Raw genomic sequence first — 43511 nt, 5'->3', positions numbered from 1 at the left:
CTATCTGTCGTGGGCGCAGGAAATTTGAGAGGAGCTGTCCTTAGTACGAGAGGACCGGGATGGACGTACCGCTGGTGCATCAGTTGTTCCGCCAGGAGCATGGCTGAGTAGCTACGTACGGACGGGATAAGCGCTGAAAGCATCTAAGCGTGAAGCCCCCCTCAAGATGAGATTTCCCAGTATGTAAGACCCCTTGAAGACGACGAGGTAGATAGGTTGGAGGTGGAAGTGCAGCAATGCATGGAGCTGACCAATACTAATCGGTCGAGGGCTTATCCAAATCATATAACGCAGATTCGTTTCGGATTCAGTTTTCAGGAATCAAGTTCTGATTCATGAGGCCCAAGAGGCTAAGTGAAAAAGATTTGTTTTCAGCATTTGGCGATGCTGAGACCTGAATGATGCATTTGCACCGCAAATGCCCGTTTGGTGGCGATAGCGGAGGGGTTCCACGCGTACCCATCCCGAACACGACCGTTAAGCCCTCCAGCGCCGATGGTACTTGGACCGAAGGGTCCTGGGAGAGTAGGACGCCGCCAAGCGGATATTCCCTGATAGCTCAGTTGGTAGAGCACTCGACTGTTAATCGAGTTGTCACAGGTTCGAGTCCTGTTCGGGGAGCCATGCTCTCATAGCTCAGTAGGTAGAGTGCTTCCATGGTAAGGAAGAGGTCACCGGTTCGAATCCGGTTGAGAGCTCCACAAGTTTTTTAGGCCCGTTGGTCAAGGGGTTAAGACACCTCCCTTTCACGGAGGTAACATGGGTTCGAATCCCATACGGGTCACCAAATTTCATTTTCCCTTGAGGACAACCATACATATGGAGGCTTAGCTCAGCTGGGAGAGCATCTGCCTTACAAGCAGAGGGTCGGGGGTTCGAACCCCTCAGCCTCCACCATAATCGTTCTCATATTGAAAGAGATTGTGGGCACACTATAGGTATCCATCATAGGGGATTAGCCAAGCGGTAAGGCAACGGACTCTGACTCCGTCATCATAGGTTCGAATCCTATATCCCCTGCCAAATGGGAGCCATTAGCTCAGTTGGTAGAGCACCTGACTTTTAATCAGGGTGTCGAAGGTTCGAGTCCTTCATGGCTCACTTTTATTTGTATCATGCGCGTGTGGCGGAATGGCAGACGCACCAGACTTAGGATCTGGCGTCTTACGACGTGGGGGTTCAAGTCCCTTCACGCGCACCACTTAGTTGCGGACGTGGCTCAGCGGTAGAGCATCGCCTTGCCAAGGCGAGGGTCGCGGGTTCGATTCCCGTCGTCCGCTCCATAATTTTGCGCCCTTAGCTCAGCTGGATAGAGCGTTTGACTACGAATCAAAAGGCCGGGAGTTCGAATCTCTCAGGGCGCGCCATTTTTTATTTAAAGAGAATATATTAACGGGATGTAGCTCAGCTTGGTAGAGCACCTGGTTTGGGACCAGGGGGTCGCATGTTCAAATCGTGTCATCCCGATTTTACACCTATGCGGGTGTAGTTCAATGGTAGAACTTCAGCCTTCCAAGCTGATAGCGTGGGTTCGATTCCCATCACCCGCTCCATAATTTTATACGTTTCGGGATGTAGCTCAGCTTGGTAGAGCACCTGGTTTGGGACCAGGGGGTCGCATGTTCAAATCGTGTCATCCCGATAACACAGCTCTTAAGCTGACAATCAACTCTTACTTTTAGTAGGAGTTTTTTTGTTAATCCAAAGCATTACATCACGAGAATTATAAAGAAGTGTTAATATAATTCTGCTCCATGCGAATAGTCCAAGAGCAAGAATGAACTATTTTGAATATTTCAGAACTGACCACAAATTTACCAGCACGAAATATCTAAGCTTGGATTTCAAATTGAATAAACTTACGATAGGTACAAAAAATGCTTTAAGAAAGTGGAATTTCGTTTAGGCCGTTTTAAGAAAATTCACAATTAGAATACAAGTAAAAAACCATAGTTTGAAATAAAAAGCTTGAAATCTCTCAATAGAAGCTAACTTCTATGTAAATAAAGTTCACGTAAGCAATGATTAAAAGGACTTCGTATTCAAATTTCTGTGATTAATCATTACATGACTGTTACATAAACCCGATGCGGATCAGACAATATAAATAGGAAGATATACACATTATTTTTATGACTGTATAAATAATTAGATTGGTGTATAATCTTAATTGCTGTATCGCTTTACAGCGCAATAAAGTTGGAGATTTCCGGGCAGTTTTATTGTATGATATGAGGAAAGCTTCAAATAGACAATGTTAAAAGCATTGATCCGGAAGAGGATGGGGGGAGCAGCATGACCGAACTTACGACTGCCGTCAGCAAAAGCAATTCAAATAATCTGCTGCGGCGAGACGTACGGTTCCTGGGGAATATTTTGGGTGAAGTCTTGGTTCACCAAGGCGGCAACGAACTGTTGGATATCGTGGAGAAGATCCGTGAAACCAGCAAATCGCTGCGCTCATTGTTTTTGCCTGAACTGCACAATGAATTCAAGGAGCTAATTAATTCACTGGATCCGGAGAATCGCCACCAGGTGATACGGGCGTTTGCCATTTATTTTCAATTGGTGAACATCGCGGAGCAGAACCACCGGATTCGCCGTAAACGCGACTACGAACGTTCAGCCGGGGAGACCGTACAGCCTGGTTCTATCGAAAGCGCGATTCAAGAGCTCCGCGAGCGTGACTTCTCGCACGAGGATGTTCATGAAATCATGAATGGTCTGTCTCTGGAGCTGGTCATGACCGCTCACCCTACTGAAGCGATGCGGCGGGCGATTCTTGATATTCATAAACGTATCTCCGATGACGTCATGGGTCTGGATAACCCTACCCTAACGTTCCGTGAACGTGAACAACTGCGGGAGAAACTGCTTAATGAGGTCATTACCTTGTGGCAGACGGATGAGCTGCGCGACCGCAAGCCAACGGTGCTGGATGAAGTCCGCAATGGGATGTATTATTTCCATGAGACGATTTTCCAAGTGTTGCCGGATGTGTATCAAGAACTTGAACGATGTCTAAGCAAATACTATCCGGGCCAGAATTGGCACGTACCGACGTATCTGCGTTTTGGTTCGTGGATCGGCGGCGACCGGGATGGCAATCCTTCGGTGACGGCAGCTGTGACTCTGCAGACACTGAGACTTCAGCGTAAACTGGCGATTCGGGAATACCAACGCATTATGCGTGAGCTGATGCAGTATCTGAGCTTTAGCACCAGTATCGTTAATGTAACGCCGGAGTTGCTGGAATCCATTGAATTGAACCGGAGCCTTATTAATCTGGATAAGTCAAAATCCTGGCATAATGATAATGAGCCCTACCGGATTAAGCTTACCTATATGATCGCCAAGACGCAGAACGTTATGGATGATGAGAAGAAAGGCTCACTGGAGCGCTACTCTTCACCGGAAGAATTTATAGATGATTTGAACGTGATCGACCGCAGTCTGCGACATCACTATGCAGATTATGTAGCGGATACCTATATCAAGAAGCTGATTCGCCAGGTGGAGTTGTTTGGGTTCCATACTGCGACGCTTGATGTCCGTCAGCATAGTCAGGAGCATGAAAATGCGATGACTGAGATTCTGGCCAAAATGAACGTTACACAGGATTATGCAAAGCTGCAGGAGAATGAGAAGATCGATCTTCTAGAAAAGCTGCTTAATGATCCGCGTCCGCTGACTTCGCCTTATCAGTCCTACAGTGAGAGCACTGAGGAATGTCTTGCAGTATACCGTGCCATTTATACGGCGCAAGAGGAGTACGGCAAACAGTGTATTACCAGTTATCTAATCAGCATGGCTGAAGCCGCAAGTGACATTCTGGAGGTCATGGTATTCGCCAAAGAAGTTGGTCTGTTCCGAAAAGACAATGATGGTACTGTAGTTTGTACACTACAGGCTGTTCCGCTGTTCGAGACCATTGACGACCTTCATGATGCTCCACAAATTATGCGTACGCTGCTTAACTTACCGATCTACCGGGATGCGGTGAGAGCCATGAACGATTTGCAGGAAATTATGCTCGGTTACTCAGACAGTAACAAGGATGGCGGTGTGGTAACCGCCAATTACGAGCTGCGGGTTGCCCTCAAGGAGATTACGGCTACGGCGGATGATTTCGGTATTAAGCTGAAATTTTTCCATGGCCGCGGTGGAGCACTTGGACGTGGCGGCATGCCGCTGAACCGCAGTATTCTGGCGCAACCGGCTTCTACGATTGGAGGCGGCATTAAGATTACGGAACAGGGCGAAGTTATCTCCTCACGTTATTCGATGCAGGGGATTGCCTACCGCAGTCTGGAGCAGGCAACATCCGCACTGGTTACAGCTGCAATTAATGCCAGATCACCTCATACAGATCTATATGAGCCGGAATGGGAAAAAATTGTTGCCCGTATTTCTGAGGTTTCATTGAACAAATATCAGGACCTAATCTTCCGTGACCCGGACTTCCTGACCTACTTCAAGGAGTCAACACCGCTTCCTGAGGTCGGGGAGCTTAACATTGGTTCCCGTCCTTCCAAACGGAAGAATAGTGACCGGTTCGAGGACCTGCGTGCGATTCCTTGGGTGTTTGCCTGGACACAGAGCCGTTATCTGCTTCCTGCCTGGTACGCTGCCGGAACGGGCCTGCAGAGCTTCTATGACAATAAGGAAGAGAACCTAAAGGTCATGCAGCATATGTATGCAAACTTCTCGTTCTTTACTACATTAATTGACACACTGCAGATGGCTATTGCCAAGGCTGACCTGATTATAGCCAAGGAATATGCCAGCATGGGCAAAAATGAAGAGGCGCGTCAGCGTATCTTCGGACAGATAGAAACGGAATTCAAGTTGACTTCCGAGCTGATTCTCAAAATCACCGGACAGCAGGACATCTTGGATAATGTGCCTGTTATTCAGGAATCTATTCGTCTGCGTAATCCATACGTTGACCCGCTGAGCTATTTGCAGGTGCAGCTATTGTCCGAGCTAAGAGCCTTGCGCGAAGTGGACGGTGATGACGCGGAGTTGCTCCGCGAAGTGCTGCTCACTATCAACGGTATTGCCGCCGGATTACGGAATACCGGCTGATATTCTGATCTAGGTTGGTTGTTGATTTGTTCTTTATATTATTCACAATCCCCGTTCGCCTCTGTATGGAGGCTGGACGGGGATTTTTAGTTCTGGATTAGTAACCTGGATGGCTGAAGCCGCCGAGAGAACTGAGAGGATAACGAAGCTGGTAAGAGACAAAACCGCTTCCCGCCCTTTGCCTTACCTCATTGTTACTGATATGAATTTTGGGCAGAGTAACAGGGATTTTAAATTCTGATGATGGAGCGACAAAGTGGGGATTTGGAATTGGAGGAGAACAGCGTGCGCCTTTATTCTGGGATTTCGACCGTGAGTAGCGGTTTCGATCAGGAAATCCGCCAATAACAGCGACCGTAAATCCAAATGTTCTCAAAGTCGCGATGAATCATCGTTTTTTATCCCTCGTGCTGTGCCCATTCTAGATAGAAAGTAACAATACTATCCTTGATTTTTGACGAAACATGAATTACCATTTAAGAGCTTGTACCGTGGACATTCATGAGATGAAAGACCAAGGGCGGCAAGTCTGGGGGAGTTAACAGGTGGAGAATTTGGAAGGCAGATTGACAAAGCTCGCCTTAAAGGGCGACCAAAGGGCATTTGCCGAGCTTGTGGAACTATATAAAGACAAAATATATCATTTGGCTTATCGGATGCTGAACAACCGCCATGAAGCGGAAGATATTGTTCAGGAAACATTTTTGCGTGTGTATCGCAATTTGGACCGCTATGATGACAAACAAAAGTTTTCAACATGGATTTACCGCATTGGCACGAACCTTTGCATTGACAGGTTGCGTAAGCGGCGGCCCACATATTCGCTGGATGCAGAAATGAACGACCAGGAAGGCATTGACGGCTATTCCATGATTCCCAGTGATAATGTGACTCCGGAAACAGAACTGCTGCTCTCAGAGACACAGAGATTGATCTATGAGGCCATCGACAGTTTGCCTGTGAAATACAGATCAGTGATGATTTTACGCTATCTGCAGGACTTGTCGCTTCAGGAAATTAGTGATGTCTTGGATATGCCTGTAACAACGATTAAGACCCGAGTACACCGGGGACGTGAATTTTTACGTAAAAAATTAGAGCCTAAAATGTAAAATAGATTTTTTTTTATGAAACGTATGATTGGCAGCGCCGTATGTAAGTTAAGCAAGTCTTATGCGCCCTGCCCCTTTGTCTTGTTATAATTAAATAGCACTCATGAAAGGATTGGCTCCTATGGAATGCAAACTGGCCGTCTCTATGATGCACGACTACCTGGATGACGACTTGCCCGAACTGCAACAGAGGGAATTGAAGGAGCATCTTCTATCCTGTACAGATTGCCGTGCAAAGTTCAAAGAATTGGAACAGACCGATATGCTGATGTTTTCCCTGATGCACCAGAGTCCTGTGGCTTCGGAGGATCTTGTAAGCCGGATTATGAATTCATTGCCCCAGGTCAAGAAGGAACGCGCATTTGTGACCTGGATCAAGCGGCACCCCGCTCTTTCAGCGGCGTCCGTGTTCATTCTGGTGATGCTGATGAGCTCCGTTACCTTTTGGAATCAGGATCGGCAGCTTGTGGTCAGGGGAACAGACCTGGAACAGGTTGTCATTCAAGGGAATACGGTCATCGTACCCTCTGGTAAAACGATATCTGGCGATCTAACGGTGGAGAACGGTAAAACTCAGGTATATGGGGAAGTGGACGGTAATGTGACTGTGATTGACGGCTCCCTGTACCAGGCTTCAACAGCTCATATCTCCGGGCAAGTCAAAAGCATAGACCAAGCGGTAAGTTGGCTCTGGTATAAAGTGACGAACATGTTCTCTGAAGTTGCCTACCGTTAAATAACACTTGGTTGCTTTTAGCAGGAATATTATTTGCGCCTCTTTTTCCGGAAAGATGGCGCTTTTTTGTTGCGAAGGTATAGGGGAATAGGTTTCCCCGGCGACTGAAACTTGCAACCTGGGCTGGAACGTTATAACCTAGGTATGATACAGAACTTACAGACAGTTTACATAAACCCAGCTAATATGAAATGACGGGGGTTTTGGCATGAGTTATTTTACAGATCTAACATGGAAAGAGTCCATTAAAGATATAATCGATATTCTGATTGTCAGCTATATCATCTACAAAGTGCTAAATATGGTGCGCGGGACCCGGGCGATACAGCTGCTAAAAGGGATTCTGGTATTGGTTGTAATCTGGGCACTTAGTACCCTTCTTGATTTATATACGCTGAAGTGGCTGATGAACCAGATATTTACGTTCGGGATATTTGCGATATTTATCATCTTTCAGCCGGAATTGCGAAGGGGGCTGGAGCAGCTTGGACGGGGCAAGTTTTTTGGACGGGCTGCTGAGAATGATGAGGAAGTCAGCAAATTGATTGGTGAAGTTATTAAAGCACTGAATTATTTGGCGCAACGAAAGATTGGGGCATTAATTGTTTTTGAAAGGGCAACGGGGCTGAATGAATATACGGAGTCTGGGATTCCTATGCGGTCTGTAGTCAGCTCCGAACTGTTAATCAATATCTTTATTCCCAATACTCCGCTGCATGACGGTGCGCTCATTATGCAAGATGGGCAGATTGCCGCCGCTGCATGTTATTTGCCTCTCTCCGAGAATCCGTTCATCAGCAAAGAGCTCGGTACCCGTCACCGGGCAGCAATTGGGATTAGTGAGGTTGCGGATTCCGTCTCTGTCGTGGTCTCAGAAGAGACCGGACAGATATCTTTGGCAATTAACGGTCAGATCGTGCGTGATATTAAGGAAGAATCTCTGATTTCCAAGCTTTATGAGGAACTTCGGGCCACTTCACCGCTGAAGGAGAAGAGCTCCGCCTTTTGGAAACGGAGGGAGGATAAACGCAATGGATAAGTGGATGAAGAATAACAATTTCAACAAAATTCTCGCGCTTGCCTTCGCTATTATCCTTTGGATCATTGTCCATGTGGATACTGCACCTGCGAACCAGACAACGGTAAACATGGAGTCTAAAACCATTGAAAATGTGAAGATTGAGGATACCGGCTTCAATGAGGATAAATATGTAATCACTTCAAGGGATGCCGAAAGTGTCAGACTGGAAGTCATGGGCAAAAAATCGGATCTCACCTACAAGTTTTCAGATGCCTATAAAGTGTGGATTGATCTGAGCAATGTTCAGCCAGGAGACACTACGCTCCCCCTGCATTATTCACTTCCGAGCGGCGTGATGCTTGATGATATAATCCCCAATGAAGTGAATGTGCATGTGGAACTCCGCAACACCAAGTCCTTTCCAATATCGATTATCACCAAGGGTGAGCCTGCGGCGGGTTATCAGGTAGGTACACCGGTCATAGAACCAGCCGTTGAGGCGAAGGTTACGCTGGGTGCTAGTGAGCTTAGAAAGGTAGCCAAAGTGCAGGGAACCATTGAACTTAACGGTGACAGTGAAACGATAAAAGAAAAGAAGCTGAAGCTGTATGCGTATGACAGCGGCGGTAACGAGATTAAGGATGCAGTTATCGAGCCGTCCTTCGTAACTGTGGAGTTGCCGATTACTCTTCCGTTTAAAAGCCTGCCGCTGGATGTGAGTTTTAGCGGTCAGCTGCCAGGGGGTGTGGCCTTGTCCAAGGTGACGCCGGAACAGGATACGGTAACAGTGTATGGAACTGAAGAATCCTTAGCTTCTTTATCATCCTATGAAGCGACATTGAACTTAGGTTCAATTGATTCTGCAGGTACTAAGGAGCTGAAGCTGGAATTGACAGTTCCGGAGGGCGCTGCCAAGATTGAGCCTGCGGTCTTAAATGTTTCTGTTGTGACCTCGAACATTGCTGAGAAGACCATTGATAATATTCCCGTCAAGCTGGAGGGGGTAGATACAGGACTTACCGCTCTGATCAAAGATCCTGCCAGTAAAACCGTTTCGCTGACTGTATCAGGAGCCCCAAATCTGCTGGAACAGATAGATAAGAACAATATCAGCGTGGTAGCGGACGTCGTTGGCCTCACAGCCGGATCTCATGAGGTAACGTTACATGTTTCTCTACCCAGGTTCATTGCCCTAGGGAATGCTTCACAACGTCTCAGGGCAACTGTGGAGCTAAACGCTCCCGCAACGCCGGCGGCCGCGGAAACTCCGGATAACAGCAGCACCGGCACGGTAACCTCAGAGCCTAGTGCTGAGCCTGTCTCTGGTGAGGAGAGCCCGACTGAGCCTGTTCAGAGTGGGGATAATGCTCTTCCTACAGCTACGCCATCTCCATCCGAAGGCGCGGTTGAGAACAGTGGTACTGCAAGTGCGAACGGCGCGACGAACAATGGTAGTTCTGGCGGAACGTAACTTTTACGGTTAGCAAACGTCTATAATAGGTGACATTGGTACCCGAAATAAGAGTTCATTCATACAATAATTCATTAAGCTAATGCAGCGTATTCAAAAGGAGAAAAAAGATGGGTAAGTATTTTGGAACAGATGGTGTACGCGGAGTTGCAAACCGTGAATTAACAGCAGAGATGGCCTACAGTATTGGCCGCTGCGGTGGGTATGTATTGGCTGGTAATGTAGAGAAGCCTAAGGTGGTCATAGGCATGGACACGCGTATTTCAGGTCCTCTTCTGGAATCGGCGCTTGTAGCGGGCATGTTGTCCATTGGTGCTCAGGTAATCCGGTTAGGTGTTGTAAGTACGCCTGCTGTGGCTTATATTACAAGATTGCTTAAGGCGGATGCAGGAGTAATGATATCTGCTTCGCATAATCCAGTTGAAGATAATGGCATTAAGTTCTTTGGCGGAGACGGTTTTAAGCTGACAGATGAAACCGAGTTGCGGATTGAAGAACTGATGGATGCGGAGATCGATGAATTGCCACGCCCAGTAGGTGCAGGCCTGGGAACTGTTAATGTAGATAATGATGCGAAATATTTATATTTGAACTATCTCAAAACCACGATTTCTCAAAGCTTCGCAGGACTTAAGGTAGTGCTTGACTGCGCTCATGGCGCAGCCTATGAATTGGCCCCGCGCTTGTTCAGAGAGCTTGGTGCAGAAGTAATCGCCATCGGTTCAGAACCTGATGGGCTGAACATTAATGACGGCTTTGGCTCCACGCATCCGGAAACTCTGCGCGAGGAGGTGCTGCGCCAGGGTGCGGATCTGGGGCTTGCTTTTGACGGAGACGCTGACCGGTTGATTGCTATTGATGAGAATGGCGATGAGGTTGACGGTGACTTTATCCTTTGCATCTGCGGAGATGCGATGAACCGTGCTGGTAAGCTTAAGGATGGCACTATTGTATCCACAGTAATGAGTAATATTGGTTTCTATAAAGCAACAGAACAACTGGGTCTAAATACAGCCAAAACCGCGGTCGGTGACCGTTATGTGATGGAAGAAATGCGCCGGGGCGGATACAATTTGGGCGGAGAACAGTCCGGTCATGTTATTTTCCTGGATTACAATACAACAGGTGATGGTATTCTGACGGCAATCCAATTGGTGGATACCATGAAGTCATCCGGCAAGAAACTCAGTACACTGAAATCAATGATGACCCAATACCCTCAGGTGCTTGTGAATGTTCGTGTTCAGGATAAGACTAATTATCCTAACAATCCGGCCATTGAAGCGGCTATTCAAGAGGTTGAAGGCAAGCTTGGTGATAACGGCCGAGTGCTGGTGCGTCCTTCGGGAACTGAACCGTTGATTCGGGTTATGGCAGAAGGCCCGGATAAGGCGGAGCTGGATCTCTATGTAGGCCAAATCGTTGATGTCGTTCAGCGTGAATTGGTGTAATTAATGATATAATGTTATGACGTTCAGCCGGTGAGGAGAAATGCTTAAGGCATCTTCACTGGCTGCATCTGTATATTGTCTAATTTCTTATACTAGCTGCCAAAAGTAATCATGCGTTACAGCATTGCCAAAACGATGTAAGGTGCATATAATAGATAAGGTGTCATTCCAGAAGGAAAGCGGGGATAGTAAGGTTGGCAACAGCAAGCGCCAGAGCTTGATCTTGCGCGGGGGAGAAGGGACAGCCATTAAGTTGCCGGGTAGCGGCAGGGCTTGAACGGATCACGGCAGATGTAAGCTGACGAGGTGGAGGTGTTCGAAATGTTCGGCGGGGACCTCCCGGTGATGCACCAGAGCCGTAAATGGAAACGGAAAATGCGAGGGCGACCTTTCACACAACGTTTCTGTGGGTGCAAGCAGAAAGAGTACAATTCATGGGCTTACGCAATAACGGAAAGAAACACAGAGCGTTCTGCCACGGCAGAGGAGAAGACTGTACATTTCATGAACATAGTTGCAAGTGAAAAGGTATTGAACCGGATATTGTCCTTTTAAGGGCTGCTTAGCCGTGTCCACTTGACTGAGTCTGAAATACAACAGAATATTTGCTTTTTCTCAAAAACATGCCGCACGGCACGTTTCTTTCCTTATGCCGCCCACACTATAAATCGGACGGAGGAAATTATTATGTGTGGTATTGTAGGATATATCGGGAATCAGAATTCGCAAGGGATCTTGGTAGAGGGTTTGAAGAAGCTTGAGTATCGTGGGTATGATTCAGCCGGGATTGCTGTGTTCACCAAGGAAGGACTCCAGGTCGTAAAAGCACAGGGCCGTATGGCGAACCTTGAATCCAGACTTGAAGCTACTCCACTAACAGGAAGTGCCGGAATCGGACATACTCGCTGGGCAACCCACGGCAAGCCTTCTGATGAGAACTCCCATCCGCATACTGATGAGAGCCAGAAATTCTCAGTCGTACACAACGGCATTGTGGAGAACTATCTTGATCTTAAAGAAGAACTGATTGCCGGAGGATGCCACTTTACTTCCGAAACGGATACAGAGGTTATTTCGCACCTGATCGCCCGTGAATATGAAGGGGATATCGTGAAAGCTGTACAAAAAGCGATCACCTTCATGCGTGGTGCGTTTGCACTTGGAGTTCTGACTGAATATGAACCCGACAAACTGGTGGCTGTACGTCAAGCAAGTCCACTCATCATTGGCTTGGGTGAAGGTGAAAACTTTATCGGGTCCGATATTCCTGCTTTGCTGGAATATACCCGCAACGTATATATTTTGAACGACGGTGAAATGGCTGTGTTGACACGGGATGCTGTCGAATTGATGACGATTGAAGGCAATTTTATTTCTCGGGAAATGATTACTGTCGATTGGGATGCTGTTACTGCGGAAAAAGGCGGCTACGAGCATTTCATGCTGAAAGAAATCCACGAGCAGCCAAAGGCATACCGCGATACTATGCGCGGACGTATGAACGCTGAAGGTAACAAAGTGATTCTGCCAGAACTTAACCTGACCGAAGAGCAGATCAAGAACATCCGCAACGTTCAGATCGTTGCTTGCGGGACTGCCTACAACGCAGGTCTTGTTGGACGCAACCTGATTGAATCCTTGGTGCGTATTCCTGTAGAAAATGATATCGCTTCGGAGTACCGTTACCGGTCGCCGATCGTTACACCGGAAACTCTGGTTATCGTAGTCAGCCAATCCGGAGAGACTGCTGATACACTAGCTGCACTGCGTGAAGGCCAAGCAAATGGTGCACATGTGCTCGCTATCACCAACGTAGTGGGAAGCTCCATTGCCCGGGAAGCAAACAGTGTATTGGTAACTCTGGCAGGTCCCGAAATCGCTGTTGCTTCGACCAAAGCATATACTTCCCAGCTGATTGCCTTCACTTTGCTCGGTCTGTACCTGGCTGAAGTACGCGGAACGCAATCCGAACCTGAGGTTGCCAAGATTCTGGCAGCTATGCAGTCCCTGCCGGAGCAAGTAGAAGTAATTCTGGCGCAAAAAGAAGCGATCAAGACTTATGCTGAACAAATCGCTAAGCATGAGCACCTGTTCTTCATCGGCCGTGGCGTAGATTATGCTGTGGCTCAGGAAGGCTCGCTGAAGCTGAAAGAAATCTCTTACATTCACTCCGAAGCTTATGCAGCAGGTGAATTGAAGCATGGTACACTGGCGCTGATTGAAGAAGGCGTTCCTGTCATTGCCCTGGCAACTCAGGAATCCGTTCTCGAGAAAACCGTCAGCAATATCAAGGAAGTCAAAGCCCGCGGCGCACACGTGCTGGCCATCACTCATGAAGAGCATGCGAACGACCTGCTTAGATCTGTTGACCAGGTGTTCGTGATTCCTCAGACACTGCCGCTTCTGACCTCTGCCTTGTCTGTAGTATCGCTGCAATTGCTGGCTTACTACGCTTCGCTGGCTCTGGGCCACGATGTGGATAAACCGCGTAACTTGGCGAAGAGCGTTACGGTGGAATAGGGTAGGGAAAGATACAGCAGCTGTTTGTCTGGTGATAAAAAAGTTGGGAACCAGTAAAGAAAGTCTAGAACTATAATTAAACATCATGAGCCGTCCTGCATTTGAGGACGGCTTATTTTTGCGCGTATAGCATGATTTTTCTTTCTGAAGAGAGTGGAACTTCACAGGATATATGATTGGGTAGAAAAGCTGCTTTATTCTTATATCGAGCAGGGATAGCTAAATAAGCTCGCGAATATTCTTCATATAGAGGTGTTTACGAAGTTCGTAAATTAGATGTTATATGTAATAGCCGCTAAGAAGGAATAATAAAATTACTTCGGAGGGAAGTCGAGATGGAGAGCAAAAAAATCGATATTAAAGAGTTTCCGATATTGGAATTTGATGAATCGCGAGTTGCTATAATAGAAGCAACTAATTTTATCGAGCCAAAAGAAGAATTTGAATACTGTATAATAACATTTTTTCGAGATGCAATTGAAAAAATGAAAACTGAGGGGAAGTTGAAAGAAGTTGCGTGTCTACATTGCGAGACGGTAGATTTACCAATATATGAAACGTATTTTCAAGGAAAAAAAGTACATATTACTCTGGGATATTTAGGGGCTGCAGGCTCAGCAGGATTCTTAGAAGAATTGATAGCGTATGGATTTCAGAAATTTATAGTTTGTGGTGGTGCAGGTGTACTTAAAAAAGACATTGCAGTTGGACATTTAATTGTACCAATTTCTGCGGTGAGAGATGAAGGGGTATCATACCATTACATTAAGCCATCTAGAGAAATTGAATGTGATCCAAAGTTTTAAAAAGCATAGAGGACGATTTTAATATACATAATATTAGGTATATAAAGGCAAAAACTTGGACAACAGACTCATTTTATAGAGAAACTAAAGAAAAAGTTGAGTTGCGGAAAGCTGAAGGGTGTGTAACTGTAGAAATGGAAGCAGCAGCATTTATGGCCGTTTCAAAATTCAGAGAAGTTAAATTAGGAATTATCCTGTATGGCGGTGATGATTTAAGTGGAGTCGAATGGGATAGTCGAAGTTGGAATAGTAGAACAGAAATAAGAATAAACCTTGTTCAGATATCTTTACGGATATGTAGTTCTTTATAAGAGGAATAGCAAAGGGAAATCTAAACAAAAAAACATGAATTAAATATAAATACTACAACATGAATAAATTATGCGGAATCGAAGAAGGCAGCTACAACATATAACACCGTATTCACGCTGCGGCCCCTGAAGGGACCTTGGTCTGCAAGAGGCATCTCGAGGAAGCGGCTTCCGCAGACAACCCTGCGAGGCTAAGTGGCGGAGCCACCCGGTCCTAGCGGACCTTAAGCCTCTCGGGTTCGTGAATACAACAACGTTATCGGAAATTCATGCAAAGCTTTTTTATGTGTGAGTCGCCTATGAAGTGGAGTAAACTCAAGAGAAACATTGAAGGTATGATTTATGAGCCGCTAAGAACTTTAAATTTTATAATACAGTTTACATTGTGAAGCTACATTCGTTACAATGCCAATCCGTTGATGACTATAATATAACGAAAGATATCACTTGTTACCTAGGAACACCGCAGTCTCAGTCAGAATATCTCACCCTGTTGTTTTGTTCAAGGACAACAATCCAAATGGTATTTGTGGTAAACTTAAATTCTATGCTCTTCGATACATTTGATAATAGTCACAAATTTAGTTATAAAGAAAGGTAATCCTATGATAAAAGTTGATAATTTATCCTTCTCGTTTCCGCAAAAAGAACTATATAAAAACATTTCATTCACGCTTGAAGAGGCAGAGCATTGCGCTTTTATTGGAACAAGTGGCAGTGGGAAAAGTACACTGATCGATATACTGATGGATCCAGAAAGATATTTGTATGATGGCATGTTATCGATAGACCCCACTTGCACAATTGGATTTGTAAGTCAGTTTTCTCAACCAGACAAATCTCAAGAAACAACCGTTTTTGAATATATCGGCGAAAAGTTTATTCAGATTCAAAATGAAATAAACTCTATTCTCACTGAAATGGAGACAGCCACAGATATTGATCCATTGCTTGAAAAGTATCAATTAGCCTTAGATGCATTTGATGCAATGGGCGGGGATGATTTTGAGAGCAACATTAATAAGAAGCTGAATCTGGCAGACCTCATGAGGCTTAAAGAAGTTAGGGTATCTGACCTGAGTGGCGGGGAATTCAAACTTATTCAAGTAATGAAGGAAATGCTTAATCATCCAGACTTAATGATTATGGACGAACCTGATGTGTTTTTAGACTTTGAAAACTTAAATGCGCTTAAACATCTAATTAATTCTCACAAGGGAATACTGCTGGTTGTTACGCACAACCGATATCTATTGAATCATTGTTTCAACAAAATTATTCACCTTGAAAACTTGGAGATTCAAGAGTTCGACGGGCGATATATTGAATATAACTTCTCCTTACTTCAAACTAAAATTGAGCTGCAAGAACTCGCAGTCGCTGAAGAGGAAGAAATTAAGAGAAACGACAATATCATCGATAATCTTAGAGCTATCGCAACTTATAATTCCGAAGCATCCAGAGGGAAAGCATTAAAAGCCAGGGTTAAATTTCAGGAAAGATTGGAAGCGCGCAGAATTAAGGCACCCTTTGTAGATATTAAGCAACCGGATATCAGTTTTGGTGTGGATAATGAAATGGAAGACACCGTTGTTATAAATGTTAATGATTATAGTATTGCCTTTGATGAGTTGCTTTTAGAAAATGTTAACTTTGAGATAAAATCTACGGATAAAGTAGCCCTAATCGGTCCAAACGGCACCGGGAAAACGACGCTACTCCGGGAGATCTTTAAAAATAATCATGATTCCATTGAAATTAATGCTGAGGTTAAGGTGGCTTATTTATCTCAGCTTCAAGGCGAAATGCTGAAGGATTCCAATACTATTCTTGAGGAATTCATCGATGCCGGGTTTGCAACGTATGATGAGATTAGATCACATCTATCCAACTATGGCTTTGAAGGTGAAATCGTTAATCAAAAGATAGAATCTTTATCTGGCGGAGAAAAAAACATGCTTCAATTGGCTAAGGTTTCTGCCAGTAAAGCAAATGTATTGCTTCTTGATGAACCGACAAGCCATTTAGACACCTATACACAAATAGCACTGGAAAAAGCCATTGGGGACTATCAGGGTGCGATTCTCATGATTTCTCATGATTTCTATTCTGTGGTAAATGGGATGGATTATGTCCTGATCATTGACGATAAGACGATTAGAAAAATGAGTATGCGAAAATTCAGAAAGATGATTTATGCCAGTCATTTTGATAAAGACTATTTAGAAACGGAACAACAGAAAAAATCAGTGGAAACAAAAATAGAAGTGGCTTTAAAAAATACTGATTTTGAATTAGCAAAAGTATTGGTTGAAGAGCTAGAAGAGCTGATTAAGCTGCTATAAATCATAATTCTCGGATTGAAATGATTACAGGTGGTAAGAAAGCTTAAGATGTTGGTGGGAAAATATCAACAAAAAAGATAATAATGAATAGGATTCCTATAAGCTGCTCATTCCATTGGGCGGCTTTTTTATGCTTTTAAGAGAGATATGGGGATCTATGCATCGAAGAATATAGAAAACGCTTACAACATATTGTAAAATACAGGTTGAGCTGTGACTATAAAACAAGGATGGTAATCCTGTGCGTATCAAATTCAACATCTTTCGGAAAATGCTAGTGTTGCTGCTGATTCTGCTGACGCCGGTCGTGGCGCTGTATTATTATTCTACGTCTAAGAGCATCAACGTCATACAGGAGGAGCTTATTAAAGCGAGCCTGAACCGGATGGAGCTTTTCGTGGCGCAAATGGATGCCAGTATCGAGAAGTTCGATCTGGCCTCCGCCCCTATGCCCGTTGACACGAACGTGCTGGAGTACCTGTACAACCACGAGATGAGCGATTATTCCCTAATGAAAACAAGGCTGCTAATCCAGGAGAAGCTGTCGCTGGCCAGCGCATCAGGCAATTGGCGTAATGATGTGACCGTCTATTTCCCGCATCGGGGCAATAACATTTCTTCGTCCCCCTCCTATGAGTATGACCCTGTAGAGTTTGAAAGCCGGTTCTCGCTGGGATGGAGCTACAGCGAAGATTTGGAGATTGGCCCCGGCTTTACCCGAACCTATGTCACTACGGGTTACAAACCGGCCCATCCGGAGGATCTGGATGTTGCCGTTCGCATTAACCTCTACAAGTGGAGCTTCGAGAATCTGCTCGACACCTACAAGTCTGGCCACTCTAACAATCCGTTTTTTTACAAAGCGGGGCATGACATCATCGCCAGCCGTTCTGTGAAAGGGCCCAAGATGGAGGGAATCATCAAGGAACTGGGCGACAGGGTCAATAGCCGGGATTCCGGTTTCCTGATCCATTCGTTCGACAGCAGGCCTTATCTGATTACTTACTATTATTCTAACCTCCTAGAGTGGCATCTCATCGATTCTGTTCCGCTGGGTCAGATCATCGGGCCGATCAGGCAGCAGAGAGTGTTGTTTGGAGCGTCTTCAGTCATTCTGCTGCTAACCGGTATCGCCGCTGCGTCCGCTTTGTACTGGAACGTACACCGGCCTATCTTCCAGCTTGTACGCGCAGTGCAACGGATCAAGGGAGGCGATTACGCCTACCGTCTGCCGAAGAAATCGAACAATGAATTCGCGTTCCTCATGCAGAACTTCAATGAAATGGCGACGCAGATTCAGGATCTCATCGAGAATGTCCTGCAATCGCGTATCCTGGCGCGTGATGCCACGCTGAAGCAGCTGCAGGCGCAGATCCATCCTCATTTTTTGTATCGATGGGGCGGGCGAACTGCGGATATTTATCCGGATCGTGCTGCCGCTGTCGCTGCCGGTTCTGGCGACAGTCGCACTGTTCCAGACGCTGACGTACTGGAACGACTGGTTCCTGAGCCTGGTATTTATTTCCGACAATCACAACATATCGGTACAATACTTTCTCTACAAGATGATGGTCAATATTCAGTACCTCTCCAGCAACCCGAACGCAGTGGCTGAGATTACCCGGGCTGGCGGAATGGTTAACTTTCCGAGTGAGACCGTGCGGATGGCGATGGTCGTCGTGGGCGTCGGGCCGATCGTCTTTGCCTATCCGTTCTTCCAGAAGTACTTTATCAAGGGACTGACAGTCGGCTCCGTCAAAGGCTGAGGGGCCTGCACCATATATTATTTGGGGGGATTAATTGAAGATGAAGCACACCAAAAGTAAGACTGCACTGCTTCTAACAGCGTTAATTATGTCGTCCTTGGCTGCTACGGCTTGTGGAAATTCAAACCATTCAAACAAGTCTAACACGGCCGCACCGGGAGAAAGCGCCAAGGTAAGCATCGCACCGGACGCTTCCGCGAACACAACCACTGATAATACAGCCACAGATGCCTCGAAGCTGAAGCCTTATAAACTAAAGCTGGTTTACGAAGGTGCACCCCAGGCGGACGAAGCTCTTGTCGAGGAAGCGCTGAACAAGATTTTAACCGAGAAAATCAATGCAACGATTGATATCGCACCGATCGACTGGGGAGCTTGGGACGATAAGATTAACCTCATGATCGCTTCGCGCGAGCCTGTAGACATTCTGTTCACGGCCTCATGGAACGGTTATGCGAAGAACGTTGCCAAAGGCGTATACATGGATCTCGGCCCCTTGCTCGATCAATATGGCCAGGGCATCAAGGATAGCTTGGACCCGGCTTTCTTAAGCGGCTCCAAAATCGGGGGTAAAAACTACGCAGTCCCAACCAATAAAGAACTGGCATCGTCAGGCGGCATTGTGTACCGGAAGGACATCGCTGATGAACTCGGCATCGACCTGAGCAAGGTTAAGAAAATTGAAGATCTCGATGCCGTCTATAAGATCGTCAAAGAGAAGAAGCCGAACATGTATCCGCTGTATACGACAGGCGGAACGTTCTCCTCACACTCCTTTGTGGAGCTGGATTATCTGGGGGATACGACGATACCTGGCGCTATTGATAAGAATGGCAAGGATGCCATAGTCAAACCGGCTGAAGAGTTCCCGCAGTACTTGAATGCGCTGAAAGTAACCCGGGATTATTTCCTGAAGGGCTATATTAACAAAGATGCAGCCACAGAAGGCACTTGAGACGGGTTCGGTTGATCTGGACGAAATGCTGCCCAAGTTTATATCCGCCCAAAAGTCCGCCAGTCTCGACAAAGTCATTGCCGAAAAGCAAAAGCAGCTTAATGAATTTCTCGCCAGCCAGAAATAAACTCATCTGGTTCATAAAAAAGCAGTGAACGGAAAGTCCCGGCTGATCCATTTGGATCAGCGGGACTTTCAAGCTGAAACGATGATATAACTGGCTTCGACCATCGTTGCTACGGGATGAGGCTTTTTTGTCATTTTCGGGTCGAAAATCAAGGGGACAGAGAATATTCAGGAGGTTGATGATTCATTTCATTTATTATCTTTATGCCCTGGATCGGCCGAAATCTAATAAAAGTGGAATTTTTCCCAATGAGTGGTTCCTTATGCGCACGGGTCATCAGTTCTATAATTATGTATGCGGTTACACAAAACCGAGGAATCAATATAAAGGGGAGGCAAAGTATGAAAAGTATGAAACGTGTTTTGGTGGGGATCTCTACAATGCTTGTGATGACATCAGCTCTCACAGCGTGTGGCGGAAACTCGAATTCCAATTCAAACTCAAATTCATCCAGCCCAAGCGCAAGTCCAGCTCCATCCGCCAGTACTGCCGCGGCTCCAGCAGCCGGGAAGGGCGAAAAAGTGACCATCAATCTATGGAGCTTCACGGACGAGATTCCAAACATGACCAAGAAGTATATGGAAACCCATCCCGATGCAAATGTGGAGTTCAAAACTACGGTTATTGCAACCACGGATGGTGCTTATCAGCCTGCACTTGACCAGGCTCTGGCCGCTGGCGGCAAAGATGCTCCAGACATTTATGCAGCTGAATCGGCGTTCGTGCTTAAGTATACACAAGGTGACGCATCCACCTATGCAGCTAACTATGCTGATCTGGGCCTTGATGACCAAATGGTTAAGGACGCGGGCATTGCCCAATATTCGGTGGATATCGGCAGCAAAGACGGGCAGTTGAAAGGCCTCGGCTACCAGGCAACTGGCGGAGCCTTCATCTATCGCCGCTCGATTGCCAAGGATGTATTTGGAACCGATGACCCGGCTACCATCAAAACTGAAGTTGGCCCCGGCTGGGATAAATTCTTCGATGCAGCTAAGAAGCTGAAAGCTAAAGGATACGGCATCGTATCCGGTGACGGCGACATCTGGCATCCGATCGAGAACAGCTCTGACACAGGCTGGCTGGTCGATGGCAAACTTCATATTGATCCAAAGCGCGAAGCGTTCCTGGATCTCTCCAAAAAGTTGAAAGACAATGGCTATCATAACGATACCACTGACTGGACAGAAGCATGGTACGCAGATATGTCCGGTGCCGGTGCTCAGCCAATCTTTGGATTCTTCGGTCCTGCATGGCTCATCAACTACGTAATGAACGGTCAAGTGAAAGCTACGAATGGCGACTGGGCAGTTACTGAGCCGCCAACAGGTTTCTTCTGGGGCGGCACCTGGCTGCTGGCTAACAAAGACGTGACCAAGGACGATGCAAAGAAGCAAGCAGTTGCTGACTTTGTGAAGTGGGTTACCCTGGATACTTCCGAAACAGGCCTCCAGTATTACTGGGCTAACGGCACGATGAAGAAAGGCGAGCAGGGCACGAAGGATAGCGTTGCTTCCTCCGTGGTAATGTCGAAATCCAACGGTGAAGTTCCACTGCTCGGCGGACAAAATATGTTTGACGTGTTCGTTCCAGCCAATGCTAACGCTTCAGGCAAGAACTTGACCCAGTTCGACGAAACCATCAATAAGATCTGGCGTGATCAAGTACGCGAATACACTGCAGGCAATAAGACCCGTGATAAAGCAATCGAAACCTTCAAACAGCAAGTCAAAGACCAGCTTGGCATTGAAAGCGAATAAGAAGGAATCGGAGGGGCGGGGGAGTTATCCCGCCCCTTCATATCAACTAATGAGGTGAGAGCATGCGCCGCAAAGATGTCAGCTACGCGAAATACGGTTATATCTTTACTTTTCCATTTGTTCTTGCATTTCTGATTTTCTCACTGTACCCCATTTTGTACACCGCAGTGATCGGATTTACTGATATGAAGGGACTAATTCCTAAGCCGATTCATATCCTGGATAACCCTTTTCAGAATTTCAAGGATCTCCTTTTTGATAACGCATCGTTCCGGAAGTCTTTGTTCAACACCGGGCTGCTCTGGATTACGAACTTCGTTCCACAGATGCTTCTTGCGCTCCTCTTGACCGCATGGTTCACCAACCGGCGTCTTAACATAAAAGGACAAGGTTTGTTCAAGGTTCTGCTCTATATGCCTAATATCATCACTGCGAGTACAATTGCTGTGCTATTCAGCACTTTGTTCGCGTACCCGATGGGTCCGGTAAACAGCTTGTTTCAAATGCTGGGATGGACGGATGGTCCGATATTCTTCCTGCAGGATAAGACGACAGCGCGTGGCATTGTGTCATTCATCCAGTTCTGGATGTGGTACGGCAACACGATGATCGTCCTGATCGCAGGTGTTATGGGGATCAATCCCGCGCTCTTCGAGTCTGCAGCGATTGACGGTGCTAACGGTTTTCAGACCTTCTTCCGTATCACGCTGCCGAGTCTGCGTACGATATTGCTGTTCACACTAATCACCTCCATGGTAGGTGGTTTAACCATGTTCGATATTCCGCAATTATTCCTTGCGGGGGGACCGGATGACTCAACCCTTACTACGTCCATGTTTATCTATGGGCAGGCGTTCAAGGGCAGTTACATGTATAATCGCGCTGCAGCAGCGAGCATGATCATGTTCGTGATCTCGGCGTTGCTGTCCGGTTTGCTGTTCTACGTGATGCGCGACCGCGATGCTGCAAAAATAAAAAAGATCCAAAAGCAAAAGTATAGAAACGCTGCTAAAGCAGCCGCGAGGGAGGTGTAGCACATGGCGAAAATTCAGGAAAACGGTAAAGTGAGCCGGAAAATAAACAAAACTATTATCTATGTGGTCTGCATCGCTTTGGCGGTGCTCAGCATCCTGCCTTTCTGGATCATGTTCGTAAACGCCACACGCTCTACACCAGAAATCCAAAGCGGACTCTCTCTGCTTCCTTCAACCCACATGATGAGCAACCTGCGGGTGCTGCTCGACAAGAGCTTCGATCCGCTTCAAGGTTTCATGAATTCATTCATTATCGCTAGTTCTGCAACACTCTGTACTGTCTATTTCTCGTCCTTGGCGGCTTATGGACTTGTGACCTATAGCTGGAAGCTTCGGGGGCCATTCTTTACCTTCATCATGTGCGTGATGATGATTCCTTCCCAGGCAAGTGCGATCGGATTCTATCAGTTCATGTATAAACTGCATTGGACGAACAATTTCCTTCCGCTGATTCTGCCTGCGATTGCTGCGCCGGCGGTAGTGTTCTTCATGCGCCAATACCTGCTCGCCACGCTGTCGATAGAGATCGTAGAGGCAGCACGGGTAGACGGATCTGGTGAGTTCCGCACGTTCAACCGGATTATCATGCCGCTCATGATGCCGGCAGTGGCGACGCAGGCGATCTTTGCCTTTGTGGCCAACTGGAACAACCTGTTCATGCCGCTGATTTTGCTAACTCAGAAAGAGAAATATACGATGCCGATCATGGTAAGCTTGCTTCGCGGTGATATCTACAAGACGGAGTTCGGCTCGATCTATATGGGGCTGGCCTTGACGGCCTTGCCGCTGTTTGTGGTGTATTTCCTGTTGTCGCGGTATATTATCGCAGGTGTAGCGCTTGGAGGCGTAAAAGAATAATTATGCCGTCAGGCTTGTTTCAATGACGGACGTAAACATTTCAATGAGGGGGAGAATTCTGCTATGGCAGCACAAAATGAACCGCTAGTTACCCATCTCTATACAGCCGATCCTTCCGCTCATGTATTTGAGGGCAAGCTGTATATTTACCCATCCCATGATATCGACCACGGTGGTCCTACGAACGATAATGGCGACCAGTATGCGATGGAAGATTATCATGTATTATCGTTGGAAAGTCCGGCGTCCCCGTGTGTGGATCATGGAGAGGCGCTTCATCTCCGGGATGTCCCCTGGGCTTCCAAACAAATGTGGGCACCCGACGCCGCGTACCGGAAAGGGACCTATTACTTGTTTTTCCCGGCCCGGGACAAGGATGGCATTTTTCGCATTGGCGTAGCAACGGCAGTCTCGCCGGCTGGTCCTTTTCAGGCTCAGGCAAGCTATATCGAAGGGAGCTTCAGTATCGATCCCGCCGTGTTTGTTGACGAGGACGAAAGAGCTTATATGTATTTTGGCGGCTTATGGGGCGGACAATTAGAAAAGTGGCAAACCGGTGTGTACCAGACGGATGCAGCTGAGAAAGAAGCAGGGGAACCGGCTTACGGCCCACGGGTAGCGGAGCTGAGTGAAGACTTGCTGTCCTTCGAATCGGCTCCGAGGGAAATTACGATTACCGATGAAGAAGGGAACGTCATCCTTGCGGGTGATGAAAACAGGAGATATTTCGAAGGCCCATGGATGCATAAGTATAAGGGGAAATATTATCTGTCATATTCCACAGGCACGACCCATAAAATCGTCTATGCCGTTAGCGACAAGCCTTGTGGACCTTTTGTGTTTCAAGGAACCATTCTGGAACCCGTCGTGGGCTGGACGACCCACCATTCCATCGTGGAATTTAACGGAAAATGGTATTTGTTCTACCATGACGCATCCTTGTCCGGCGGCGTGGACCACAAACGCTGTGTCAAATTTACGGAGCTTCATTATGAAGAAGACGGCAGAATCCGGCCGGTCCTTCTCTAATCGCATGCCCCGCCTCAACTGCCTCTGTTCTACAGAGATAAGGATGTCTTGAAGCTAACGCTTTAAGGCATCCTTATTTGCGTTTCTATAATGGTTTCCTTCATTCACTACCTGCAGGCAACATAATCGTAAAGGTTGAACCTTGTCCCGGCTCGCTATTTACCACAATGGTGCCTCCGCTTAAGCTGATGATGCGGCTGACCAGAGGCAGGCCCAGTCCGTTGCCTTCGGAGGAACGGGCAGGGTCGCCTTGGTAGAATTTTTCAAAAATATGCTTGCGGACCTGAGGGGTCATTCCTATTCCTGTATCAGATATGACCACTCTAATCCAAGGGTCTCCGGGCCGGAGAGAGACGGAGATTTCCCCCCCTTCCGGCGTGAATTTGATCGCATTGCCAAGTAGATTCAGCCATACCTGCATGATCAGCTCTTCATTTCCGTAATATTGCAGCTCGTCCAGATCAATGTTGAGGTTCAGCTGCTTGGGAGCCCAGGCCGACTCCAGCAATAACAGAGCCTGACGGAGCTGCTCATCCAGGCGGTATTCCGTTTGTTCTGTGAGCAGTTCCTGGTTTTCGAGCTTGGAGATCTTGAGAATATTGCCGGACAGGGTGGACAATTGCCGGGCGCTGTCTATAATCATGCCGGTGTATTCGTCATGCTCTTCTTTGCTGAGATTATCCTCCTGCAAGAGTGTGGCGTACCCCTCGATAGCGGCAATGGGCGTCTTGAATTCGTGAGACACATTGACAACAAAATCATTGCGGAGGGTCTCGATGCTGCGCAGCTCCTGAACCATAAGATTGAAGTGGTGGGCGACGTCGCTGATCTCACCCACCCGGTGCGATTCATTCAAATGAATGTCGAAGTTGCCTGTGGAGACCTCCTTGGCTGCCTTGATCAGATCCGCAATTGGAGATAATATTTTTCGGCCCACGGTCACGGTGATGGTTGTCCCGATGACGAGACTGAACAAAACGATGGTCAGAATAGGCGGAAAAGGATTTCTGTGCTGTATAGTCTCATTGCCAAGGCGAATGTATAGATAGGCCAAGATCGCCATGAGTAAAAGGAAGGACAAAATAATCACAAATACAAGCGACACAAAATGCCACCAAAGGCCTCCTCTTTTTTTGCGCCTCATCCCAGCTTCACCGCCTTATAGCCCAATCCTCTTACGGTGACAATTTCAAAGTCAGAGCTTTCCCTGAAACGCTCGCGCAAGCGGTTAATATGGACCACCACTGTATGCTCGTCGGATTCTGTATCCATGCCCCAAATTTCATCCATCAGCTGCTGTTTGGTAAAGATTTTGTTCGGATAGGAGATTAATTTATAGAGTAAATAAAATTCTTTCTGCGGAAGAAGGGTGCTCTCCTGGCCCTGAATGACGGTTAATGCATCATAATTGAGCACAGTTCCTCCCCATTCGATCCGGCGTTCGCTGATAATTCTGGCCCGTCGAAGCAATGCGCCAACCCGCAGAATCATTTCATTTACATTGATGGGCTTGACCATATAATCGTCGATTCCAACGAGAAATCCCTGCTGTTTGTCAGCGAAGTTCTCCCGTGCCGTCACCATGAGAACCGGAAGATTGTTGTTATTGTCCCGGAGTGTCCGCGTCAGCTCGTATCCATCCATAAGCGGCATCATAATATCGCAGATGATCAAATCGATATATTCCTTATCCAGTAACGTGAGTGCATCCTCGCCGTTCGCTGCCGGGATGGCGTTGTATCCATTTTTGGTCAGGACTGTACAGAAGAGCTGCCGCAATTTGCTGTCATCCTCAACCACAAGAATATTAAACATGGGGTTTCCTCCTGGAATGCTTCATTGGTTTAAGTATATAGATGGCTTAAGTATAACTCATCAAGATCAAGTGAATCTCAACTGGTGAAGTTTAGGTTTAGTTTACATTAGGCGCTTATACTGGGGCCAGCAAGACAAGAAGAGAGAGAGAGTAACGATCAATGATCACACGGGAACGGAAAGGGAGAAGAATACGATGCTGCAATTAAAAAACATCACCAAGAGCTATAAGACCGGGGAATTCACACAGGTTGCACTGGATAAGGTGAATCTGAATTTCAGGGAAAGTGAATTCGTTGCGATTCTGGGCCAGAGCGGGTCGGGGAAGACAACACTGCTGAATATCGTCGGCGGACTGGATCAATATGACAGCGGAGAGCTGATTATTAACGGCCAATCCACGGAACACTTCAAAGACGGAGATTGGGATGCGTACCGCAATAACAGTGTGGGCTTTATTTTCCAAAGCTATAATCTGATTTCGCATCTGAGTATTACGGATAATGTGGAGATGGGGATGACGCTCAGCGGGGTAGCCTCTGCTGAGAAGCACCGTAAGGCGCTTGAAGTGCTGGAGAAGGTTGGACTCAAGGAGCATGTCCATAAAAAACCAAACCAGCTCTCCGGTGGACAAATGCAGCGGGTCGCAATTGCCCGTGCCCTGGCCAACAATCCGGACATTATTCTCGCGGATGAGCCGACAGGTGCTCTGGATACAGAAACCAGTGAGCAAATCATGGAGCTGATTAAGACCATCGCGGAAGATAAACTGGTCATCATGGTTACCCATAATCCGGAGTTGGCCGAGAGCTATGCAGACCGCGTGATCCGCTTCTCGGACGGACATGCGGTATCGGACAGCAATCCGCTGGCCAATCAAAAGATCTCAAGCTCCTACAAGCTGAAAGAGACCAGTATGGGTTTTTTCACCGCCTTAAAATTATCCGGGAAAAATATCGCAACCAAGAAATGGCGGACGGGCCTGACGGCTTTTGCCTCAAGTATCGGGATCATTGGTATCGCCTTGATTCTGTCCTTGTCGAATGGATTTGATAAGCAGATCAGCTCCTATGAAACCGGGGCGCTCTCCAACTTCCCGATCTCGATTAATCAGACGGCAATGAGTGTAGAGCTGGGGCCGCCAAAAAACGGAGCATCAGAACTTCCCTCATACCCTGCAGAGAAAAAGCTGTATCCCTATGACCCCAGCAAAAATTCCACACAGCATACCAATTTGCTGACCAAGGAATATATAGATTATCTAAAGAAAATCGATCCAGAGCTGATTGATGGAATTTCCTATACCCGTACCGTGAATATGAATGTACTGGTATCGGACGGACAAAAGGCGACTACGCTGGATAAAAACAATATTAGCTTAACTGCATATCCCAGCAAACAGGGAAGTAAGACGGGGAGCTATCTGGAGCAATATTATGATGTGCTGGAGGGGAAATACCCTTCCGGGAAGACGGATGTCGTACTCATTGTGGACGAGTACAACCGCCTGACCGATGCTGCGGTAGATGCCCTGGGGCTCGATTATAAAGTGGACAGCATCAATCTGGGAGAGCTCGTTGGAACTCAGTTGAAGCTTGTGATGAACAATGACTATTACCGCAAAAACGGTGAGCAGTTTGTCGTAAACGGAACAACGTCGAATTTAACAGAGCTCTATAACAGCCCTAAAGCAGTGACTCTGAACATCGTTGGGGTACTGCGCGGCAAGGAAGGCTCCAGCGTATCTACAATGTCTCCAGGCATTGCCTATTCGGATGAGCTTGCCGCTTCATTTATAGCAGATGCACAGAAATCTGAGATCGTATTGGCACAGGAAAAAGCAGACGTCAATGTGCTGACCGGTCAAGCATTGTCAGATGGTGTCGCGGGTAGTGGTTCAGCCGGAGCAGCAGGTACAAACCGGCTGATGATGGGTCCTGGTGGAGGTGCAGCGAGAGGGCATGCTTCCTTGACTAAAGAGGATGTGCTTGCGTCCCTAGGGGCAACAGATATCCCTAGCTCGGTATCTTTGTACCCGATTGATTTCAATGCCAAGGAATCGGTCACTGCTTATCTGGATAAATGGAATGAAGGCCGTGAATCCAAGGATCAGGTGAAATATACCGATTTGGCGGCAATGGTTACCAACATCTCCGGCGGTATTATGGACGGGATTACCATGGTGCTGATTGCTTTTGCCGCGATTTCCCTGGTAGTGTCATTAATTATGATCGGGATTATCACATATATTTCTGTAATGGAGCGGACGAAGGAGATAGGAGTCCTACGAGCACTGGGCGCCCGCAAGAAAGATATTACACGGGTATTCAATGCCGAAACGTTTATCATCGGGGCTTGCTCCGGGATTCTGGGGATTGGCATTACCTACCTGCTGACCATTCCGGTTAATGCAGTACTCTATAATCTGACTGATCTGTCAAACGTAGCCCAGCTCAACCCGTTGCATGCATTAATTCTGGGTGTGATCAGTGTAGGGCTTACGATGATCGGCGGCTTCATTCCGGCCAAGATGGCCGCGAAGAAAGATCCGGTTGCAGCGCTGCGCAGTGAGTAACGGCTTAGCAGTTCGGTTATAAGATTGGCCGGAAGAGCCGCATTTCCCATACAGAAAAAGAGCCGATCCTTCGTTGGATCGGCTTTTCCTGTATCATTATGACATCTATACATGAGCTGGTAAGGAGGCTATCGGGGAAGAAATCATGGACGGGTAAGCAGATTGAGCTCCTTCGCCTGGATAATGGCTTTGGTGCGCCGGTTGACCTTTAGTTTGGCGAAAATATTTTTAACATGCACTTTTACCGTCCCAATTGCGATGACCAGTTGATCGGCTATCTCTTTGTTTGACAGTCCTGCCGCCAATAAGGAGAGCACCTCAAGCTCACGCTCCGTAAGAGGTTCCTCCATTATAGCGGACAACGAAGCTTCTTCCGCTTCCGGGTCTTTATTGGACTGTCCGGCCGTATTTTGCAGCATGCAGAATAAAATTCCATTAGATGCCATGGCCTGAAGAACAGTCAGACGATCATACGCGAACACACCGCTTGCCAGCTTGTTTTCCAGGTAGAGGACACCCAGCATATTTCCGTGAACGGTTACCGGTATGCAGAGTGCGGACCCGGGCCGATGCTTCGCAATATACGGGTTATGGATCAGCCAGCTCTCTTCACCACCGACATAATGGACATGCTCTTGTGTACGGAAGACATACCGGATGATGCCCTCCGGCAATAGAAGGCTGTCATTCAGCTCAGAAGGAGAGAGGGAAGTCTGCGCTTCTGAATCGGCATACGCCTGAATATTCAGTCCATCCTTATTGTCCATCAGCAAAGCACCCTTGCTGGCACCCGCATATTTCATAATAGTATTCATGATTTCCGCAAGCACCGTATCACTGTCCATCTGATTCGTTATCATTTGAGTGGTTTTGAGAATCGCCGCAAGATCCAGGCCGTCCAGGGCATGGGTCTCATGATGAGCACCACCGGCAGCCTCTCCAGATAACTCTACATCACTCCGGTCCGCCGGAATAGGGATGATCTCAAACGATTCATCAGCATGTTCCCCTCGTTGCCAGCAGAGTAGCAGATCCTCTAATTGCTTTATTTTTATTTGCACTCCCCATTGTGTAAACGCCTCAAGCGCTAATTGCAAATAGAAGAGGGCTGTTTTCCCTTTATCCAAATTCCGGTAGTATCTCGCTGCAAGCTCGCCGGCAAGGCTTGTCACCTGAACATCGCCTTGTTCTCTTGCTTCACGGATGGTTTTATCATACAGTTCCTCAGCCAGAATGCCTTTACCAGAGGCACGCGCATGTTCAGCCTGTAGAAGGTAATACCTGGACCGGTAATTGGCCGGACTCCATGCGGCCCATTTTTTGAAGCGGAGGAAATTTCTGTTGAAGCGTTTCTTCAAATGTGCCCGTTTCCCAGGCTGTACAGAATCCGCCAATAGGGCAAGCGATTCATACATCAGACATTCCGGCAAATGCGGAAGATGTGTGGCATAGGCTTCATAGGGCTTTGCTTGACTGGCCCAGCGGATAGCTTCCTCATAATTACCCAGCAAATAGCTGAGTTGAGTCTTGTAGGTGCTGTACTGAAATAAGGTGGTAGCCGAGGTCTCCTCCATATGAATCCGGCCCAGGAACTCTTCTTCTTCAAAGCCTGTGCTGCTGAATGAATCCGGAGAAAGGGTTCTTCCCTGCAGTGCAAGAATAAATTGCTGATACAGATAAAAGTTCTGCTTCACAAACTCGTCGTTGGTTGTATCCAGAAATACCATATATTCAGTTATCGTTCTGGAGAATTCACTTAACGGTGCTCTTGTGTAGAGTGAATTAATGTGCGCACCCATGGCATAGCTGGCAAACACGTAATCCCCGGATTCCATCCCGAAACGAAGCGCTTTTGCCAAGTAAGCATCTCCTTCACGGGCATTTCCGGCAAATTGACAGAGTACACCGCCGAACATGGTATAAGATTTGCTTTTAACTGAAGTAATATTGTAACGCTCGGAAAGCTCAATTCCGACCTTGCCAATGGCATAGCCCTTATCAAATTTCCCCCGTGCATACCCCAAAAGCATGCTATAAGCAGAATAGACCGCTGCGGAAACAGGAGTGTTTCCATACTTAATAGATAGCTGAATGGCTCTGCACATGAGCAGAAAAAAGACCTCTTTGTTCGTGAAGAAGGTGGAGGGAGTAATCGCCAGAATGAGATGCATCACAGCAATCCGGTCTTTGTCGGACATTTCTTCCAAATGCGCGAGCCGGTCATACCGGTTATGCAGCAGTACATCGATTCGCAGCGCTTCTACTATCAGTTCGAATTTGCCCGGATTGGGCGAAATGTTAACATGATGCTCCCGCAGACTTTCTAGACCGAGCGCAGTGCCTTCCAGATATTTACCCTGATTGATGTATTGCATAATCCGGATCATTTGCACTCTGCTTCGCTCAGCTGCATTGCGCGCACGGAGAAGCAAGAAATCAATTTTGCGGTCAGACTCCACAGCATTACCGCATAAATATTCACATTCTGCTTGTTCAGCATGCAGCTCGAAACAGAGCTCGAAGGTGTTGCTCCAAGCTTCCGCTGGCAGCAGTTCTACCCCTTTTCTGAAATAACCCAGCGCAACGTCATAAGCGGAAGTGGCCTTGGCACGGTTTCCCGCATCCAGATTTAATTGTATGAGCTGAAGAATCTCGGCTTCTCCGGTCATTCTGCCAGAACCTCTATTCAGATGGTTGACCACATCAAACAAGTTCTCTTCGTACCCCGAAGCCTCCCTGTTCAAAGCTCTGCCTATTGAGCTATGGATCGCTTGTTTCGTATCATCATCAATCTGACTATAAATGAGCTTATGTATATTATCATGGGCAAAACGGAAGGTACCGGCTTCATCTGCCACTATCATCCCTTCGGCTTCAATCTGGGGCCATTCGGACATGACATCTCCGATCTCCCGATTAGCGACGCAAGCTATCAGATCCGGATGGAAGGTGCTTCCCACACAAGCCGAAATTTGAAGCAGCTCCTGCGCAGTGACGGGAAGACGCCGCAGCCTGTGTTCCATCAAGTCATTGATCGCATAGCTGGGTTCCTGCCCAATGACCGATCCCAAATCCCATTGCCAGCACCGGTTCTCATGGTTATACACCAGAATGCTGTCATCTTGCAGGCGCAGCAATATTTGCTTGAAGTGAAAGGGGTTGCCGTTCGATTTATGATATAGCAGTTCTGTAAAGGATAGCGCAGTATCCGCTTGGGTATTCAAGGTTTCTATCGTAATATCGTTCATTTGTTCAAGGCTCAGCGGGGACAGATGAATATGCCGGATAGCTGCCTGATCGGTAACGCTCCCGTCATGTTCGTAGCCTGGCAGACTGCTAAGGTCTATATCGTTATGGCGATAAGCGCAGACAAACATCAAATATTGGCATTCCGGATCGCACAACAGCGCGTGAATTAACTGCAGTGACGAAGAATCCGCCCATTGCAAATCATCGATAAACAGAACGAGGGGATGTTCTTTAGAAGCCAGCGCTTGAACAAATCTGCGGAAAACATAGATAAACCGTTTCTTCGATTCATTAGCCGGAAGCTCTTCCACAGAGGGCAGGGTGCCAAGTATCAGCTCGGCTTCAGGAATAATAGCAGTGATCACGTTGGCGCTTGCCCCGAGTGCTTCCTGCAGCTTTTGTCTCCACAGCTCGGACTGTTCCTTGCGTTCACCCAGCAAATGCCGCATCAACCCGCGAAAGGCTTGAATAATCGGATGATAAGGGCTTTCTTTAGAGATTTGCTCAAACTTTCCGGTGACATAAAAAAAACTACGGGCATGCTGCTGTTTGCGGAAAACCTCGTCCATAAGGCTTGTTTTGCCGATACCGGCTTCACCGGACACATACACCATTTCGGTTGATCCGAAGCAAGCAGAATAAAAAGCCTGGGTCAGCATGGAGATCTCATATTCTCTGCCGTGAAACCCCGGTTCCATAAAAAAGGTGTCGTGGGAACGTCCGACCTTGTCCAGGTCTGCCAATAAAAAACCGGCATTTTGATAGCGGTTATCCGGATTTTTGTCGAGCAATCTCATGACTACAGCTTCCAAGCCTTCAGGTAAATAGGTCTGATCCTGGGTCAGCGGAGGGGGGACTTGGGCCAGGTGCATATACACCCATTCCAGCGGATTGTCGGCAAGAAAAGGCAGATGTCCGGCCAATAATTCGTAGAAAATAATGCCCACAGAGTACAGATCACTTCGCTCATCCACTGTCCGCAGCATTCGTCCTGTATTCTCAGGTGAACAATAGGCGAGGCCTGCATCTGATATACCATAACCCGCTGGACGTAAATAACCATGGTCTGAACGATGGAGGGCATAACCTGAATCTATTAAATAGGCTTCTTGTCCATTAGAACGAACACCGATCCGCTCCGGCCGCAAATCGAGATGGAGGATCTGCAACTGATGAAGCTGCAGAACACAAGCTACGATGGACCTGGCAAGAGTGAGAAACGCCTCCGGGTTCATGCGGGTCTGTCCGTTCATCCATTCCCTGAGTGTTGAGTTTCTGATAACAATGTCAGATTGCTGATTTACTTTCATTTTTGGACACCTCTAATCTTGGGCGTAGTAGCGAATACAATCTATTGTAATAGAAGATATGCCTTTTTAGGTATAGAAAATTTTAAGGAATGACTCTAATCTGGGAGTATGTTGAATGGGCTGAATTTAGAAGCAGGAGAGGTCTAGGTGATTAAAATGGAGAATGCACTGATTGCGTTTGTTAGTATTGTTCTTCTTGGAATTGTGATCTTTGCGAAGATTTGGTGGGACGGATCCGGGATCAGTTTTAAATTTACAAAATGGTATTTTGGTATTTTTTTTATTGCGGCACTGATTGTTGGAGGAGGTACTTTTTTCGTCAGTTAATTCATTATATCGGTAAGCTCCTTCAGATTCCGTAGGTGAAATTCACAACATACATAATTGTTTTTCGAGTCATCGGAGATACAAGAAAGAGAGGATATTTTTATGAAAGGGATAAGACGATACAAACGCTGGATCGCCATGACTCTGATATTCATGCTCGCTATAGGATCGTTGTCTCATGGGGAAGTGTCTGCTGCAGATCCGGAGGCGCTCGATCAAAAGCAGGAAAATAAAACTGGAAATGTATGGGTCAGTTATGATTATCCAAGATTTCAGACCTTTACTCCGGAGATTACCGGGAGTCTCAGCAGGATTGAACTGAATATTTTCGATACCGTTGCTCCAGGAGCCCTGAAGGTGAAAATTTATAAGGATGGCGATCTTTCGACATTGCTCGCTGAAGCGCAGCTGGCTTCCTTCAGCGCAGGCTGGGTGTCGGTTAATTTCTCAGGAGCATCGCCTTATTTGCAGAAGGGTACGATGTATCGAATGGTTGCTTCCACGGAATTCGGAGGCTCGGCTGGCTTCGGATGGTATGGCAGCACCGGCAACCCGTATTCAAGAGGCTACTCTTCGGCTAACAATTATGACTTCTCTTTTAGAACGTACATGATTGCGGATGATTCGACATCCCCCGCATTAAGTGAGATCTCCACTGCTGAATCAAGTATTGTAGCGGACGGCATGAGTCAGACGGCAGTGACGGTGAAGCTGAAGGATGCACAGGGCAATGGGCTGACGACCGGAGGGGCGACTGTGGTAATTACGTCGACCTCGGGATCGGTGAGCGCCGTCACGGACAACCATAACGGAACTTATACGGCGATGCTGACGGCACCGGTAGCGGTGGGGACCGCAACGGTCAGTGCTACTGTTGGTGGAACTGCGCTGGGCGGAACGGCAACGGTGCAGTTCGTGCCCGGAGCGTCGTCCAGTGCGAACAGCACCATAGCCGTGGGGAATAGCTCGCTGACGGCGGACGGCACGAGTCAGACAGTAGTGACGGTGAAGCTGAAGGATGCACAGGGCAATGGGTTGTCGGCCGGAGGGGAGACGGTGGTAATTACGTCGACCTCGGGTACGGTGAGCGCCGTAACGGACAACCATAACGGGGCTTACACGGCGATGCTGACGGCGCCGACAACTGTAGGTACCGCGACAGTCAGCGCCAGTGTCGACGGCAGTGCGTTGCCGGGAACGGCAACGGTACAGTTCGTGCCCGGAGCACCGTCCAGTGCGAACAGCACCATAGCAGTGGGCGATAGCTCGCTGACGGCGGACGGCACGAGTCAGACAGTAGTGACGGTGAAGCTGAAAGATGCACAGGGGAATGGATTGTCGGCTGGAGGGGCGACGGTGGTAATTACGTCGACCTCAGGTACGGTGAGCAGTGTAACGGACAACCATAACGGGACTTATACGGCGATGCTGACGGCACCGGTATCGGTGGGGACTGCATCGGTCAGTGCCACCGTCGGTGGAACGGCGCTGGGCGGAACGGCAACGGTGCAGTTCGTGCCCGGAGCGCCATCCAGTACGAACAGCACCATAGCCGTAGGCAATAGCTCGCTGACGGCAGACGGCACGAGTCAGACGGCCGTGACGGTGAAGCTGAAGGATGCACAGGGTAATGGGTTGTCGGCTGGAGGGGCGACGGTGGTAATTACGTCGACCTCAGGTACGGTGAGCAGTGTTACGGACAACCATAACGGAACTTATACGGCGATGCTGACGGCACCGGTAGTGGTGGGGACCGCAACGGTCAGTGCCACTGTTGGTGGAACTGCGCTGGGCGGAACGGCAACGATACAGTTCGTACCCGGAGCACCGTCCAGTGCGAACAGCACCATAGCCGTGGGCAATAGCTCGCTGACGGCGGACGGCACGAGTCAGACGGCCGTGACGGTGAAGCTGAAGGATGCACAGGGTAATGCGTTGACGACCGGAGGGGCGACGGTGGTAATTACGTCGACCTCGGGATCGGTGAGCACCGTCGCCGACAACCATAACGGAACTTATACGGCGACGCTTACGGCACCGGTAGCGGTGGGGACTGCAACGGTCAGTGCTACTGTTGGTGGAACTGCGCTGGGCGGAACGGCAACGGTACAGTTCGTACCCGGAGCACCGTCCAGTGCGAACAGCACCATAGCCGTGGGGAATAGCTCGCTGACGGCGGACGGCACGAGTCAGACAGTAGTGACGGTGAAGCTGAAGGATGCGCACGGCAATGGGTTGTCGGCCGGAGGGGAGACGGTGGTAATTACGTCGACCTCGGGATCGGTGAGTACCGTCACGGACAACCATAACGGGACTTACACGGCGATGCTGACGGCACCGGTAACGGTGGGGACCGCAACGGTCAGTGCCACCGTCGGTGGAACTGCGCTGGGCGGAACGGCACCGGTACAGTTCGTACCCGGAGCACCGTCCAGTGCGAACAGCACCATAGCCGTGGGGAATAGCTCGCTGACGGCGGACGGCACGAGTCAGACGGCAGTAACGGTGAAGCTGAAGGATGCCCAGGGTAATGCGTTGACGACCGGAGGGGCGACGGTGGTAATTAAGTCGACCTCGGGATCGGTGAGCACCGTCGCCGACAACCATAACGGGACTTATACGGCGATGTTGACGGCGCCAGTAACGGTAGGGACCGCGACCGTAAGTGCCAGTGTAGACGGCAATGCGCTGACGGGAACGGCAACGGTACAGTTTGTAGCTGGCGCATTTTCAACAGAGACTGGCATCATCGCGGCGGGTGATTTTTCGCTAATCGCTGATGGGACGAGTCAGACAGTGATAACGGTGAAGCTCAAGGATGCGCAGGGCAATGCGTTGACGACCGGAGGGGCAGTAGTGTTGATCACATCAACCTCAGGTACGATGAGCACTGTAACGGACAACCACAATGGTACCTATACGGCGACATTGACGGCGCCGACAGCGGTAGGAACCGCGAAGATAAGTGCCTCTGCCGATGGGAGCATGCTGGCCTCAACGGTAACGGTTCAGCTTGTACCAGGTGAAGTAAGTGCATCCCACTCCACAATTACCGCAAGTAGCCTGGTCGTTCGGGCGGACGGACAGAGCCAATCCTTGATCTCTGTGAAGCTTAAAGACGGGTATGACCATCCGCTTGCAGGAAAACTGGTGCGGCTTCAAGCTCAAGCTGGAAGCTCTGTCATTACAGAAGTATATGGAAACTCTGTCACCAAAGAAGTGTATGGACTGACCAACGCGGAGGGCCTAGCCACATTTGCGGTCAACAATGTGGTGGCGGAGAAAGTGACTTATTCTGCAATAGAAGAAGCAAGTGGTACAACGCTGGATCAAACGGTGAATATTACGTTTACGTACGACCAGCCTCCTGTTATCGAACTGAACATGGATCAGGCCGAACCAACCTTTGGCAGCGTAAATGTTGCGGTAACGGCGTCTGTGTATGGTGAATTCAACCAGGTCTCCTCTATAAAATGGGCGGCAGGAAGCCGTTCGATCTCCTATTTTGATACACAGGGTACAGAAATTTCAGACCACTTCACCGTACAGGAGAATGGAATTTATTCAGTCTATGTGGCAGATAAGGCAGGCAATGCGAATGTAAGCTTGATTGAAATCCGGAATATCGTTCCTTTGAGCAGCAATGCGGACTTGAAGGTCTGGCAGCTGATAGGACTCGGCGGGACGGTAAAGTTTGATTTTGACCCCGAAAAGTCAAGCAGCAGTCTGGAAGTAAGCCATCCGGTGTATGGGTTGAAAATGCTTCTGACTCCTGCTGATGTCTATTCTGCCGTCTATGTGAACGAACTCCAGGTAGACAGTCATTCGATAACCAGGGAGTATGTTCTTGCAACCGGTCAAAATAAGTTCGAGGTCCGTGTCAAAGCGCAGGACGATTCAATGAAAACTTACACGCTCAACGTGACACGCTTAGCCGACTCCAAGCCGGATTCAACACCAGCACCAGCACCAACATCAACACCAGTCCCGATCCCAGTCCCGGCGGCTCCTTCGAATCCCCCAAGCTCTTCGAATCCGCCATCACCGGACAAAATGCCTGTGGTCCGGGTTAATGATCAGAAAGTAACGGGGATTGTCACCGTTCAAACCGATACGAATGGAGCAAAATCCATCGACGCTCTGCTGAATTTGGATCACCTGCGACAGGTAATCGATTCGCTGCCTATCGCCGCTGAAGCTAATCTCTCGATTTCAATCGAGGAAGGGGCAGACAATCTCGCACTAAGACTTTCCGGGGATACCGTCCCGATTCTAGCCGGGAAAGTAGCCACAATCACGTTCGTAACCCAGTACGGCCGATATCGCCTGCCACTAAATGAAATCGTAAATCGGGAATCTGACTGGACGAAGGATATGGAAGTGAGGCTCTTGATGGGGCACGGCCCAGCGGAAGAAGGATTGCAGAAGGCGGCGAATGCCGGTGGGTATCAACTGGTGACTGATCCGGTCCACTTTACCGTTCAGATCAAGCGTAATGGCGAGACTGAAGAAGTATCCAGCTTCAATCATTTTGTAGAAAGAGTTATTTACCTGCCTTTGGATGCCGGTGCTGCTTCAACGGCTGTGGTATGGGATCAGAATGCGGGTGTGCGTCCGGTGCCGACAACATTCATCACAGTGGATGGTCACCGGTCTGCTGTGATTCGAAGCCTTACGAACAGCACTTATGCAGTAATATACAGAACGTTCAATTTCACAGATATTCAGGGACACTGGGCTGAAAATGAAATTGCCAGTATGAACAGCAGATTGATCGTCCGGGGGACGGCTGGGTCAGAATTTGCACCTGAAGCTATGTTACCCGGGCTGAACTCGCTGCAATGCTGGCAAGGGCACTTGGGCTGCCGGAACGAGGGAATCCAGCGGGTTACCTCGACGTAAGCAGTGACAATTGGTACAGTGGCGCCGTAGCAGCATTACAAGCATATGGAATGATGGATGGCTTCGGAGATGGTACATTCAGACCGAATCAGGCGGTATCCCGGCAAGAAGCGATTGTAACGATTATTCGGGCATTGCGGCTGGCGGATGCAGCACTGGCGACAAGGAATAGCGGAGCGCAAGCCGAATTAGATGTCTATACCGACAGTGGCCGAATTGCCGGCTGGGCAAGTGGCGCTGTACAGTCAGCCATTCAATCCGGCTTGATAAAAGGGTACGGAAATGAATTGCGGCCGCAGGAGTCATTAACCCGTGCTGAGACTACTGTTTTGCTGTACCGGATGCTGCTCCAAGCAGCACTGATAAATCACTAAAGAGAATTTTTATAGATTGAAAACACCCCTTCGCACAGCCTTTGGAATAAACTTCAGGTTTATCCGATGGAAGTCAAGGGGTGTTTTAACATCGATAAATGCTCCATCCCTAACACCCTGCTTCTCAAACACCCCAACCTCGCGGTAGCCCATTTTCCGGTACAGGCCTTGGCCTGCATCATTGAAGGGAAAGGTGAACAATACAATTTTATGAAAAGCGTTGTCTTGCGCGGCGGCTTCCAGCTTCTCAAGCAAGGCGCTGCCAATGCCTTGCCCGCGAATGCTTCGCTCAATGTACACGGACAGGTCGGCTACTCTGCTATAAGCGTAGCGGTGAGAGTACGGATTGAGGGAGGCCCAGCCGATCACTGAATCTTCCGCCTTGTCTCCTTATTTCTTCGCTTGGATTACTGCTGAAACGATATACTGATCAATACTTTCGCCCGGAATCCAGTCCTTGATAAAAGCTTTGGATTCATCCTTGGGCTCAATGCTAATCTCCGTAAAGCCACTTTCCTTAAGAATAGTCTCCAGCTCCGATATGGAAGAAGCGCCGGAGATACAACCCGAATAAAGCTCGCCTAGGTCGTTCCTGATCTCGGGCGGAAGCTCTGCTGTGGTTACAATATCCGAAATAGCGAGGCGGCCGCCCGGCTCAAGGACCCGGAAGGCTTCACGGAATACCTGCGGTTTGTCCGGGGAGAGATTGATGACACAGTTGGACATGATGACATTCACGGAATGGTCGGCGAGCGGAAGATGCTCAATTTCACCCAGGCGGAACTCGGTATTTCCGAAGTTCCCTTTCACCGCATTATTCCGGGCGCGGCTGATCATTTCGGGCGTCATATCCACACCAATGACATGCCCCTGGTCGCCTACCTGACGCGAGGCCAGAAAGCAGTCGAAGCCTCCGCCGCTCCCGAGATCAAGCACACGCTCTCCCGGTTTAAGCCCAGCAATAGCCTGAGGGTTGCCGCAGCCAAGGCCCAGATTGGCACCTTCGGGAGCTGCTGCGAGCTCACTGCCGGAATATCCAAGCTTTGCAGATATGGAATCGGCATCTGACGGCGAACCACAGCAGGAAGAGGCAGGCGTCACGGTTTTGACGGCAATTTGCGAATAGCGGCCCCGTACATTTTGACGGATTTGGTCATTGGATAGCTGATTCATTCTTCAACACTCCTTTTGATGATAATATTTGCATAATGCAAGTATGAGCCAAGAGAAATCACCCGGTAACGGGCGCACAGCATTTGCTGGATTTCCCCATAGCTTCATTAAAAAGCTTCACAGAGCGCAGCAGAGTCTCTTGCTCAAATTCACTCATATACGAAAAGACCTCATCCAGATACGCATTCATTTGGGTATCGATGGTTGTGGCGGCCATCTTGCCGGACACCGTAAGCGACAGTGTGTAGACTCGCCGGTCGCTGGGATCCGGTGTTTTTTGGAGCAGATTCATTTTGATTAACGCTTGTACCTGCCGGCTGAACGTTGTGACATCCGTGCCCAGCGTTTCAGCGATCTGCTGCATGGAGGGGTTATGTCTGCGGTCCACCTCATACAGAATATGGCTGTGGGCAGGGGAGAGATCGCAGCCGCCAACGGTACAGCAGTTCTTGTTCAGCAGTCCCAGGCGCCGGGTCATGATCTGAAATAACTCACGTGCATTTTCCAAGTAAGCTCACCTCGTAAATCAGTTATATAATATTTAATTGCACATTGCAATGTTTATTTGAGGATTGTCAATGTTGCGATCCTGGTTTAGTATATAAGCACGGGCTTATATGTCTGGGATGGAGGGATTATCATGGAGGAAGCTTTCGGTATTGCGGATGTGACTGAGCTGGCTGAGGACCTGAAGCTTTTGGGGGATCGGACGCGCCTCTTGATGCTGGCTTTATTAAAAGAGCGCGAATGGTGCGTATGTGAATTTGTTGAGATTTTTGACATCTCACAGCCTGCCATCAGTCAGCATCTGCGGAGATTGAGAAGCAAGGGTATCGTCAAGGAACAAAAAAAGGGCCAATGGGTACACTATTCGCTTAACATAGAAGATAAACCCCACATCCAGGCCGTGCTTCAGCTTACGCCGGATACTCCTGCGATTCTGGCCATGCTGAATAGAACGCCGGTAACGGTTTGCTGCGAAATATTGCATTAATTCAAGCGGATGTACACAGGAGGATGAATTTTGGGAATCTTAGCAGGTCTTATCTTTGTAGTAACGTTAATATTTGTGATTTGGCAGCCCAGGAATCTGTCCATTGGATGGTCGGCCTGCGGCGGGGCGATTATCGCTTTGCTTGTGGGTGTAGTCAGCTTTCACGATGTATATGATGTCACCCTGATCGTATGGAACGCCACACTTGCCTTTATTGCGATCATTCTGAATTCCTTAATCCTCGACAGAATTGGTTTCTTCGAATGGGCCGCCTTACATATGGCGAGAGCGGCACGCGGCAATGGCACCCGGATGTTCATCTATGTCACCATTCTTGGTGCGGTGGTGTCCGCATTTTTTGCCAACGACGGTGCGGCGCTTATTCTGACTCCAATCGTATTGGCAATGGTCCGTGCGCTGAATTTTGATGAGAAGAAGGTATTTCCGTTTATTATGGCCAGCGGGTTCATTGCGGATACCACTTCATTGCCGCTTGTTGTCAGTAATCTGGTTAATATTGTATCGGCGGATTTTTTCGGGGTAACCTTTATGGAATATGCCGGCCGGATGTTAATGCCTACTTTGTTTTCTTTGGGGGCAAGCATTCTGGTGCTATACCTCTTTTTCCGTAAAAGCATTCCGCGGTCCTTTGAAAGCTTACAGCTGAAACGTCCGGCAGATGCGATTAAAGACAAGAAGATGTTCAAGCTATCCTGGGTTATGCTTGCGGTCCTGCTGGTAGGGTTTTTCGTCAGTGAATTCCTGAACATTCCGGTATCTGCCGTGGTGGGAGTGGTCGCAATCTTTTTCCTGCTGATGGCAAGAAGAAGTCCCGTAGTACCTACCATGGAAGTGGTGAAAGGTGCGCCATGGGCGATCGTATTCTTTTCGATTGGGATGTATGTAGTCGTGTATGGTCTGCGCAATGCCGGTCTGACGGACGTTCTTGCCGATGTGATTCAGGCTGTGGCTGATCAGGGGGTGTTCGCCGCAACCATGGGGATGGGCTTTATTGCAGCCGTCATCTCTTCGATCATGAACAACATGCCTACCGTGATGATTGATGCTCTGGCCATTGATGCTACACATACCTCGGGACTGATCAAGGAAGCCTTAGTCTATGCGAATGTGATCGGCTCAGATCTGGGGCCGAAGATTACACCGATCGGCTCTCTGGCAACCCTGCTGTGGCTGCATGTGCTTTCGAGCAAAGGGGTGAAAATATCCTGGGGAGCGTATTTCAAAACAGGCATTATTTTGACCATCCCCACGCTGTTCATCACGCTGCTTGGCCTCTATATAACGTTGACCCTATTTTAAACTCAAAGGAGACTGAAACGCATGGATAAGAAAACCATTTACTTTTTGTGTACAGGGAACTCATGCCGGAGCCAGATGGCTGAAGGCTGGGCCAAGAAATACCTGAGCGATGAATGGAAAGTGTACAGTGCCGGTATTGAGGCTCACGGTCTGAATCCGAAAGCTGTTCAGGCGATGAACGAAGTGGGTATTGATATATCGGGACAGACGTCTGATATTATTGATCCGCAGCTGCTTAATAACGCTGACCTCGTGATCACATTATGCGGGGATGCCGCTGATAAGTGCCCGGTTACCCCGCCACAGGTAAAACGTGAGCATTGGGGATTTGATGACCCGGCAAAAGCGCAGGGTACGGATGAAGAGAAGTGGGCTGTCTTTCAGCGGGTACGTAATCAAGTAGGCGCTCGCATTAAGCAGTTTGCGGAAACCGGCGAATAAGGGAGAACAATTATGGCAAATTATCACGAGCTCATTCCGGGCAAAGTCTATATTGGCGGAGAGAATGCACTGTTCGAGGCTCTGCAGGAGCAGGAGATTAGCGATGTATTCGATTTGAGGGATACCGGAACGGAAGCGGAAGGATTTCCGGCAAAGGTAACCCGTCATCATTATCCGATTGTGGAGCATGAGAGCGGCCAGGAGGCTTCGGTGCAGGCGGCTATCCATGCGGTTACAGCGGCTGTAAATAGCGGCAAAACGGTATATTTTCACTGCGCTGGAGGCCGTAACCGTACAGGAACTGTAGCAACGGGAGTCCTGCTGGAGCTGGGGCTGGCATCCACGGTACAGGAGGCGGAAACACTCGCCACATCCAAACGTCCGGATATCCATATCAAGCAGGAAATGCGCGATGTGCTCCATGGCTTTTATCCGCCCCAATAAGCTGTATTGAAATATAGAGACCGTCTCCCTGGGAGATGGTCTTTTTGCAGACGGAGATGAAGGGAATGGACTGGATTTGGCAAAAAGAAGCTTTTCTATATTGTATGGACTTGGCGTATGCGCGGGTCCCGCCGGACATTGAAACAGGCTATTCTGGTTTCTCTCGTATCTCCAGCAAGTTCAAACAACAATAATAA

The 43511-nt window shown here is 48.2% G+C and carries 30 protein-coding genes, 12 tRNA genes, 2 rRNA genes and 2 pseudogenes; 40 read left to right on the top strand and 6 right to left on the bottom strand.

Going from position 1 to position 43511, the window contains the following annotated elements; all coding sequences use genetic code 11:
- The 32 genes and pseudogenes from A3842_RS22525 to A3842_RS22375 all read left to right on the top strand — a co-directional run.
- Positions 1–280 (top strand): 23S ribosomal RNA (locus tag A3842_RS22525); the annotation flags it as partial.
- A gap of 145 nt (positions 281–425) precedes the next feature.
- Positions 426–542, top strand: a 5S ribosomal RNA gene (gene rrf / locus A3842_RS22520).
- A gap of 6 nt (positions 543–548) precedes the next feature.
- A tRNA-Asn gene (locus A3842_RS22515) sits at positions 549–624 on the top strand.
- Position 625: 1 nt separating this feature from the next.
- Positions 626–701, top strand: a tRNA-Thr gene (locus A3842_RS22510).
- Positions 702–712: 11 nt separating this feature from the next.
- A tRNA-Glu gene (locus tag A3842_RS22505) sits at positions 713–787 on the top strand.
- Between the two features lie 34 nt (positions 788–821).
- Positions 822–897: transfer RNA gene (locus A3842_RS22500), tRNA-Val, on the top strand.
- 52 nt (positions 898–949) lie between these two features.
- Positions 950–1023: transfer RNA gene (locus A3842_RS22495), tRNA-Gln, on the top strand.
- Positions 1024–1028: 5 nt separating this feature from the next.
- Positions 1029–1101 (top strand) — tRNA-Lys (locus A3842_RS22490).
- A 16-nt stretch (positions 1102–1117) separates the two neighbouring features.
- Positions 1118–1201, top strand: a tRNA-Leu gene (locus A3842_RS22485).
- A gap of 7 nt (positions 1202–1208) precedes the next feature.
- A tRNA-Gly gene (locus A3842_RS22480) sits at positions 1209–1283 on the top strand.
- A gap of 7 nt (positions 1284–1290) precedes the next feature.
- Positions 1291–1367, top strand: a tRNA-Arg gene (locus A3842_RS22475).
- 26 nt (positions 1368–1393) lie between these two features.
- Positions 1394–1467, top strand: a tRNA-Pro gene (locus tag A3842_RS22470).
- 12 nt (positions 1468–1479) lie between these two features.
- Positions 1480–1553 (top strand) — tRNA-Gly (locus A3842_RS22465).
- Between the two features lie 15 nt (positions 1554–1568).
- Positions 1569–1642 (top strand) — tRNA-Pro (locus tag A3842_RS22460).
- A gap of 653 nt (positions 1643–2295) precedes the next feature.
- Entirely contained in the window at positions 2296–5088 is a 2793-nt protein-coding gene (gene ppc / locus A3842_RS22455) for a phosphoenolpyruvate carboxylase (protein WP_074085076.1), read from the top strand.
- 545 nt (positions 5089–5633) lie between these two features.
- The gene (gene sigW, locus A3842_RS22450; RefSeq protein WP_074085075.1) at positions 5634–6200 is read left to right on the top strand and encodes an RNA polymerase sigma factor SigW; all 567 of its coding nucleotides are present in this window, start codon (positions 5634–5636) and stop codon (positions 6198–6200) included.
- 121 nt (positions 6201–6321) lie between these two features.
- Positions 6322–6936, top strand: a complete 615-nt coding sequence (locus A3842_RS22445; RefSeq protein ID WP_074085074.1) for a zf-HC2 domain-containing protein — start codon at positions 6322–6324, stop codon at positions 6934–6936.
- 208 nt (positions 6937–7144) lie between these two features.
- Positions 7145–7975 (top strand): diadenylate cyclase CdaA, encoded by an 831-nt coding sequence (gene cdaA, locus A3842_RS22440; protein ID WP_074085073.1) that lies wholly within the window; start codon positions 7145–7147, stop codon positions 7973–7975.
- Entirely contained in the window at positions 7968–9428 is a 1461-nt protein-coding gene (locus A3842_RS22435) for a CdaR family protein (RefSeq protein ID WP_074102804.1), read from the top strand. Before cdaA ends, A3842_RS22435 begins: the two co-directional genes overlap by 8 nt.
- A gap of 110 nt (positions 9429–9538) precedes the next feature.
- Positions 9539–10879, top strand: coding sequence for a phosphoglucosamine mutase (gene glmM / locus A3842_RS22430; protein ID WP_074102803.1), 1341 nt, complete (start codon positions 9539–9541; stop codon positions 10877–10879).
- Positions 10880–11566: 687 nt separating this feature from the next.
- Positions 11567–13399 carry a glutamine--fructose-6-phosphate transaminase (isomerizing) gene (glmS, locus tag A3842_RS22420; protein WP_074102802.1) on the top strand — a complete coding sequence of 611 codons (1833 nt, stop codon included), beginning with the start codon at positions 11567–11569 and terminating at the stop codon, positions 13397–13399.
- A 335-nt stretch (positions 13400–13734) separates the two neighbouring features.
- The gene (locus A3842_RS33025; RefSeq protein WP_218618696.1) at positions 13735–14205 is read left to right on the top strand and encodes a phosphorylase family protein; all 471 of its coding nucleotides are present in this window, start codon (positions 13735–13737) and stop codon (positions 14203–14205) included.
- Positions 14206–14210: 5 nt separating this feature from the next.
- Entirely contained in the window at positions 14211–14516 is a 306-nt protein-coding gene (locus tag A3842_RS33020; RefSeq protein ID WP_218618697.1) for a phosphorylase family protein, read from the top strand.
- A 605-nt stretch (positions 14517–15121) separates the two neighbouring features.
- The gene (locus A3842_RS22410) at positions 15122–16861 is read left to right on the top strand and encodes an ABC-F family ATP-binding cassette domain-containing protein (RefSeq protein WP_074102801.1); all 1740 of its coding nucleotides are present in this window, start codon (positions 15122–15124) and stop codon (positions 16859–16861) included.
- A gap of 271 nt (positions 16862–17132) precedes the next feature.
- A pseudogene (locus A3842_RS33615) lies at positions 17133–18152 on the top strand (HAMP domain-containing protein); the annotation flags it as partial.
- A 139-nt stretch (positions 18153–18291) separates the two neighbouring features.
- Complete coding sequence (locus A3842_RS22400) at positions 18292–18627, top strand: ABC transporter permease family protein (RefSeq protein WP_256701809.1); 336 nt, start codon at positions 18292–18294, stop codon at positions 18625–18627.
- A 40-nt stretch (positions 18628–18667) separates the two neighbouring features.
- Positions 18668–19582: an ABC transporter substrate-binding protein gene (locus A3842_RS22395; RefSeq protein ID WP_074102799.1), complete on the top strand. Its 915-nt coding sequence runs from the start codon at positions 18668–18670 to the stop codon at positions 19580–19582.
- Positions 19560–19709, top strand: coding sequence for a DUF3502 domain-containing protein (locus A3842_RS32660; RefSeq protein WP_178382392.1), 150 nt, complete (start codon positions 19560–19562; stop codon positions 19707–19709). Before A3842_RS22395 ends, A3842_RS32660 begins: the two co-directional genes overlap by 23 nt.
- Before the next feature lie 341 nt (positions 19710–20050).
- Positions 20051–21469, top strand: a complete 1419-nt coding sequence (locus A3842_RS22390; protein ID WP_083607004.1) for an ABC transporter substrate-binding protein — start codon at positions 20051–20053, stop codon at positions 21467–21469.
- A gap of 62 nt (positions 21470–21531) precedes the next feature.
- Positions 21532–22503 (top strand): carbohydrate ABC transporter permease, encoded by a 972-nt coding sequence (locus A3842_RS22385; RefSeq protein WP_074085063.1) that lies wholly within the window; start codon positions 21532–21534, stop codon positions 22501–22503.
- Positions 22504–22506: 3 nt separating this feature from the next.
- Entirely contained in the window at positions 22507–23361 is an 855-nt protein-coding gene (locus tag A3842_RS22380) for a carbohydrate ABC transporter permease (RefSeq protein ID WP_074085062.1), read from the top strand.
- 63 nt (positions 23362–23424) lie between these two features.
- Positions 23425–24390 (top strand): glycoside hydrolase family 43 protein, encoded by a 966-nt coding sequence (locus A3842_RS22375; RefSeq protein ID WP_074102798.1) that lies wholly within the window; start codon positions 23425–23427, stop codon positions 24388–24390.
- Positions 24391–24490: 100 nt separating this feature from the next.
- Here A3842_RS22375 and A3842_RS22370 read toward each other — a convergent pair whose 3' ends face one another.
- Positions 24491–25534 (bottom strand): HAMP domain-containing sensor histidine kinase, encoded by a 1044-nt coding sequence (locus A3842_RS22370; protein ID WP_074102797.1) that lies wholly within the window; start codon positions 25532–25534, stop codon positions 24491–24493.
- Positions 25531–26205 (bottom strand): response regulator transcription factor, encoded by a 675-nt coding sequence (locus A3842_RS22365; RefSeq protein ID WP_074102796.1) that lies wholly within the window; start codon positions 26203–26205, stop codon positions 25531–25533. The genes A3842_RS22370 and A3842_RS22365 overlap by 4 nt, the downstream gene beginning before the upstream one ends.
- 196 nt (positions 26206–26401) lie before the next feature.
- Between A3842_RS22365 and A3842_RS22360 the strand changes: the two genes are divergently transcribed.
- Complete coding sequence (locus tag A3842_RS22360) at positions 26402–28780, top strand: ABC transporter ATP-binding protein/permease (RefSeq protein WP_074102795.1); 2379 nt, start codon at positions 26402–26404, stop codon at positions 28778–28780.
- 143 nt (positions 28781–28923) lie between these two features.
- Here A3842_RS22360 and A3842_RS22355 read toward each other — a convergent pair whose 3' ends face one another.
- Positions 28924–33339: a helix-turn-helix transcriptional regulator gene (locus A3842_RS22355; protein ID WP_074102794.1), complete on the bottom strand. Its 4416-nt coding sequence runs from the start codon at positions 33337–33339 to the stop codon at positions 28924–28926.
- 147 nt (positions 33340–33486) lie between these two features.
- Here A3842_RS22355 and A3842_RS22350 point away from each other — a divergent pair, with 147 nt between their 5' ends.
- The 3 genes from A3842_RS22350 (at position 33487) to A3842_RS22340 (ending at position 38942) form a co-directional block, all read left to right on the top strand.
- Positions 33487–33666 carry a hypothetical protein gene (locus A3842_RS22350; protein ID WP_074085056.1) on the top strand — a complete coding sequence of 60 codons (180 nt, stop codon included), beginning with the start codon at positions 33487–33489 and terminating at the stop codon, positions 33664–33666.
- A gap of 102 nt (positions 33667–33768) precedes the next feature.
- The gene (locus tag A3842_RS22345) at positions 33769–38568 is read left to right on the top strand and encodes an invasin domain 3-containing protein (protein WP_074102793.1); all 4800 of its coding nucleotides are present in this window, start codon (positions 33769–33771) and stop codon (positions 38566–38568) included.
- Positions 38508–38942 (top strand): S-layer homology domain-containing protein, encoded by a 435-nt coding sequence (locus A3842_RS22340; RefSeq protein WP_074102792.1) that lies wholly within the window; start codon positions 38508–38510, stop codon positions 38940–38942. Before A3842_RS22345 ends, A3842_RS22340 begins: the two co-directional genes overlap by 61 nt.
- Before the next feature lie 9 nt (positions 38943–38951).
- On the opposite strand, the pseudogene A3842_RS22335 reads toward A3842_RS22340, so the two are convergent.
- From A3842_RS22335 to A3842_RS22325, 3 genes and pseudogenes are all read right to left on the bottom strand, one after another.
- Positions 38952–39311 (bottom strand): annotated as a pseudogene (locus A3842_RS22335) (N-acetyltransferase family protein); the annotation flags it as partial.
- 21 nt (positions 39312–39332) lie between these two features.
- A complete protein-coding gene (locus A3842_RS22330; protein WP_074102790.1) occupies positions 39333–40115 on the bottom strand; it encodes an arsenite methyltransferase in 783 nt (260 codons plus the stop codon).
- 58 nt (positions 40116–40173) lie between these two features.
- Positions 40174–40623 carry a MarR family winged helix-turn-helix transcriptional regulator gene (locus A3842_RS22325; protein WP_074102789.1) on the bottom strand — a complete coding sequence of 150 codons (450 nt, stop codon included), beginning with the start codon at positions 40621–40623 and terminating at the stop codon, positions 40174–40176.
- Positions 40624–40755: 132 nt separating this feature from the next.
- Here A3842_RS22325 and A3842_RS22320 point away from each other — a divergent pair, with 132 nt between their 5' ends.
- From A3842_RS22320 to A3842_RS22305, 4 genes are read left to right on the top strand one after another with little or no spacing between them, the layout of a single operon-like run.
- The gene (locus tag A3842_RS22320; RefSeq protein WP_074102788.1) at positions 40756–41109 is read left to right on the top strand and encodes an ArsR/SmtB family transcription factor; all 354 of its coding nucleotides are present in this window, start codon (positions 40756–40758) and stop codon (positions 41107–41109) included.
- Positions 41110–41139: 30 nt separating this feature from the next.
- Positions 41140–42429: an arsenic transporter gene (locus tag A3842_RS22315; RefSeq protein WP_074102787.1), complete on the top strand. Its 1290-nt coding sequence runs from the start codon at positions 41140–41142 to the stop codon at positions 42427–42429.
- 21 nt (positions 42430–42450) lie between these two features.
- Positions 42451–42870: an arsenate reductase (thioredoxin) gene (gene arsC, locus A3842_RS22310; protein WP_074102786.1), complete on the top strand. Its 420-nt coding sequence runs from the start codon at positions 42451–42453 to the stop codon at positions 42868–42870.
- A gap of 12 nt (positions 42871–42882) precedes the next feature.
- On the top strand, positions 42883–43314 hold the full coding sequence (locus A3842_RS22305; protein ID WP_074085050.1) for a protein-tyrosine phosphatase family protein: 432 nt from the start codon (positions 42883–42885) through the stop codon (positions 43312–43314).
- Positions 43315–43511: the final 197 nt, after the last annotated feature.

Origin of the sequence: Paenibacillus sp. P3E (genome assembly GCF_001909045.1) — a bacterium.
Taxonomy (GTDB): Bacteria; Bacillota; Bacilli; order Paenibacillales; family Paenibacillaceae; genus Paenibacillus_AQ; species Paenibacillus_AQ helianthi.
Note: the sequence above shows the minus strand (reverse complement) of the source record. Positions and strands in the feature narration are given on the sequence as shown.

Coding starts and splice junctions, on each gene's coding strand:
- A3842_RS22390 (WP_083607004.1), top strand. CDS start 20,051: ATGAAAAGTATGAAACGTGTTTTGGTGGGGATCTCTACAATGCTTGTG.
- arsC (WP_074102786.1), top strand. CDS start 42,451: ATGGATAAGAAAACCATTTACTTTTTGTGTACAGGGAACTCATGCCGG.
- A3842_RS22365 (WP_074102796.1), bottom strand. CDS start 26,205: ATGTTTAATATTCTTGTGGTTGAGGATGACAGCAAATTGCGGCAGCTC.
- glmM (WP_074102803.1), top strand. CDS start 9,539: ATGGGTAAGTATTTTGGAACAGATGGTGTACGCGGAGTTGCAAACCGT.
- A3842_RS32660 (WP_178382392.1), top strand. CDS start 19,560: ATGCAGCCACAGAAGGCACTTGAGACGGGTTCGGTTGATCTGGACGAA.
- A3842_RS22375 (WP_074102798.1), top strand. CDS start 23,425: ATGGCAGCACAAAATGAACCGCTAGTTACCCATCTCTATACAGCCGAT.
- A3842_RS22320 (WP_074102788.1), top strand. CDS start 40,756: ATGGAGGAAGCTTTCGGTATTGCGGATGTGACTGAGCTGGCTGAGGAC.
- A3842_RS22370 (WP_074102797.1), bottom strand. CDS start 25,534: ATGAGGCGCAAAAAAAGAGGAGGCCTTTGGTGGCATTTTGTGTCGCTT.
- A3842_RS33025 (WP_218618696.1), top strand. CDS start 13,735: ATGGAGAGCAAAAAAATCGATATTAAAGAGTTTCCGATATTGGAATTT.
- A3842_RS22380 (WP_074085062.1), top strand. CDS start 22,507: ATGGCGAAAATTCAGGAAAACGGTAAAGTGAGCCGGAAAATAAACAAA.
- A3842_RS22330 (WP_074102790.1), bottom strand. CDS start 40,115: ATGAATCAGCTATCCAATGACCAAATCCGTCAAAATGTACGGGGCCGC.
- A3842_RS22355 (WP_074102794.1), bottom strand. CDS start 33,339: ATGAAAGTAAATCAGCAATCTGACATTGTTATCAGAAACTCAACACTC.
- cdaA (WP_074085073.1), top strand. CDS start 7,145: ATGAGTTATTTTACAGATCTAACATGGAAAGAGTCCATTAAAGATATA.
- A3842_RS22445 (WP_074085074.1), top strand. CDS start 6,322: ATGGAATGCAAACTGGCCGTCTCTATGATGCACGACTACCTGGATGAC.
- A3842_RS22385 (WP_074085063.1), top strand. CDS start 21,532: ATGCGCCGCAAAGATGTCAGCTACGCGAAATACGGTTATATCTTTACT.
- A3842_RS22410 (WP_074102801.1), top strand. CDS start 15,122: ATGATAAAAGTTGATAATTTATCCTTCTCGTTTCCGCAAAAAGAACTA.
- A3842_RS22345 (WP_074102793.1), top strand. CDS start 33,769: ATGAAAGGGATAAGACGATACAAACGCTGGATCGCCATGACTCTGATA.
- glmS (WP_074102802.1), top strand. CDS start 11,567: ATGTGTGGTATTGTAGGATATATCGGGAATCAGAATTCGCAAGGGATC.
- A3842_RS22360 (WP_074102795.1), top strand. CDS start 26,402: ATGCTGCAATTAAAAAACATCACCAAGAGCTATAAGACCGGGGAATTC.
- A3842_RS22395 (WP_074102799.1), top strand. CDS start 18,668: ATGAAGCACACCAAAAGTAAGACTGCACTGCTTCTAACAGCGTTAATT.
- A3842_RS22340 (WP_074102792.1), top strand. CDS start 38,508: ATGCTGGCAAGGGCACTTGGGCTGCCGGAACGAGGGAATCCAGCGGGT.
- A3842_RS22435 (WP_074102804.1), top strand. CDS start 7,968: ATGGATAAGTGGATGAAGAATAACAATTTCAACAAAATTCTCGCGCTT.
- ppc (WP_074085076.1), top strand. CDS start 2,296: ATGACCGAACTTACGACTGCCGTCAGCAAAAGCAATTCAAATAATCTG.
- A3842_RS22305 (WP_074085050.1), top strand. CDS start 42,883: ATGGCAAATTATCACGAGCTCATTCCGGGCAAAGTCTATATTGGCGGA.